Source organism: Herbidospora galbida, assembly GCF_005233835.1.
Taxonomy (GTDB): Bacteria; Actinomycetota; Actinomycetes; order Streptosporangiales; family Streptosporangiaceae; genus Herbidospora; species Herbidospora galbida.
This window is the reverse complement of the sequence record NZ_SZQA01000033.1, coordinates 1-51,074: the sequence shown is the minus strand read 5'-3', so window position 1 is coordinate 51,074 and position 51,074 is coordinate 1. Positions and strand designations below refer to the sequence as shown.

General features: G+C 61.0%; 83 protein-coding genes, 12 tRNA genes and 1 other RNA gene (1 of these 96 running past the window's edge). 45 read left to right on the top strand and 51 right to left on the bottom strand.

The genetic code is table 11. From position 1 onward, the window contains the following. From FDA94_RS28935 to FDA94_RS28880, 12 genes are all read left to right on the top strand, one after another. A tRNA-Met gene (locus tag FDA94_RS28935) sits at positions 1–28 on the top strand; it begins 50 nt to the left of the window's first position. Position 29: 1 nt separating this feature from the next. Further along, positions 30–102 (top strand) — tRNA-Asp (locus tag FDA94_RS28930). A gap of 1 nt (position 103) precedes the next feature. Continuing rightward, a tRNA-Phe gene (locus FDA94_RS28925) sits at positions 104–176 on the top strand. Position 177: 1 nt separating this feature from the next. Beyond that, positions 178–254: transfer RNA gene (locus FDA94_RS28920), tRNA-Thr, on the top strand. Between the two features lies 1 nt (position 255). Next, a tRNA-Gly gene (locus FDA94_RS28915) sits at positions 256–331 on the top strand. Position 332: 1 nt separating this feature from the next. Next, positions 333–408 (top strand) — tRNA-Glu (locus FDA94_RS28910). Positions 409–410: 2 nt separating this feature from the next. Beyond that, a tRNA-Pro gene (locus FDA94_RS28905) sits at positions 411–481 on the top strand. Positions 482–599: 118 nt separating this feature from the next. Beyond that, positions 600–674, top strand: a tRNA-Lys gene (locus FDA94_RS28900). A gap of 1 nt (position 675) precedes the next feature. Then, positions 676–749, top strand: a tRNA-Leu gene (locus FDA94_RS28895). Positions 750–754: 5 nt separating this feature from the next. Continuing rightward, positions 755–830 (top strand) — tRNA-Asn (locus FDA94_RS28890). Position 831: 1 nt separating this feature from the next. After that, positions 832–903, top strand: a tRNA-Gln gene (locus FDA94_RS28885). Positions 904–907: 4 nt separating this feature from the next. Beyond that, a tRNA-Leu gene (locus FDA94_RS28880) sits at positions 908–981 on the top strand. A 141-nt stretch (positions 982–1,122) separates the two neighbouring features. Here FDA94_RS28880 and FDA94_RS28875 read toward each other — a convergent pair. Genes FDA94_RS28875 through FDA94_RS28860 form a run of 4 tightly spaced genes read right to left on the bottom strand, consistent with a single transcriptional unit; the run spans position 1,123 to position 2,778 of the window. Continuing rightward, positions 1,123–1,425, bottom strand: a complete 303-nt coding sequence (locus FDA94_RS28875; protein ID WP_137250233.1) for a hypothetical protein — start codon at positions 1,423–1,425, stop codon at positions 1,123–1,125. A gap of 2 nt (positions 1,426–1,427) precedes the next feature. Beyond that, positions 1,428–1,757, bottom strand: a complete 330-nt coding sequence (locus FDA94_RS28870) for a hypothetical protein (RefSeq protein WP_137250232.1) — start codon at positions 1,755–1,757, stop codon at positions 1,428–1,430. 14 nt (positions 1,758–1,771) lie between these two features. Beyond that, positions 1,772–2,503 carry a hypothetical protein gene (locus tag FDA94_RS28865; RefSeq protein WP_137250231.1) on the bottom strand — a complete coding sequence of 244 codons (732 nt, stop codon included), beginning with the start codon at positions 2,501–2,503 and terminating at the stop codon, positions 1,772–1,774. Further along, complete coding sequence (locus FDA94_RS28860) at positions 2,500–2,778, bottom strand: hypothetical protein (protein WP_137250230.1); 279 nt, start codon at positions 2,776–2,778, stop codon at positions 2,500–2,502. Before FDA94_RS28860 ends, FDA94_RS28865 begins: the two co-directional genes overlap by 4 nt. 378 nt (positions 2,779–3,156) lie before the next feature. Here FDA94_RS28860 and FDA94_RS28855 point away from each other — a divergent pair, with 378 nt between their 5' ends. From FDA94_RS28855 to FDA94_RS28840, 4 genes are read left to right on the top strand one after another with little or no spacing between them, the layout of a single operon-like run. Beyond that, the gene (locus FDA94_RS28855) at positions 3,157–4,140 is read left to right on the top strand and encodes a hypothetical protein (RefSeq protein ID WP_137250229.1); all 984 of its coding nucleotides are present in this window, start codon (positions 3,157–3,159) and stop codon (positions 4,138–4,140) included. Further along, a complete protein-coding gene (locus tag FDA94_RS28850) occupies positions 4,137–4,592 on the top strand; it encodes a hypothetical protein (RefSeq protein WP_137250228.1) in 456 nt (151 codons plus the stop codon). The genes FDA94_RS28855 and FDA94_RS28850 overlap by 4 nt, the downstream gene beginning before the upstream one ends. Beyond that, the gene (locus tag FDA94_RS28845) at positions 4,589–5,881 is read left to right on the top strand and encodes a hypothetical protein (RefSeq protein WP_137250227.1); all 1,293 of its coding nucleotides are present in this window, start codon (positions 4,589–4,591) and stop codon (positions 5,879–5,881) included. Before FDA94_RS28850 ends, FDA94_RS28845 begins: the two co-directional genes overlap by 4 nt. Beyond that, positions 5,878–7,341 carry a hypothetical protein gene (locus tag FDA94_RS28840; protein WP_137250226.1) on the top strand — a complete coding sequence of 488 codons (1,464 nt, stop codon included), beginning with the start codon at positions 5,878–5,880 and terminating at the stop codon, positions 7,339–7,341. Before FDA94_RS28845 ends, FDA94_RS28840 begins: the two co-directional genes overlap by 4 nt. 267 nt (positions 7,342–7,608) lie before the next feature. Here FDA94_RS28840 and FDA94_RS28835 read toward each other — a convergent pair whose 3' ends face one another. The 42 genes from FDA94_RS28835 to FDA94_RS28640 form a co-directional block, all read right to left on the bottom strand. Next, complete coding sequence (locus FDA94_RS28835; protein WP_170991166.1) at positions 7,609–8,595, bottom strand: tyrosine-type recombinase/integrase; 987 nt, start codon at positions 8,593–8,595, stop codon at positions 7,609–7,611. Positions 8,596–8,687: 92 nt separating this feature from the next. Beyond that, on the bottom strand, positions 8,688–8,963 hold the full coding sequence (locus FDA94_RS28830; protein WP_137250224.1) for a hypothetical protein: 276 nt from the start codon (positions 8,961–8,963) through the stop codon (positions 8,688–8,690). Positions 8,964–9,105: 142 nt separating this feature from the next. Further along, a complete protein-coding gene (locus tag FDA94_RS28825; protein WP_137250223.1) occupies positions 9,106–9,873 on the bottom strand; it encodes a hypothetical protein in 768 nt (255 codons plus the stop codon). Between the two features lie 17 nt (positions 9,874–9,890). Further along, positions 9,891–10,961, bottom strand: a complete 1,071-nt coding sequence (locus tag FDA94_RS28820; protein ID WP_137250222.1) for a hypothetical protein — start codon at positions 10,959–10,961, stop codon at positions 9,891–9,893. A gap of 76 nt (positions 10,962–11,037) precedes the next feature. After that, complete coding sequence (locus FDA94_RS28815) at positions 11,038–11,403, bottom strand: hypothetical protein (protein ID WP_137250221.1); 366 nt, start codon at positions 11,401–11,403, stop codon at positions 11,038–11,040. 1 nt (position 11,404) lies between these two features. Continuing rightward, positions 11,405–11,881 (bottom strand): hypothetical protein, encoded by a 477-nt coding sequence (locus FDA94_RS28810; protein WP_137250220.1) that lies wholly within the window; start codon positions 11,879–11,881, stop codon positions 11,405–11,407. Between the two features lie 129 nt (positions 11,882–12,010). After that, positions 12,011–12,484, bottom strand: a complete 474-nt coding sequence (locus FDA94_RS28805) for a hypothetical protein (RefSeq protein WP_137250219.1) — start codon at positions 12,482–12,484, stop codon at positions 12,011–12,013. Between the two features lie 172 nt (positions 12,485–12,656). Beyond that, entirely contained in the window at positions 12,657–13,010 is a 354-nt protein-coding gene (locus FDA94_RS28800; RefSeq protein WP_137250218.1) for a hypothetical protein, read from the bottom strand. Positions 13,011–13,014: 4 nt separating this feature from the next. After that, the gene (locus FDA94_RS28795) at positions 13,015–13,302 is read right to left on the bottom strand and encodes a hypothetical protein (RefSeq protein WP_137250217.1); all 288 of its coding nucleotides are present in this window, start codon (positions 13,300–13,302) and stop codon (positions 13,015–13,017) included. Continuing rightward, positions 13,295–13,699 carry a hypothetical protein gene (locus tag FDA94_RS28790; protein ID WP_137250216.1) on the bottom strand — a complete coding sequence of 135 codons (405 nt, stop codon included), beginning with the start codon at positions 13,697–13,699 and terminating at the stop codon, positions 13,295–13,297. The genes FDA94_RS28795 and FDA94_RS28790 overlap by 8 nt, the downstream gene beginning before the upstream one ends. Beyond that, positions 13,692–14,354 (bottom strand): DUF2786 domain-containing protein, encoded by a 663-nt coding sequence (locus tag FDA94_RS28785; protein WP_137250215.1) that lies wholly within the window; start codon positions 14,352–14,354, stop codon positions 13,692–13,694. Before FDA94_RS28785 ends, FDA94_RS28790 begins: the two co-directional genes overlap by 8 nt. After that, positions 14,344–14,724: a hypothetical protein gene (locus FDA94_RS28780; RefSeq protein WP_137250214.1), complete on the bottom strand. Its 381-nt coding sequence runs from the start codon at positions 14,722–14,724 to the stop codon at positions 14,344–14,346. Before FDA94_RS28780 ends, FDA94_RS28785 begins: the two co-directional genes overlap by 11 nt. A 183-nt stretch (positions 14,725–14,907) precedes the next feature. Then, positions 14,908–15,444, bottom strand: coding sequence for a hypothetical protein (locus tag FDA94_RS28775; protein WP_137250213.1), 537 nt, complete (start codon positions 15,442–15,444; stop codon positions 14,908–14,910). A gap of 69 nt (positions 15,445–15,513) precedes the next feature. Continuing rightward, positions 15,514–16,047, bottom strand: coding sequence for an antirestriction protein ArdA (locus tag FDA94_RS28770; protein WP_137250212.1), 534 nt, complete (start codon positions 16,045–16,047; stop codon positions 15,514–15,516). A 48-nt stretch (positions 16,048–16,095) separates the two neighbouring features. Then, positions 16,096–16,431 (bottom strand): hypothetical protein, encoded by a 336-nt coding sequence (locus FDA94_RS28765; protein WP_137250211.1) that lies wholly within the window; start codon positions 16,429–16,431, stop codon positions 16,096–16,098. Next, positions 16,428–17,093 carry a hypothetical protein gene (locus FDA94_RS28760; RefSeq protein WP_137250210.1) on the bottom strand — a complete coding sequence of 222 codons (666 nt, stop codon included), beginning with the start codon at positions 17,091–17,093 and terminating at the stop codon, positions 16,428–16,430. The genes FDA94_RS28765 and FDA94_RS28760 overlap by 4 nt, the downstream gene beginning before the upstream one ends. A 118-nt stretch (positions 17,094–17,211) precedes the next feature. Beyond that, positions 17,212–17,520, bottom strand: a complete 309-nt coding sequence (locus FDA94_RS28755; protein WP_137250209.1) for a hypothetical protein — start codon at positions 17,518–17,520, stop codon at positions 17,212–17,214. 59 nt (positions 17,521–17,579) lie between these two features. Further along, positions 17,580–18,143, bottom strand: coding sequence for a hypothetical protein (locus FDA94_RS28750; protein ID WP_137250208.1), 564 nt, complete (start codon positions 18,141–18,143; stop codon positions 17,580–17,582). Between the two features lie 30 nt (positions 18,144–18,173). Then, positions 18,174–18,467 carry a hypothetical protein gene (locus tag FDA94_RS28745; RefSeq protein ID WP_137250207.1) on the bottom strand — a complete coding sequence of 98 codons (294 nt, stop codon included), beginning with the start codon at positions 18,465–18,467 and terminating at the stop codon, positions 18,174–18,176. Between the two features lies 1 nt (position 18,468). Beyond that, positions 18,469–18,834, bottom strand: coding sequence for a hypothetical protein (locus tag FDA94_RS28740; RefSeq protein WP_137250206.1), 366 nt, complete (start codon positions 18,832–18,834; stop codon positions 18,469–18,471). Positions 18,835–18,933: 99 nt separating this feature from the next. Further along, positions 18,934–19,206 carry a hypothetical protein gene (locus tag FDA94_RS28735; RefSeq protein WP_137250205.1) on the bottom strand — a complete coding sequence of 91 codons (273 nt, stop codon included), beginning with the start codon at positions 19,204–19,206 and terminating at the stop codon, positions 18,934–18,936. Then, positions 19,203–19,517: a hypothetical protein gene (locus FDA94_RS28730; protein WP_137250204.1), complete on the bottom strand. Its 315-nt coding sequence runs from the start codon at positions 19,515–19,517 to the stop codon at positions 19,203–19,205. The genes FDA94_RS28735 and FDA94_RS28730 overlap by 4 nt, the downstream gene beginning before the upstream one ends. 2 nt (positions 19,518–19,519) lie before the next feature. Beyond that, a complete protein-coding gene (locus FDA94_RS28725; RefSeq protein ID WP_137250203.1) occupies positions 19,520–20,089 on the bottom strand; it encodes an antirestriction protein ArdA in 570 nt (189 codons plus the stop codon). Positions 20,090–20,206: 117 nt separating this feature from the next. Then, positions 20,207–20,863, bottom strand: a complete 657-nt coding sequence (locus tag FDA94_RS28720; RefSeq protein WP_137250202.1) for a hypothetical protein — start codon at positions 20,861–20,863, stop codon at positions 20,207–20,209. Positions 20,864–20,901: 38 nt separating this feature from the next. After that, complete coding sequence (locus tag FDA94_RS28715; protein ID WP_137250201.1) at positions 20,902–21,150, bottom strand: hypothetical protein; 249 nt, start codon at positions 21,148–21,150, stop codon at positions 20,902–20,904. Between the two features lie 11 nt (positions 21,151–21,161). Continuing rightward, positions 21,162–21,332 carry a hypothetical protein gene (locus tag FDA94_RS39500; protein ID WP_170991165.1) on the bottom strand — a complete coding sequence of 57 codons (171 nt, stop codon included), beginning with the start codon at positions 21,330–21,332 and terminating at the stop codon, positions 21,162–21,164. 111 nt (positions 21,333–21,443) lie between these two features. Continuing rightward, on the bottom strand, positions 21,444–21,908 hold the full coding sequence (locus FDA94_RS28710) for a hypothetical protein (RefSeq protein ID WP_137250200.1): 465 nt from the start codon (positions 21,906–21,908) through the stop codon (positions 21,444–21,446). Positions 21,909–22,285: 377 nt separating this feature from the next. After that, a complete protein-coding gene (locus FDA94_RS28705) occupies positions 22,286–22,696 on the bottom strand; it encodes a MarR family winged helix-turn-helix transcriptional regulator (protein WP_137250199.1) in 411 nt (136 codons plus the stop codon). A gap of 31 nt (positions 22,697–22,727) precedes the next feature. Beyond that, positions 22,728–23,003 carry a hypothetical protein gene (locus FDA94_RS28700; RefSeq protein ID WP_137250198.1) on the bottom strand — a complete coding sequence of 92 codons (276 nt, stop codon included), beginning with the start codon at positions 23,001–23,003 and terminating at the stop codon, positions 22,728–22,730. Continuing rightward, positions 23,000–23,323, bottom strand: coding sequence for a hypothetical protein (locus FDA94_RS28695; protein ID WP_137250197.1), 324 nt, complete (start codon positions 23,321–23,323; stop codon positions 23,000–23,002). Before FDA94_RS28695 ends, FDA94_RS28700 begins: the two co-directional genes overlap by 4 nt. A 229-nt stretch (positions 23,324–23,552) precedes the next feature. Then, positions 23,553–23,981 carry a hypothetical protein gene (locus FDA94_RS28690; protein WP_137250196.1) on the bottom strand — a complete coding sequence of 143 codons (429 nt, stop codon included), beginning with the start codon at positions 23,979–23,981 and terminating at the stop codon, positions 23,553–23,555. Between the two features lie 92 nt (positions 23,982–24,073). Next, positions 24,074–24,724, bottom strand: a complete 651-nt coding sequence (locus FDA94_RS28685; protein ID WP_137250195.1) for a hypothetical protein — start codon at positions 24,722–24,724, stop codon at positions 24,074–24,076. Between the two features lie 30 nt (positions 24,725–24,754). Then, entirely contained in the window at positions 24,755–25,090 is a 336-nt protein-coding gene (locus FDA94_RS28680; RefSeq protein WP_137250194.1) for a hypothetical protein, read from the bottom strand. Between the two features lie 340 nt (positions 25,091–25,430). Next, the gene (locus FDA94_RS28675; RefSeq protein ID WP_137250193.1) at positions 25,431–25,709 is read right to left on the bottom strand and encodes a hypothetical protein; all 279 of its coding nucleotides are present in this window, start codon (positions 25,707–25,709) and stop codon (positions 25,431–25,433) included. A gap of 104 nt (positions 25,710–25,813) precedes the next feature. Next, a complete protein-coding gene (locus FDA94_RS28670; protein ID WP_137250192.1) occupies positions 25,814–26,050 on the bottom strand; it encodes a hypothetical protein in 237 nt (78 codons plus the stop codon). A gap of 23 nt (positions 26,051–26,073) precedes the next feature. Beyond that, positions 26,074–26,472: a hypothetical protein gene (locus FDA94_RS28665; RefSeq protein ID WP_137250191.1), complete on the bottom strand. Its 399-nt coding sequence runs from the start codon at positions 26,470–26,472 to the stop codon at positions 26,074–26,076. A gap of 18 nt (positions 26,473–26,490) precedes the next feature. Then, the gene (locus tag FDA94_RS28660) at positions 26,491–26,673 is read right to left on the bottom strand and encodes a hypothetical protein (RefSeq protein ID WP_137250190.1); all 183 of its coding nucleotides are present in this window, start codon (positions 26,671–26,673) and stop codon (positions 26,491–26,493) included. Positions 26,674–26,703: 30 nt separating this feature from the next. After that, positions 26,704–26,772: hammerhead ribozyme type II (locus FDA94_RS28655), an RNA gene on the bottom strand. Positions 26,773–26,774: 2 nt separating this feature from the next. Then, positions 26,775–27,080 carry a hypothetical protein gene (locus tag FDA94_RS28650; RefSeq protein WP_137250189.1) on the bottom strand — a complete coding sequence of 102 codons (306 nt, stop codon included), beginning with the start codon at positions 27,078–27,080 and terminating at the stop codon, positions 26,775–26,777. A gap of 527 nt (positions 27,081–27,607) precedes the next feature. Then, positions 27,608–28,129: a hypothetical protein gene (locus tag FDA94_RS28645; RefSeq protein WP_137250188.1), complete on the bottom strand. Its 522-nt coding sequence runs from the start codon at positions 28,127–28,129 to the stop codon at positions 27,608–27,610. Between the two features lie 83 nt (positions 28,130–28,212). Further along, entirely contained in the window at positions 28,213–28,365 is a 153-nt protein-coding gene (locus FDA94_RS39495) for a hypothetical protein (protein ID WP_170991163.1), read from the bottom strand. Positions 28,366–28,387: 22 nt separating this feature from the next. Continuing rightward, positions 28,388–28,681, bottom strand: coding sequence for a hypothetical protein (locus FDA94_RS28640; RefSeq protein WP_137250187.1), 294 nt, complete (start codon positions 28,679–28,681; stop codon positions 28,388–28,390). Between the two features lie 1,554 nt (positions 28,682–30,235). Here FDA94_RS28640 and FDA94_RS28635 point away from each other — a divergent pair. From FDA94_RS28635 to FDA94_RS28580, 12 genes are all read left to right on the top strand, one after another. Beyond that, positions 30,236–30,901, top strand: coding sequence for a hypothetical protein (locus FDA94_RS28635; protein ID WP_137250186.1), 666 nt, complete (start codon positions 30,236–30,238; stop codon positions 30,899–30,901). A gap of 69 nt (positions 30,902–30,970) precedes the next feature. Continuing rightward, a complete protein-coding gene (locus FDA94_RS28630) occupies positions 30,971–31,264 on the top strand; it encodes a hypothetical protein (RefSeq protein ID WP_137250185.1) in 294 nt (97 codons plus the stop codon). Next, positions 31,264–31,677: a hypothetical protein gene (locus FDA94_RS28625; RefSeq protein WP_137250184.1), complete on the top strand. Its 414-nt coding sequence runs from the start codon at positions 31,264–31,266 to the stop codon at positions 31,675–31,677. Before FDA94_RS28630 ends, FDA94_RS28625 begins: the two co-directional genes overlap by 1 nt. A gap of 9 nt (positions 31,678–31,686) precedes the next feature. After that, positions 31,687–32,385, top strand: a complete 699-nt coding sequence (locus FDA94_RS28620) for a hypothetical protein (protein ID WP_137250183.1) — start codon at positions 31,687–31,689, stop codon at positions 32,383–32,385. Beyond that, positions 32,385–32,900 carry a hypothetical protein gene (locus tag FDA94_RS28615; protein WP_137250182.1) on the top strand — a complete coding sequence of 172 codons (516 nt, stop codon included), beginning with the start codon at positions 32,385–32,387 and terminating at the stop codon, positions 32,898–32,900. The genes FDA94_RS28620 and FDA94_RS28615 overlap by 1 nt, the downstream gene beginning before the upstream one ends. Positions 32,901–33,067: 167 nt before the next feature. Further along, positions 33,068–33,460 (top strand): hypothetical protein, encoded by a 393-nt coding sequence (locus FDA94_RS28610; RefSeq protein WP_137250181.1) that lies wholly within the window; start codon positions 33,068–33,070, stop codon positions 33,458–33,460. Positions 33,461–33,520: 60 nt separating this feature from the next. Beyond that, positions 33,521–34,102: a 3'-5' exoribonuclease gene (locus tag FDA94_RS28605; protein WP_170991162.1), complete on the top strand. Its 582-nt coding sequence runs from the start codon at positions 33,521–33,523 to the stop codon at positions 34,100–34,102. After that, the gene (locus FDA94_RS28600; RefSeq protein ID WP_137250179.1) at positions 34,102–34,503 is read left to right on the top strand and encodes a hypothetical protein; all 402 of its coding nucleotides are present in this window, start codon (positions 34,102–34,104) and stop codon (positions 34,501–34,503) included. The genes FDA94_RS28605 and FDA94_RS28600 overlap by 1 nt, the downstream gene beginning before the upstream one ends. Further along, on the top strand, positions 34,503–34,928 hold the full coding sequence (locus FDA94_RS28595; protein ID WP_137250178.1) for a DUF6205 family protein: 426 nt from the start codon (positions 34,503–34,505) through the stop codon (positions 34,926–34,928). Before FDA94_RS28600 ends, FDA94_RS28595 begins: the two co-directional genes overlap by 1 nt. Further along, positions 34,915–35,148 (top strand): hypothetical protein, encoded by a 234-nt coding sequence (locus FDA94_RS28590; protein WP_137250177.1) that lies wholly within the window; start codon positions 34,915–34,917, stop codon positions 35,146–35,148. Before FDA94_RS28595 ends, FDA94_RS28590 begins: the two co-directional genes overlap by 14 nt. Positions 35,149–35,150: 2 nt before the next feature. Further along, positions 35,151–35,528 carry a DUF6915 family protein gene (locus tag FDA94_RS28585; RefSeq protein WP_137250176.1) on the top strand — a complete coding sequence of 126 codons (378 nt, stop codon included), beginning with the start codon at positions 35,151–35,153 and terminating at the stop codon, positions 35,526–35,528. Next, complete coding sequence (locus FDA94_RS28580) at positions 35,525–36,055, top strand: hypothetical protein (RefSeq protein ID WP_137250175.1); 531 nt, start codon at positions 35,525–35,527, stop codon at positions 36,053–36,055. Before FDA94_RS28585 ends, FDA94_RS28580 begins: the two co-directional genes overlap by 4 nt. A gap of 941 nt (positions 36,056–36,996) precedes the next feature. Here FDA94_RS28580 and FDA94_RS28575 read toward each other — a convergent pair. Next, entirely contained in the window at positions 36,997–37,311 is a 315-nt protein-coding gene (locus FDA94_RS28575) for a hypothetical protein (RefSeq protein WP_137250174.1), read from the bottom strand. 302 nt (positions 37,312–37,613) lie between these two features. Here FDA94_RS28575 and FDA94_RS28570 point away from each other — a divergent pair, with 302 nt between their 5' ends. Together FDA94_RS28570 and FDA94_RS28565 are read left to right on the top strand one after the other, a co-directional pair. Further along, positions 37,614–38,453, top strand: coding sequence for a helix-turn-helix domain-containing protein (locus FDA94_RS28570; RefSeq protein ID WP_170991161.1), 840 nt, complete (start codon positions 37,614–37,616; stop codon positions 38,451–38,453). Beyond that, positions 38,450–38,653: a DUF397 domain-containing protein gene (locus FDA94_RS28565; RefSeq protein WP_137250172.1), complete on the top strand. Its 204-nt coding sequence runs from the start codon at positions 38,450–38,452 to the stop codon at positions 38,651–38,653. The genes FDA94_RS28570 and FDA94_RS28565 overlap by 4 nt, the downstream gene beginning before the upstream one ends. 283 nt (positions 38,654–38,936) lie before the next feature. On the opposite strand, the gene FDA94_RS28560 is transcribed toward FDA94_RS28565, so the two are convergent. Beyond that, positions 38,937–39,914 carry a hypothetical protein gene (locus FDA94_RS28560; RefSeq protein ID WP_137250171.1) on the bottom strand — a complete coding sequence of 326 codons (978 nt, stop codon included), beginning with the start codon at positions 39,912–39,914 and terminating at the stop codon, positions 38,937–38,939. 479 nt (positions 39,915–40,393) lie between these two features. On the opposite strand from FDA94_RS28560, the gene FDA94_RS28555 reads away from it, so the two are divergent. From FDA94_RS28555 to FDA94_RS28500, 14 genes are all read left to right on the top strand, one after another. Further along, positions 40,394–40,726 carry a hypothetical protein gene (locus FDA94_RS28555; RefSeq protein WP_170991160.1) on the top strand — a complete coding sequence of 111 codons (333 nt, stop codon included), beginning with the start codon at positions 40,394–40,396 and terminating at the stop codon, positions 40,724–40,726. Between the two features lie 279 nt (positions 40,727–41,005). Then, positions 41,006–41,503 carry a helix-turn-helix domain-containing protein gene (locus FDA94_RS28550; protein ID WP_137250169.1) on the top strand — a complete coding sequence of 166 codons (498 nt, stop codon included), beginning with the start codon at positions 41,006–41,008 and terminating at the stop codon, positions 41,501–41,503. 233 nt (positions 41,504–41,736) lie between these two features. Then, entirely contained in the window at positions 41,737–42,027 is a 291-nt protein-coding gene (locus tag FDA94_RS28545; protein ID WP_137250168.1) for a hypothetical protein, read from the top strand. A 141-nt stretch (positions 42,028–42,168) separates the two neighbouring features. Beyond that, the gene (locus FDA94_RS28540; RefSeq protein WP_137250167.1) at positions 42,169–42,825 is read left to right on the top strand and encodes a nucleoside triphosphate pyrophosphohydrolase family protein; all 657 of its coding nucleotides are present in this window, start codon (positions 42,169–42,171) and stop codon (positions 42,823–42,825) included. Between the two features lie 92 nt (positions 42,826–42,917). Next, positions 42,918–43,220, top strand: coding sequence for a hypothetical protein (locus FDA94_RS28535; RefSeq protein WP_137250166.1), 303 nt, complete (start codon positions 42,918–42,920; stop codon positions 43,218–43,220). A gap of 100 nt (positions 43,221–43,320) precedes the next feature. Further along, positions 43,321–43,959, top strand: coding sequence for a hypothetical protein (locus FDA94_RS28530; protein WP_137250165.1), 639 nt, complete (start codon positions 43,321–43,323; stop codon positions 43,957–43,959). A 29-nt stretch (positions 43,960–43,988) separates the two neighbouring features. Then, the gene (locus FDA94_RS28525) at positions 43,989–44,546 is read left to right on the top strand and encodes a DUF6879 family protein (RefSeq protein WP_137250164.1); all 558 of its coding nucleotides are present in this window, start codon (positions 43,989–43,991) and stop codon (positions 44,544–44,546) included. A 226-nt stretch (positions 44,547–44,772) separates the two neighbouring features. Continuing rightward, on the top strand, positions 44,773–45,081 hold the full coding sequence (locus FDA94_RS28520; protein ID WP_137250163.1) for a hypothetical protein: 309 nt from the start codon (positions 44,773–44,775) through the stop codon (positions 45,079–45,081). Continuing rightward, the gene (locus FDA94_RS39490) at positions 45,078–45,230 is read left to right on the top strand and encodes a hypothetical protein (protein WP_170991159.1); all 153 of its coding nucleotides are present in this window, start codon (positions 45,078–45,080) and stop codon (positions 45,228–45,230) included. The genes FDA94_RS28520 and FDA94_RS39490 overlap by 4 nt, the downstream gene beginning before the upstream one ends. After that, positions 45,227–45,358, top strand: a complete 132-nt coding sequence (locus FDA94_RS41210) for a hypothetical protein (protein ID WP_281286641.1) — start codon at positions 45,227–45,229, stop codon at positions 45,356–45,358. Before FDA94_RS39490 ends, FDA94_RS41210 begins: the two co-directional genes overlap by 4 nt. Before the next feature lie 58 nt (positions 45,359–45,416). Then, positions 45,417–45,611 carry a hypothetical protein gene (locus FDA94_RS28515; protein ID WP_137250162.1) on the top strand — a complete coding sequence of 65 codons (195 nt, stop codon included), beginning with the start codon at positions 45,417–45,419 and terminating at the stop codon, positions 45,609–45,611. 178 nt (positions 45,612–45,789) lie between these two features. Further along, complete coding sequence (locus FDA94_RS28510; RefSeq protein ID WP_137250161.1) at positions 45,790–46,329, top strand: KTSC domain-containing protein; 540 nt, start codon at positions 45,790–45,792, stop codon at positions 46,327–46,329. Positions 46,330–46,360: 31 nt separating this feature from the next. After that, positions 46,361–46,660 (top strand): hypothetical protein, encoded by a 300-nt coding sequence (locus FDA94_RS28505; protein WP_137250160.1) that lies wholly within the window; start codon positions 46,361–46,363, stop codon positions 46,658–46,660. Beyond that, positions 46,657–46,956, top strand: coding sequence for a hypothetical protein (locus FDA94_RS28500; protein WP_137250159.1), 300 nt, complete (start codon positions 46,657–46,659; stop codon positions 46,954–46,956). The genes FDA94_RS28505 and FDA94_RS28500 overlap by 4 nt, the downstream gene beginning before the upstream one ends. A gap of 41 nt (positions 46,957–46,997) precedes the next feature. Here FDA94_RS28500 and FDA94_RS28495 read toward each other — a convergent pair whose 3' ends face one another. Further along, positions 46,998–47,213: a hypothetical protein gene (locus FDA94_RS28495; protein WP_137250158.1), complete on the bottom strand. Its 216-nt coding sequence runs from the start codon at positions 47,211–47,213 to the stop codon at positions 46,998–47,000. 77 nt (positions 47,214–47,290) lie between these two features. Further along, positions 47,291–49,039 (bottom strand): hypothetical protein, encoded by a 1,749-nt coding sequence (locus FDA94_RS28490; RefSeq protein WP_137250157.1) that lies wholly within the window; start codon positions 49,037–49,039, stop codon positions 47,291–47,293. A gap of 398 nt (positions 49,040–49,437) precedes the next feature. Here FDA94_RS28490 and FDA94_RS28485 point away from each other — a divergent pair, with 398 nt between their 5' ends. Continuing rightward, positions 49,438–49,665: a helix-turn-helix domain-containing protein gene (locus FDA94_RS28485; RefSeq protein ID WP_212735556.1), complete on the top strand. Its 228-nt coding sequence runs from the start codon at positions 49,438–49,440 to the stop codon at positions 49,663–49,665. On the opposite strand, the gene FDA94_RS28480 is transcribed toward FDA94_RS28485, so the two are convergent. Next, positions 49,662–50,924, bottom strand: coding sequence for a tyrosine-type recombinase/integrase (locus FDA94_RS28480; protein ID WP_137250156.1), 1,263 nt, complete (start codon positions 50,922–50,924; stop codon positions 49,662–49,664). The genes FDA94_RS28485 and FDA94_RS28480 overlap by 4 nt on opposite strands. Positions 50,925–51,074: the final 150 nt, after the last annotated feature.

Below are 51,074 nucleotides of genomic sequence, written 5' to 3'. Positions count from 1 at the left end.
GCCGGTTCAAATCCGGCACCCGCAACCAAGCTAGCGTCGCCCAATTGGCTGGGAGGCTCATTGTCGATGAGATTGATGAGGGTTCAAGTCCCGTCGCTAGTGCGTCATCGTAGCTCAGATGGAAGAGCGGTCCCCTGAAAAGGGACAGGTCCGAGGTTCGATTCCTCGCGTTGGCACGCCGGGATAGCTCAACTGGATAGAGCAGCCGCCTTGTAAGCGGCAGGTTCGGGGTTCAAATCCCCGTCCCGGCTCCAAGCTGTAGTAACTCAATTGGTAGAGTGGCTGCCTTCCAAGCAGCATGTTGGGGGTTCGAATCCCCCCTACGGCTCCAAGCCGCCATGGACTCTGTTGGTTAGGGTCGCGAGACTTTCAATCTCGAAGGCGCGGGTTCGATTCCCGCTGGCGGTACTCCGATGTGCCCAATGGTAGAGGCGCCTGGCATGGGGTCAGGAAAATCGGGGTTCGAATCCCCGCGTCGGTACGTGTTCGACTTACTTGAGTAGGCTTATGACACCTTTAACTGATGCGCAGTAGGTAGAAATCGTGTCGAGGCCCCCTGAGGGGAAGCATTCTCAATAGGTTTCTGCGCCACAAAATTTGCCGACATAGCTCAGCTGGTTAGAGCAGCCGACTTTTAATCGCGCGGGTCCGGGGTTCGAGTCCCTGTGTCGGCACGCCGGTGTAGCCCAATTGGAAGAGGCACCTGACTTAGGATCGGGCCAGTCGGGGTTCGAGTCCTCGCACCGGCACGCAATGACCATTAGCTCAGCTGGCAGAGCAGCGGACTGTTAATCCGCCCATCCCTGGTTCGAGTCCAGGATGGTCAGCCATTCCCCGTTCGTCCAATCGGCAGGACGCCAGATTTTGGCTCTGGTAATGGAGGTTCGAACCCTCCATGGGGAGCCCGGCCGACGTAGCCCAACTGGCAGAGGTGCCCGACTCAAAATCGGGAGGTTCAGGGTTCAAGTCCCTGCGTCGGTACTGTATAGTTCGACTCACCTTTCTGTCCCTTGAGCCGGACAAAAGGTACAGCACGATGGCGATCACTGCGTTGGCGCCGTACGCCAGAAACACAAAAAGCCCCCTCTCCAGCCAATTGGCTGGAGAGGGGGCTTTTACATCTCAAGAAGTGCTGCTGCTTTTTGTCGGCCGTGAGATCACGGTGAAGGACGTGCGCCGCACCCAGCTAACCGAGCGGTGTCGATTACCTATCTTGTGTGGTACTCCAACTGGCCACAGATGGTAGGCAGTCCTGTCCGGATAGGCCTTGTCCATGTCCGTTTCCCTGAAGACTTGAGGGAAGGGATGCTTGGCCGGGTCGGCGTGGTCGTCGACCCGATATCGACCAGGGCTTGGACTGCCGAAGTACTCGACGACAGAGCCGATGGGAATCGGCTCGTCGCCGGGTTTGTAGTCAGTTTCCATGGCTAGTCCATCCAGTGGTCGAGGGTGTCGTCGTCGATCAGGCTGCTCACGTAGCGGGCCAGCATCTTCACATTGCTCATGATCGCTACTGGTACCGCTTCCACCCCGCCGTCCCAGAAGCAGGCGATGTGGTACTTCAGCCCTTCCTCTGCGTGCCGGTCGTACGCCGTGATGATGATGTCCACGTCGTCTCGCGCGGGCACCGTGAGCTGAGTGCCGTCCCTGAGTTCTTCCTTGGTGTACTTGACCTTCTCCATCTGGAGAGATGTTTCAAGATCCGTGAAATCCATTTCGATTCTCCTTTCCTTCAAGCGGCGGAAGTTCCAACCCATCCATGTCGGGCCTCCTAGACGAACTTACGCCAGTTGGTGTCGGTCGGAATTCCGGCCTTACGCAGGATCTCGGCGAGAGCGCGAATCTGCTCTTCACCCTTCGTGCTGAGATCCACCTGAACTCCCTTTTCGTTGGCCCATACCCACACCGACCCCGGATTCTTGATGCCCGCCAGCCACAGCAGTCCGGCAATCTGATCGATGTCGTCGCTGAGGGCTTCGATCAAGGCATTGCGAGTAAGCCGCTCAGCACCCTGACGGACCGATCGATCCCAGCCCATCTCACGGAGAGCCTGAAGGATCTCTTGGAACCTTGCGGGAGTGGTGACCCACACGGAGTCTTCGTCGGCATGAACATGCCCGTCTGGAAGATCATAAGTTAGTCGGGTCTCCTTTCCCCGATGAATGTACCCGGTGCTATCCAGGATGAAGTCAGCGTTTTTTGGAGCGTCGTTTTCGTCGTCCACCAAGCCGTCCCACTGGAATCGATGGATTTCCGGCTTTGGGTGGCGGCGGAGGCGTGAGAGATGGCGCCCCTGCACCGCACTTTGAAGCATGACCAGGTGCCCGTAGTAGACGGCGTCGTAGAGAGGGGTCTCCACTTCGTGCATCCTCGCCTTGTACCTCCGGGCTACCCTCCTGAGGGCATCCTGCTTCGAAAGCAGCTGCATCGGGTCCGCCGACAGCTTTTCGATGTGGGCGGCGAGGACCTTACCAATCTCTTCTGCTCGCTTTTCGGTGGTCACTTCGCTTGTCCTCCTAGTTTTTCGGCCAGGTACTGCTTCGCCTTGGAGAGGTGCGTGAAAGACTTCTCCCACTTGCCATCAGGACGCATGAGATGCCAGAAGTCATACAGATCGATCTCACGGCGGTGATCCCAGTACCAGGTGGGAACGTCCTTCCGGTCACCACGATTGATCAGACCTTCGTAGGCGAATTGAAAGCAGTACCAGACATCCCCATCCTCAGTGACGAGGTCATAGGCGGCAGGGTGCTTGGTCTTACGCTGTTTGATCTTCATGAGCTCCTCCTCCTGCTACGACCACATGAGTGTTGCGGTATTCCTCGCATGTATTCGATGGCCCTAGGGACCGCATCGACCCACCATACGAAGATGCTCGTGAGATAAAACCATAGGGCGACGAATGTCGGCGACATCTTGGTAAGGGGGTATGTGTCCCGTCGATGCTTTCGGCAGGTATCGCAGAGAGTTAACGGGTCTGCGGCTTGTAGCTTCTTCGAATCCACGAGGCTCAGGTGTGCGTGCCAAAACGCAATCGAGGTCCAGAGGACGACTAGCGCGACGATAACGGTGGTCGTGAGCATCTATTGACAGCCCTTTCCGGTGCTGATTCACTAGCATTCTGATTACTGATCACAGCGACGATATTCTGGAGTTATGCCAGAAAGCGCCGCGAATTTCTATCTCCGCAAGTCGATGGGGCACGACCCCATTCGAATCGAAACGGGAGCTTCCGGCTATTTCTCGGCCCCTGAGAAAACTCTTGACCCTCACCTCTTCAACGGTGACAGGCTCAAGGGTGACGTCCGGGTACACCTGGTTAGCACTCTCTTCGCCTTCATGGCAACCCGCTGGCACGCCCCTCATTCCTGGGCTCGCTGCTGGTTGGCCGGTTCGGGTATCACCTACCAATGGTCGGCCAGCCGTGGAAACGGTGACCTCGACGTTCTGCTCGGCGCCGATTGGGTTCAGCTGCGCAAGCTCAATCCGGTCTTCAGCGACATGGACAACGCCGACATCGCCACGGTGATCAACACCGAGCTGCGCGACCACCTGTGGCCGCAAACCGCGCTGACGCGTTTCCACGGCCAATCCTACGAGGTCACTTACTACCTCAACCAGAACTCCACTGACATCCGAACAATCCACCCGTACGCCGCGTACGACCTGATCTCTGACACCTGGACCGTTCGGCCGCCGAAGTTGCCGCACGACCCGGCCAAGCTCTACCCGGCCGACTGGCGATCCCAGATCGTCCGCGAGCAGCGCTTCGCCCAGGACGTCGTCGACCGCTACAACACTGCCGCGACTCAGGCCAGCCGAGCCGTCCCCGGCTCCGGCGCCTGGACCAACGCCTTGTCGATCGCCAAGCTCGCCGTCGCCCAGGCCGAGAGCCTGTACGAGGGTATCCATCTCGGCCGCCGCAACGCCTTCGCCGAGGGCGGCCAGGGCTACGGCGACTGGCACAACTACAGGTGGCAGAGCCACAAGGCCAACGGCGTCGTCGGCGCACTCCAGAAGATCACCAAAATCGGCGCCGACGCGAACGCCATGTACCAGCGCAACGTCTACGGCCACATCCTCCCGGACGCCGCCGCTTCACGGATTTCGGCCCAACTCACACACGGAGCAACCACATGAGCCGACACATCGCGCTCGTCCTCGACGGCATCCTCCGGGACACCCTCACTGGCTTGCCCGACGACGACGGCAAGGCCCTCTACAACGCCCTCGTCAACAACTACCGGGTCACCATCCTTGCCGACCACGACAAGAGTTTCACGACTAGTTGGCTGACTCGTGAAGGCTTCCACCGCCACGCGAACGTCACCTACAACCCCACGCCGGACATTGACCGGCTTCAGCAGATCCGCACCTTGCGCGCTACCGGAGCCCTCGACCTCGTCGTCATCGGGGATCCCAGCTTGGCCCATCCGCTGTTCAGCATCGGCCAATCCCACCTGCTGTGGATCAACCCCCGCGCCTACACACCCCTCCCCCCAGCACCTCAGTGGGCCGAGCTCGTCGCGGCGATCGAAGCCGATCACGACCGTGCGCTTGCCCATTTGCCAGACGAGATCGAGGACTCGTGAGTATCCAGTTCAGCAATATCTCTGCCGCGATCAACCAAAGCAGCGGCAGCCGCACCGGCATGTTCGACGTGTTGGCCCGCGTCGTCGACACCACCATTCAGAACCGCCAGCGGAACACCGAGTTCGAACGGCGCAACGCCGAGTGGGACCGCCGCCACAAGGTTGCCACCGATACACAGCTCGGTAAGGAGATCGCCCGGCACGACCGCCAGAAGGCCATCACCGACTACCGCAACGACTCCCGCTACAACGCCAACCGCCGAGAGGCGGTAGCCCGGACTGACGAGCGTATCAACGAAGCCACCAGGGCCTCGAAGGTGAAGCTGGCTCTACACAGAGACATGTCCGATGTCGACGAGGCGGCCAAGAAGCGGATCGGCGACGACGCGGCCTCGGCCGCCGGTAAGGCGGCGTACGCCAAAGAGGAAGGCGCCGCGCGAGGAAAGGTCGTCGGCGAGAACTACCGCCGGAGCAACCTGACGGCCTGGGACAACCAGGATCGTCAGCGAGAGGTCGACACACACCAGCAGAGCATGCGCCTGGCGGACGAAGCCAACCGGCAGAAGATTAGGCACCACTGGGATCGGGTCGACTCCGGCATGAGCGTACCCAAGCCGGGCGCCCACCTCCCCGACTGGTACGACTCGCCATACGGCCAGCCGTACAACCCACCGGCCGCCGCCCCCAAGGCGCCAGCCAGCCGAGCTCGTGCGGGCAATGTCGCCACGCCAGCCTCCGTTCCTCAGACAGCCGCACCAGCCCCCACACCAGCCAGAACACCCAAGAAAACCCCACCAGCAAGTGGTATCGCGGGCGCGATGGCCTTCCTCACCGACCCCTCCAACTACACCGATACGCCCGCAGCCACTCCGCCAGCCGCACCAGCGACGACCAAGGCCGCACCTGCGCGGGCCCAGCGGAAGCCCTCGGTCGCCAAGGCCGCGCCGTCCGCCTCGCCTCCGCCTGTCGCCGCCTCGGCCGCGCCAGCCGCCACCCCAGCAGCTGTACAGGCACCACAGGTCAATCAGCCTGCTGCCGCGAAGAGCGCCAGCCCGGCGCCTGCGCCACAGGGACGTGCAGGGAACATCCGTCCACTCCCCCGAGCCACCGACTCGCCACGTGGCGTCTACGTCCCCGCGTCAGAGAACCACGAACACGTTTCCGCGCGGGCGTCTTGGGACAAGCGCTCCGTCGCCCAGCGCAGCATGGACCGTCTGCCAGGCGAGCGCATCCCGACCCGCGAGGAAGATTCGGCCCGGATCAAGCAGCGCCGAGGCACTACTCCGTGACCGACCTGTACTACAGCGGCACCGAACTCAACGCGTGGCGCACTCTCTTGACTGACCAGGGAGTGCGCCACCAGGCGCTCAGCTACCTCGGCCTGGCCCGCCGCGTCACCTTCAAGAAGCCCTGGCTGGTTGCTGACAAATACTCGGCCGAAACCATGGTCCTGCTCGACTCCGGCGGCTACACCATCCGGAAGAACCCCGACGCCTACACCGAGCAGCAGGTCCTCGACCTCGCCATCGGCTACACCGACTTCGTCACCAAGAACGTCGGCGACCTACAGATCGTCGTCGATTTCGACGTTCCTTCCGTGCCTCAAACCAGCGCCAACCTCCGTCAGATCGCCGGGGACCGGTTCATGCCGGTGTGGCATCCCGAAGACGGCCTGGACAAGCTCTACGAGCTCGCCGAGCAGCATCAGCGTGTCGGCGTCACCGCGACGGTCGTCAATGGCCAGGACATCACGCACAGGCTGCGCACCCTCGCCGCCCACACACAGCTTCACGGCCTGGCCATGACCAAGCCGACGACGATCGCCGCGCTCCCCTGGTCGTCGATCTCCTCGACCAGCTGGCTAAGCCCCAGCCAGTACGGAGACACGATCGTGTGGGCCGCCGGAGAGTTGAAGCGCTACCCCCGCAAGTACAAGGACCAGGCCCGAACCCGCCATCGCGCCCTCTTCCTCGACCTCGGCCTCGACCCAGAGCTCATCAACGCCGACGACACGACCGAGGTCCTCAAGCTCTCCATCTGGAGCTGGACCCAATACATGAACAGCATCAACGGTGTATCAAATACACCCCCGAAAAGCCCGCAACGCGCTAACACGGAAAACGCCTCTGAGTCGTTTGATACGACGGCGCCGGAACACGGAAATGTCGTCGCTCTCAAGCGTCGCGAGAAGACCCGTCTGCTCCCCGGAATCGGCGTCGAAACACGGGAAATCTCGACATTCGACGAGGACGGCAACAAGACCTTCCAGCCGCTTCCGCTCATCTCCAACCGAGCGGAATCGCAACGCCAGTGCGACACCTGCTTCCTGCGCGAGAAGTGCCCCGAGTACGAGCCGGACAGCACATGCGCTTTCGACCTCCCGGTGTCGGCGCGCACCAAGGAACAGCTCACGCGGATCCAGGACGTCCTTATCGAAATACAGACCCAGCGTGTCCTCTACGGCCGATTCACCGAAGAAGTCGCAGGTGGCGGATACCCCGACCCGAACGTGAGCGCGGAGATCGACCGGCTCCAGCGAATGCTCAAGGCCCGCAGCACCTTCAAGATCACCATCGAGGGCGATATGCCGAGCGCCACGGCCGAGGCAGGCTACTTCAGCCGTATGTTCGGCGAGAAGGCCGCCGCCGCCACCCGCGCGATCGAACCCGTCCGCGACGAGGACGTGGCCGCACAGCTCGGTATCGTCGACGGCGAAGTGGTCGGCGAGGATATCAAATACGCCGCCTGAAATTCCGCGCGGAAAGACTCCGAAACACAAAAAGGCCCACTGTCCGTCCTTGCCGAAACAAGGGTCAGACAGTGGGCCTTTTTGCGTCTCAGATCGCTAAAGCCGCCTTAACAGCCTTCATCTGTACTGCTTTCCTTTACTGCACGTTTCGTGTAGATGGATGCTTCCCATTTGCGGTAGCACTCTGGACAGCCTTGCGGGCCACAGCCGTGGACTTCATCATCCGGTTCCACGGCTGGCTCACCTTCTTCCTTGTCCACTTCTCCCCTAAGCCGCGATCGGCAGAATCGGCGTGACCCAGATCTGCTGCGCCATCGCCTCGGCCGCCGCTTCGAACGGCCTCATGTCGTAACCCATCAGCGTCTTGAAGTCGTCGTGACCGACGATCTTCATAATCAGCGCCGGGTCAACCCCCTGGAAGAACAAGTCGCTGATCCGCGTCCGCCGAATATCGTGAGGCGTCATGTAGATGCCCAGACGCCTGCTGCGCTTCGACACGATATCCCAGGTCGTCTGACCCGTGAATGCCAAAGCGCGGCCTCTGGAGAGCTCCACGGCACCGTGGTAGGTCACCTGCGGGAACAATGCCCCAGGCATGTCCCCGCGCAATTCCAGCCACGTGCCGACGTACTCCATAGCGGTCGGATGGAGACGAACCTCACGCTCCTTGCCGCCCTTGCCATTAATCAGCAAGTGGCCGGTCGCAGGGTCGTAGTCGTCGAGCTCGATACCGGCGCCCTCGGCTGCTCGCGCCCCTGTCGCGTACAGCAGAGAGACCAGAGCGAGATCTCGCACAGCCTTCCGGCGCTTTTCAGCGAGGAACGACCCCAGCAGCAGCGCCATCTCCTCGACCGGCACGTAACGGCCGACCGGGAGCTTCTTGACCGGGAGGCTCTTGACCTCACGGGCCGCCGAGATCACCGCGACCTGAGGCGACTTCGGATTGAGAAGCGTGACTTGTTTCAAAACTCCTCTCAGTGCCGACAGGTACTTGTTCACCGTCGAGGGACTCAGGCCGAGCTCGATCAGACGAGCCCGCACCGCCGTGGTCTCCTGGTAACCCAGATCAGCCCACGGGAAGTCATCGATCGTGTACACGACCGGCTGGCCATCGGAGAAGATCCGCACCAGCGCCTCAAGACACCCCTCCATGGTCCGCCTGGACTGGTAGGTGTTCAGGTTGGCGAGGTACAGCCGCGCCGGACTCGCGGTGATCCTGATCCCGGGTTCCGTCACAACGGCAAGGTCGCTCATCAGAAGCCTCCTCAGCATCTGTGAAAAACCAAGCGCCCCCTGACCATATATGGTCAGGGGGCGCTCAGGGTATGTCCCTTAGATCACGATTGCTACGGCTCGACCAGCCACGGCCTCGTGATCGCGATGGTCGAGGCGCCGACCGAGGCAGGTAACTGCTGGAGCGCCTCGTCCTTGATGTTGACCCACCTGAGGCCCTGGTCGCTGAGCCGCTGGAGATGCACCAGCAGCAGCCAGGCGCTCCGCGTGAAGTGGTTCTTGATCGCGTGCCTCGACTCCACCAGCGTCACGTCGTTGCCCTCTCGCTCGCGGTCGAGCTGCCGCAGAGTCGAGATCGAGACACCCAGCGAATGGAGGATGCGCCCCACTAATGAGTGAGGCCGTGAGTTGTCTACGTAGCGAGCACTCAAGGCGCCAGGCGGCCGGAAGTCCGTCCGTTCCGGCGCATCCTCGACAAGCTGGTTCAGCACCCGGCGTACGTCATCAGCAGTCTTCGGCGCTTGCCGCGCACTAGGCGCCGACACGAGAAACCTCATGGATCTCGACATGCGCCGGATCCGTACGCACCTTCTGCCAGAAGGCTCCCAGGGCGTCGTCAGGATTGTCGCCGAGCATCCACAGATGACTCACCTTCGGATGCCCGCACGCGAACTGACCGCCCTGTTTGAAGGAGAAGGCGATCTGGAAGACATCCTGGTCGCTAGGGAAAGCACCGTCCGTGACCGGCTGCCACGCCACGAGCCGAGCCGAGTTTGGAGTTTCGTCCGACTGATCCCAGAACGTCGAGGGGACTTTCGATTCCTTGGCCTCGATGGTCTGGCGGCGAACTCCATGAGCTTTCTCTCGGCCGTCGATGAGAACGTAGGTGACCTTGAACTGTTGCACCGGATCCGACTTGACCTTTGCCAGGTCCTCGCGCCAGATCTCCGGCACAAAGTCCGACAGGATGACGAACGGCGCATGCCCCTCGTCGATATCCCTGAGGTCCCCCAGGACCTCATAGCCGTACCCGTTGGCTGCCAGCCACGACTTGGCGAGCAGCACATTGGCCCAGTTGTTCTCGACCCAGAAGGCCGTCTCCCAATGCGCCTGCGGCTCCTCCCCCTCAGCCATCACGACCTCGAAGCGACCATCTTCGATCTGATCAGCCCACGTGTCCTCGTAACTCGTCGCCCACAGTGTGGACTGCATGGTCAGGAGTTCGAAGTCCCGGCTGGACATGACCACGGGGACGACGACGTCCTTATCGTGGGTCGGATTATCTTTCGGATCGGTCACCGAAACTACCTTTCTACTCATTCTGCGTTGAGATCTTCTAATGTCAGGCCGTCTGGGTTGTCCAGTACGAAAGTCCTTCTAGAGCCCTTGATGGGTAGACCCTCCGGCCCCTTGATGTAAGGCCAGATCAGTGTCGGCTCCTGAATCTTCTGGTTTTCGCGCGGTTTGCGCCAGTGCAGGCTGACCGGCCAGCGCGATTTCCAGTCGACGTGGCGTTTGCCCTCTGTTCGTGGACCCTTCGCAGGCATCTTTTGTCGAAGCTTGAGAATCTGTACGGGGCGTTCGGATTCCGTCACGCCGATTCGTGCTGCCCGCCGTCGCATGTGACGCGGCAGCACTTCCTCTTCAGTGCTGGTGATCGGCTGCTTTCCAAGCGCCCAGATGGCTGCTGCCAGGCGCTGAGTGAAGGCCATGTCGGACTCCCTCAGCTCCTCGATAGTCAAATTGTGGCTTAGCTCAGAAAGACGCTTCCCGAACGCAGTCCCGGTCGGCGTACCGAACGACCAGACGGTTGTGGACACGCTCTGAAGACCATCCGCGTACTCATCAACCGGAGTATTCGCGCCAGGAACCGAATCCAGAATCGCCTCAACGGCCGACCTTCTCGCATAGGTCGTGAGCACCATGGAAGGGCCACAGTCGGTCGCGGCGGTAATCAGGTGATCACCGTTGATGTAAGACCAGGACATCGCCTCAAGGGGGATTGTTCCTCGAACAGGAACCTCCTTCTCGACGTCCATGACGATGATGTCGCGCCCGATCAGCGGATCAGCGAACCAGGCGAACCCGTACGGGAAGAGTGGCATCTGCCTGTTCAGTACTTGATCGGGCATAGATCCCGCAGCCAGATCAAGAAGCTGGCACACGTCATCATCGATGACTACCAGCTGAGCCAGCGACAAATGCTGGAGATAAGCCTTCGCCAGCCTTTCGGCAGCCTCGTACGCCTCCCGCATGATGTAGACCTTGCCACCCTTGGTGACGAATTCCCCCGTCTGAGACATCATGTCCAAGACGCCATCTCTGGAGCCGTACTGCACAATCAGTTCATGCCGCGCTTCGGCAGCTGCCAGCGCTAAATCACGCACAATGCCTCCCTTCGAAATTCCGGCTGAATCCCTCTACTGTGTCCCGGGACCGAAGCCCCGGGAGTGGTACAGGCGATCAGACGTCAGCGGGAATGTAGCTGAACATGATGGGCTTGCCGTTCGGGTCGGCCATCTCCTTGTGCTGGCCGCCGACCAGACCCATCAGATAGAAGTCCCGGGTGCCGACCGGGTGGTCGCCGACCGGCTCGCGCCCCTCGAAGGTGCACAGAATCGGCAGGACGTCGGGTCCGGGGAACAGCGCCATGTACGTCCACCGAGGGACGTCGTGCTCATCGCGTACGCCGTCGTAGATGTCGTTCATGGTCTCGACGTAATCCTCGACGAGCTTGTACCAGGTGAGCACCTCACAGACCTTGTCGGTGGTCCGCATGATCAGTGGCTCTTTGTCGTCGCGAGGGAAGCTGGCGTGATTGTGATGCATGTCAGTTCTCCTTGAGGTTGGTGACCAACGCGTCGGCGACGGCGGGCCAGTAGAGCCGGGTTTTCGGCGCCAGCAGAGGCAGGATCCGGGAAGCCAGCCGAACCTCTTCGATGTCCTGAGACTTCTCAGCGACCTCCATCAGCCGAAGCTCCAGGTTGTCCACCACATCCTGCGCGAGCAGAGTCGGCTTGACGTCGGCAGGCCGTTCTGCCTTGGCGGCCTGGAGCTCTTCCCGCCACAGGCCGAGGGCGAACGCCGTGACGAGGTTGACCAGGTACAAGGTCTCCATCGTGCGGAATTCTCCGGCGTTCTCGTCCTGCCGTAACGGGACGATCGGCTGCTGCATGGCGCCGTGGATGGTGAACAGCAGTTTGCCTCCACGATGAACGACGAGGCGCTGATGCACGTCGAGCTCGAAGCTGTGCGTCGAGTCCACACTGTTGTCTGTTACGACCCTGACGTTGATCCACTCAGTCAATTGGTTAGTCCTCCTTGTACTCGAACTTGATGCGAAACACATCGGTTCCCTTGTAGACGTGGTCCGGGTAACCATCAGCGCACTTCTTCAGGTGGCCCTTGTAGGTTCGGGCGCCGCATTTGCAGCCAATCATTCAGACACCTCCCAATTTCCTCGGCTCCGATTCACGAGCGTCCACAGATCTTCCATGGTCAGCTCGTATATCGTGTCGTCGCCCGGCTTTCCGTCGAGGGAGTGGATGAGGTTCTTGTCGAGGGCACCGCTCTCGGACATCTCCGCTCGTCGTTGGAGGAACAGCTCGACCCTGTCGGCGGCCTCGTCGTCGGCGATCTCCCCGAGATCGTTTAGGGGAGCGGTCTCCCACTCCCCGTACACCGTGGCGATGGTTTTGCGGCGCCGGAGAATGAGCCCCTGGCCCTTACGGCCCTTACGGGCCCAAACAGCTTGAGCTCCGCTCTCGCCGGACTCCAGGAGTTGCAGCCGGTCATGGCCTCTCTTCTTGTAGACGAACACGTACTCGTGTCCATCCTCAACGCTGCTGTCCGGCATGGTGCTGAGAATTTCAGCCAAAGCGTGGGAGCCAGGGCTCAGATCATCGGTCATCGATTCCTCAGTCTCTTTGTCTTCTTGACGAGTGGGGGAATCTCGGCGTCGGTCCACCGCTTTTCCTCGCTCGGATCATAGTGCTCAGGGTTATTCGGGTGAGGCGATTTATAACAGATCAGATAGCCGCCTTCAGGATTCTCAGCGATCGTCTTGCACTTGTCGTGGGTACTCACGTCGGATCGTCCGATCGGATCTTGCTCCATAGATACGCGAGCTCGTCGTTGAGGTAGCGCTCGTCAGCATGTCGCACCGGCCAGCCCTCTGAGTCCTGAGCCAGTACTTTCAGACGTCGTTTATCGTCGTCCTCCAGCAATGTCCTTACCTGCCACACGCCGTACCCGCCTTCGGGAAGGGCGATAATGGCGTCAGGATCAGGGTTGGGATCGAGGTAGTGCTTCTCCACCGCATCGCGAAGGGTCCGAGCCAAGCCACCGTCGCTACGAAGAATGGGAATACGTTCCTTCAGGATCGCGACGAAGTCGTGGGCGTAGTCGTCGGCGTCCTTTCTCAGGTCCTTACCCATGTAATTACATCCCGTCCTCTCGGAGCTCGCGCCGAAGATCAAGGAATTGAACCGCGCGGACCGCGACCGTCTCGATCTCGTAGAAACCGGCGTGGTGCATGTTCTCTCCGGCGCGGGCCGCGACCTGAAGGGTCCGGGCGTGCTTGAAGTGATTCAGGGCCGCTTGCGCGATCTCGTAATGCGGACGGTCGACTCCCGTCACGTCCGTCTGCCTGACGCGGACCACCACCGTGAACGCCATGTCGAATTCGGATCCGGCGACCGTGGTGTACTTCTTCTTCTCGTCACTCATTTCGACCCTCTTCCTCAGTGTTGGCGTTGTCCTTGATGATCAGAGCGTGACCGTGCTTGTTGGCGAGCTCTAGAAGCTGCATTGCCATTTCGGGGCTGATGCGCGCAGAGGAGTGTACGGTAAGGATCTTCGGACTCATGTCGATAGCAGTGTCTCCCTTAAAGACCTTTTCGATTGTTCCGCGCGGCAGGCCGAGTGCATCGTCGAGCCCAGTAGAGGTCTTCGGCCTAATGGATCGAGTATCGCCATTGCGGACGGACATCAAGCCCGATTTTGTCATCCTTGCTTTTTCGACGAGTTCGTTCCAGCTCAACCCTTGAGCGCGACGAGCTTTGTCGATGAACTCATCAATCGGCGTCCTGTATTCGTCGGGCCTTTCCCGCTCCGATTCACTCACTGTTGTCGCCTTCTATGAGAACTCGATCCCCGAGGTCCACCACCTGACCGGCCTGTCGGCCGAGGGCATGCCCTTGGGGGGAGAAATAGATCGTTCTGTTGGGGTGCAGCTGTGGGTGGCGCCTGCGAAATTCGGCGTCGACAAGCTCGGTCACTTCGCGAGCCCTGCCCCGTAGCCGGAGCACTTCGGCGACCTCGCTCCCCCAGCCGCCATACCATCCTCGTACAAAATCGGTACGGTCGGTACGGGATTGTCCACGACGCTGGAGAAGCTCCTCCATCAAGCGCATCTCCATCTGAAAGGAGACCGAGGGAAGCAGTCGATCACACAGCCATTCCAGCGTCGGCGGCTGGCCGATCAGCTCCAGGTGCGCCGGTCGATCCCGGCGCCGGTGACCATGTAGCACGGCACGGCAGCCGAGAGTCTCACTGACCTCCCACAGAGCCTCGCCGCGTTCGGGGTGATGCTGGCCGCGTGTGCTGATCTCGTACCAGGCGACGTCGACCACGGCCTGGCGGGGATCGTCGAGACCGAGGCGCTGTGCTAGCTTCGTCGCCACCGCCAGCGCCGAGATGGCCTGACCGCGCGGTGTACTCCGGTGGTTAGCCTGATCTAGGGCTGCTCGAATTCGGCGAAGGACGTCTTCACGGTTCATTGAGCTCCACCTTGACGTTGAGCGTGATCACCCCAGCCACGTAGTAGTTCAGTACCATCGCCGCCAGCCGTCCACGCTCTAGCGGAGTTTCGGCGCCCGGCAGGAAATTCTCCTCTCCGTCCTTGAGAAGGTCCTCAGGCACGTTCGCGAACTCTTGACGGTTCTGCGGGCCATGCATCCGCAGAACCGCCAGCGTCGGCCGCCACTGCGGCTCCGGCCGCGCCAGCACCTGAGGGATGAGGTGTGTGAGCACCTGAGGCACCGTCAGGTTCATCGTGGCGGCCAGCTCAATCGCACGTTCATACACCGTAGTGTTCACCGAGTAGTTGATGCGAACAGGCTTCCGTTTGACCAAGATCGCAGTCCCCATGAGTAGGCTCCTTTCTTACTCGTGTAGGTATAGCTCACCCACCCGCTGTGGAGAGCCGTCGTGAGGGGCCAAACAAAAACGGCCGGACACAGCCCGTACTGGCCTGCGCCCGACCGATGCTGGTCGGATCCTCCCTGAGCGGTGATCCCGCCGTCGCCGGTGACCTTCCGCTCGCCGTGGTGATCAGGTGTTGTACGTGAGTACCGCGATCTTGCCGTTCGGGAGCTCAGCGACCACGGCATCCTCTGTGAGCGACCGGCCGAGCCCGTCCCAGTCGATGTGCAGGCGCACGTAGGGATGCCACCGCTGACCGTCAGCCCACTGTCGCGCGTATCCGGCCAGGCTGGCGAACTCGCCTCGGAAGGACGCCTGGAAGTACGACGTGACCGCATCGAAGGAAAGGCCTTCTTTCCCGATGAGGTCGGACCGGATCAGCTTGATCCACGCAAGGAACGCCTGTGGTGATTTGCACAGCCTCGCTCGCCGAGCGATCACTACGATGTGACGCAGCTCCAGATCCCTGTAGGTGTCTCCGACTGGGTGCCAGAGCGGCTCCATCCCATCGATGCTTTCGATGTTGAAGTGGCTCCCCTGTTTGGCGTTCTCGCCGAACAGCAGCCTGATCTCTTTGGCGCGCTCGTCGTCCCAATCCAGCAGGCGCATCCGCGTACTCGCCCAGCCGTCCAGGCTGACGAGAGTGATATAAGGATCGAAGTCCATAAGTACCTCCAGACATGACGAAGGCCCGACACCGTGTGTGCCGAGCCTGAAAATTCGGGCGGAGCTGATCTACTTCGTGAAGATCGCGATGTTACCGCTCGGCAGGTCGATGACGTTGTAGTCCGTCGCGAGCCACACGCCGAAGCCGTCCCAGTCCATGTAGCCGAACATCGCCTCGGGAGCGCCCTGGTCCTCGGCCCACTCCTTCGCGTACTCTTCCAGGTCCTCGTACTCGCCCCGGAACTGCTTCCGGAAGGTCTTCAGCGCCTCGTCGTCGTCAGGGTAGAACCGAAGACCGCCGCCCGTGTCGTCGACCCAGGCGAGGAACCCCTCCCAGGACTCGTCCTTAGCCTGCGCGGCCAGCCGCGCGGCGCGAAGAATCTCGGCGAAGGAGGCATCAGGCACCTCGCCCTCGTCGTACAGCGGCTCCATCCCGTTGACCGGGCCGACTTTGAAATGCACGCCCTCCTTCGCGTCCTCGTTGCTGCCCTCGTCACCGAAGGCGGCGTTGACGTCGTTCATCAGGTCGTCGTCGAGCAGGTTGAACACGTGGTCGACGTTGCCTTCGGGGTTGAGGTCGATGAGGGTGATCTCGAAGTCCATGTGATTGTCTCCTTAATTGGTTAACTTGTTGCGCTTCTCGTTACGGTCCTACAGGTTCTTCCACTCACCGGCGTCGTTCTTGTACTGCACGTCGGTGCAGCCCCAGTTCCTCGCGCCGAACTCGTGGAGCGGAGCGAACTCCCATTCGACCATCTCGTACTCCTTCGCCTTCTTCCCCCAGTCGGGGTCGGCCGGGCCGATGATCCGGCCAGTGGCGTAGTGCTCGCCGTCGTCGTCGAGCAGACGGAACTCCGTGCCCTCTCCGGCTTCAAGACGCGCCTCAAGTTCGGGGTCCATCGTGCGCGGCCCCATCACCCCGTTGTACTCGCCATTGGTGATCAGGTCCTCGGTGATGACCCAGCCGTAGGGCGTGTACTCGGTCATGCCTGGTTCTCCTTGATTTCGGCCCCGTCCTCGACGAGGTGCAGCCGGTACTGGACGTTGGGGATGGTGTAGTCGAGCCAGCTCTCTTTCGTCGGCCGACCGTTGTGTGGCTCACCGTCCGTGTCGGTGACGTGCATGTACTCACGCGCCGGGAACGCATGTGGGTTCTTCAGACGGTCGACTCCGGCCCAGCGCTCGTACTCGGTCGCGATACGGATCGGCGCGGCACAGTCCATGCAGACCGGGTTGTGTAGCCGGGACATGCGATGCCCTGAGCCCTCGAAGGTACTGATCCGGAATTTCAGGTTCGGGTCGAGCACGATGAACCCGTGCTTGAGCTCACCCTTCTTCACCGCGAGCAGCTCGGCCAGGATGTAGCAGTACGTGCGGTGCGTGATCTTGTTGGGCTTGCCCGCGTTCTGTGCGGTGTCGTAGTCCAGCGTGATACCGAACCCGGACGATGCGAAATAATCGGCCGTGATCACCGTGTCCAGCGTGTACCACCAGTCGATGAGCTGGCCGCCGGAGAACTCACCCATCAATGCCACCGACTGCGGCGCCACGTCGTTGTCACGCCACCAGGATGCCGTCTGGAACGCCCGTTCCCTCTCCTCGTACTTCTCGGTGATGTGAACGGTGCCAATCTCGATGCTCTTACTCATGCGTCTCTCTTCCTCATGTCCTCTCCGAATTTCGGCCCCTACAACTGTGCTGGACTGATTCCAGCGAGTCCCTCACCTTCCGTCCCCGAAGCCGGGAGGTGAGAGAGTGCGCAGCGAATCAGGGGCGAATCCATGAGTGCGACTCGGATACCCGGTTGATCGCCGAGTTGACGACCCAGCCGCGCCGGACCGAACAGCTCTCGTCGTCGGCGGGGTCGGTACTGAACATCAGGTCGTAGGCGGCCTCCGAGATCGCGCCGCCCACCTCGACCGAGGCGTTCATGAGGATGGTCCGAAAGGTCGCCGTCTCTTCGGTGTTCTCGTACAGCCTCGTCAGCCGAGCCACCGGACCGTCAGCATCGGCGACGGCCCACTTCGCGAGAAGCTCGGCGACCGGGATGAGTGTCTTCTCGTCTCTTATGTCCATGTGTTTCTCCATCTACGGGTCTGTTGGTGGTACACCCCTCAAAGGGACGATGACCCAGGTCAGATGTCGAAGATCGGTCGGCCTGCTCGGGCGTTGACCCTCTCCTTGAGCGCGGTCACTTCAGACGTATTGATCAGGTCTTTGACCCGGACCGCTCGGGAGGGACGCCCCTTGTCGTCGAAGCCGAGGACCAGTTCCATGGCCTCTGCGATTCCTTCGATCCGCATCAGCTCCGCGCTCAGAAGCGTGTCGAACGGGTCGTCTTCTTTCTCCCCGGCCTGGGCGTCTTCCGGGTGCAGCGCCAGATAATCGGAGCCGAATTGGAAAATGCGACTCTTCGCCCTCACAGCGAGGTCGTAGAGAACCCGCTCTAACAGGTCGACGGTCTCAGTGAGGGCATGCACGGTGAACTCGTCACCGCTAACCCAGATGCTGGTGCCGTCGTAGAAGCCGTCGTGCTCGTTGTCCAGTTCCTTGAGGACGTCGAGGGCAGCGCTGTACATGGTCACGCGCCACCCAGCGACGGTGGCGGCAGGTACGTCCGCCAGTTCCGGCATGCTGGCGATCCATGACGCCATTTCCGATGTGGCGAAGTCGATGAAATATCTCTCCGGCGCTGACATGGGTTATTCCTCTTTGATGTTGGTCCGACGTTAGAGCTTGGCGTTGTACTTGAGCTCAGCGACCTTCCTGAGGATCGTCATTCCGAGGTCGTGGCCGAGGTGTTCGAGAACCGCTTCCACGCTCTTCTGAATGGTCAGAGCCGACGCCAGGACATCCCACGCGTTAAGGATGTCGCCGCCCATCTCGTAGGCCCGGCGAAGAACGGTGACACCCGTCTCAGGCCTGTCCCGAAGGATCAGCTGAACGGGTGTGAGATCCTGCTCCGCCACCAGTCGCTCGTCAGTCGCGCGAAGGGCCTCAAGAATCTCCCTCTCGTCGATCATGCTAGCTCCTTCTCCAGTTCGTGATCTCGTAGTAATGCCATGCGATTTCGGAGAAGAGGCGCGAAATGCTCGCACGCGCCTCTTCGTTGTCGACGCCGTCGAGCGGGTATTTGTCGGCCGCGTTGAAATGAGGCCGCGCCGTGAGTTGGTGCCCGTCACAGAGGACGACCCCCATAATTCCCCAGTCGCCAATTTCAGTGTTGTCCGAGAGCTGAAGCATGACGGCCATCTTTTTGGGCTCGCCGAAGAACGCGGACTTGGCGGTGATCGTTCCGGCCGCCCCGTCAGAGACGAAGGTGTAGCGAATCTCCTCCGTTCCCAGATAGAACCTCGCGACATCACCAGATTCGAACTCAACGCTGTTCATGAGTCTCCTCTCCTTTTCTGTCGGGAATTTCGGCGCTGACGACTACGGAGGATGTCCCGGATGATCCTCTCGATCAGATCAAGTAACATCGCCTGAGATCTAGACGCCACTCGAATCCTCCACGATCAGCCGTGTGATATCGATGACGAGGCGACTCGCCTCATCCCAGGGGAGCATCAGAACCACCTGACGCTTTATCGGCCCGGCACCGGGGTTGGCGTAGTTCGGCTCGTAGAGCATCACAGGCAGGCCGACAGCCGGGGCTCCGTCCTCGTTGATAGGGATACGCTCAGGAGGTGAGAGCACATGGACGACCTGTGCTTGCCCGATGTCGTCTCTCAGCTCGCCGGGTTCGGGAGTCGGTGCCGTCATGACCGCTTCGCCTCTTCCAGCCCCTCTAGGACCTGCCCCTTCAACCAGTCGGAGAGCAGCGCGGCGGCAGTGGCCATGGCCGCGCTCCGAACGGTGTCGACGTCGTAATCGGCAGGGAACCCCACCGGCGGGCCGATCTTGTCCCGCTCTCCACCAGACCCCTCCCTGATGGCACCCAGCAGCCGCATACCCCAGATGTCGTTGGCACCGCGCTCAAGCGTGATGATTGCGATGCGCTCGCCCATGAGGGTGATGTGCTGTTTGTGTACGTCGGGGTCGTTGTTCCACGACCCGAACTTGATCAGAGTCATGGTTACTCGTTCTCCAGACGGAAGACCACGACGCCGTCCCACTGACCAGGACCCCTGCTTACCACCGTGACGCCGTAATGGCCGTGCAGACTCTCGGCCACACCCTCCCAGTTGATGTTCTCGACGATGTTTCTCGGCACCGTCTCAAACATTTCGGCGTGCTGCTGGGGAACGTAGTCCTTGGCGAACGCGCCAGCGGAGCTGAACTCTCCCTGGTATTCGGCGTCGAACTTCCGCTCCGCGTCGATCGCGTCGGCGGGGAAGTACTCGATGGGGCCACGAAGCTTGTGCCACTCGGTGACGACGTCGAGCCCCTTCTCTTCGATCAGGTAGCCGATGCCGCATGCCTTCTCGACCGACAGGCCGGAGAGCTTGTCAGCGAACCAGCCGAACCCCTCGGAGCCGATGATCTCCGTCTTGTACGTGAGGACGTCACTCGCTTCACTGACGATCTCTTCAAGCCCTTCGTCTACGGCGTAATAGTCGGTCGCGTCGAACCAGTTCTCCCCGATGTACCGGTCCTGAGTGTCCGTGACCTTGATGTGCAGGCGCGGCGTGGTGCTCTCAGTCATATTGATTCCTTGTCTGTGAATTTCGGCCCGGAGTATGGCCCTGCTAAACCTCTCCGCAAGCCTCCCCTACCCCCGATAGGAGGGGAGGCGAACGCAGTGATCAGTGTGGGTCAGAATTCAGAGGGTGTTGTACCGGAAGTAACCACCCTCGGAACTCTTGTACTCGAACCCGGGGACCTCGAAATCGGCTTCCAGCACAGCACCGACCACGACGAGGTTGCGAACGCTCTGCTCATAGTCAGTGATCGCGGCCCCATGGTCGGGGTACTGGTACAGGACGAAACTTTCCGGGTTTTCGCTGACGAGTACCCAGAACTCAACGTCGTCACGAACCACAGAAAACAACGTGAGGGTGATGTTATCCGACTCAGGCAGACGGGGATCGTCAGTGTACGACTCGCGTAACCACTCTTCGTTGTCGAACATCTCTAAAATGATCTGGTAGAGCTCTTCGTCGTTCCCGTTGTCCGTCCCAGAGTGATACGCAACGTGCATGACCTGAGTGTTGAGTATGCGATTGATTGCGGCCTCAACACGTTTGGCCGTCTGCACGCTCACGTTAACCCTTGGGATGTGCACGGAGATGGCACCGTCTTCCGTGTTCTCCACGGCGAATTCCTCACGTACGAGGCTACCGGGATCGAGCCTGTTGCACTCGTCCGCCCATTTGTCAGCCTCCTCTCGCGAATCGAAGCCCCGCATTCTCCGCGTGCCGTCCGCGAGCCTATATGTGACTTCGAACGGGCGGACGTATCCGCGTCTGACGATTGACATGTGCGCCTACCTTTGTCGCAGCCTGATATGTCGTACAGTCAGGGCTGCGACTTCGCCACTTCGATGTATGTGATGCGACCGTTGGGCGAGAACGTGACCTTAAGAGGGACGCCCCGATATTCGGAGTTCTCGATTCCGTAGTTGACGGAGGCGTCACTCTGCGTCTGCGCCGATTCCCCGTTGGTGAACGTCACCTTGAATCGGGGGTTGCCCGCACTGCTGAGGTTCAGGCGCTCAAGTGTGTCGATCGTGAGAATCCGCATGGTCTCACTGGGCTTACGTTCCATTGCTTGGTCTCCTAGTTGATCGGACTGATACGGGTGATGATCAGAACGCCGCCGTCATTCATCGGGATGGGTGTCGAGAACAGCACGTCTTTGAGCGCGGCGAACACCTCGTCTTTCGAATAGGCAGCCTCACCGGGACCGCTGCCGTTACTATCCACTTGAAAGTTGATATCGAACTGCATATGTAGCCTCTCAGAAATCGGCGGGAATGGGTTCCGGCTGAAACCTCTACGGACTACCCACCACCTGACGTGAGGGGTAGTCGGGTACAGGCCGTTCAGTCGTTGGTCTTCTCAGACGTCGAATTCGGTCTCGAAGGCGTACGTTCGCAGCCGGTCAGGCCCCAACCACTCCATCAGTTCGCGCGTCTTCTCCTCGTTCTCCACGTAGGAGGTGTACGCCCTCTCCACGAAGTTCCACAGGGACACACTGTCCTCGAAGTCGCGGACCGACAGGCCGTAGTAATTCCGTCCCCACTCCGGGAACGGCTCGCTGTTGAGGAAGGGGATCGCGTTGCCGACCAGCCCCAACACCACCTCATTGACGTCGGGCTGGTCGAGACCGGCGGCGATCGAGTTACCGAAGTCGACCCAGAGCAGGCCGCCGTGATTGTGATGCTTGAGGCAGACCTTCCACTTGGCACCGCTGGTTGGCGTGGGCTCGGCGACGAGCTCTGACAGGTCGTCGCCGGTGCCGTCCGGGTTCTCGAAGATGATGTGGATACCGTCGTCGGTGATGCGCTCACGCAGAGTCTTCATATCGTGTCCTCTCGGTGTTGGTCGGGCTAGCGGCCGGGCGGGTTCCAGCCGCTACGGCCTAGGGTGAGGATCATGGGCTCAAGGAGAGTTCCACGCTCCCGGAACGCCATGATGTCCTCATGGTCACGCAATGACCCCTCAGAAGGTCGTAGGCCAGCCTTGCTGAGAGCAGCCATGATCGCGTGACGGGTCGTGGCGGGGCTCGCGTAGTCCCCGTCATCCCCGGGACCAGTCCGGAAGAGAATCAGGATGTCCCCGACCTTGAAGCCGTCTGGGGGTTCGGCAATCTCGGCACCCATGCCGGTGTGTCCTCTCGCTCTATGTATCAGGTGCAGGGTAGTGGGGCCCTACGACAGGGGGCCGATTTTCGGGCCAGGCTAGGCAGTCTCGCTCTCACCCAGCAGGGTAAAGAGGTCTCTCAGGTCCGGCTCGGCAGCCCCGAAGAACGTGTCATCGACGGCCTTGACGACAGGTGTAGCCGTGGTCAGGCGCTCGTGCCCAAGGTCCGTCAGCCTAACCAGAATGCTTTGCCGGTTGCTCTCAGCGCGCCACCGGATGACCAGCCCCCGCGTTTCGAGAACCCGCAGGACCTGCCCGGTCATCATCTCGTCTGTGCGTGCTCGCCTGGCTAGCTGCTTCTGGTTGACCTGCCCGTCTTCGGACCTCACGCGCTCCAGCTCACTCATAAGAGCAAACTGCACGTGGGTCAGGCCCAAGGGCTTAAGAGCAGCCGTAATCTTCTTCTGCCATTGCAGAGTTACGCGCCAGAGAAGTAATCCCGTGTCCATGAGTGTCCTTGTCTAGGAGATTTGGCAGAAGCTAGGCAGGCTCGCCCCAACGGGACTCTTCATCCAAGCCGTAGAGCGTGCGCTCGTACCAGTGCTTGACCCGTGTGACGCGATCCGGAGACACAGCCCTCACGGTTCCGCGAGCCCACCGGGCACCATCATCCGTGGTGTTTGCATCCGAGCGGCCTAGGATCAGTTCGACCACCTCACCCTGACGCCGGTAGACGCTATCGACTTCCCACACGGTCTGATCGGCCGGGAGCCTGACGACGTCGCCGACGCGCCAACCATCGGTCACGGTGGTCATGATGCCTTCCTCTTCTCATCGATGACGTCCAGCCAGAGGACTAGAAGCGTGTGCCAGGCCTCCGACCGGACCTCATCGCAGTCGGACTCTTCGAAGTCGATGTTGTAGCCGAATTCTGTACCGTCCGTGACAGACAAGGCTCGGAGCCCACTGAAGTACCAGCCGTAGAGCAGGCCGAGGATACAGGCGTCGGCGGAGTCCATCTCTAACAGGTCCGGATTGACATCGTGGAACCATCCGGGGTTCTTCTCGTCGAGCTTGTCGACGCCTTTGGCAACGCGCGGCTTGAAGTATTCCGGCGTGAATCGCTCGGTGTTCATGTTCTACCTTTCTGGTGGGTTACTTCTTCTTGGCAGTCCACTGGTGGTTGTTCGGACACATGTACAGGGCCTCATTGCCGGTTCCGTAGTTCGACAGGAATGTTCCCTGCTGCCCACAACCTGACTGAGGACATGTGGTGGGTGTGTAGCTTGACATCCGCGTTCCTATTCCTATGTATGACAAAGGCCCTAGCGATTTCGCCAGGGCCCGAGATTTCGGCGGGGAAGCTTATTCGTCGTCGGTGAGATGCTCGCATTCCGGCTCCGTGCACTCCCACACGTACATCCGCGAGTTGTCCGACACGTCCAGCGGGAAGTTTTCGGCCACCAGCCGGAGAACGGTCCTCTCCCACAGCGGCTTATCATCCTTGTAGAGAGGCGCGTCCTCTCGCCTGATGCTGAAGTTGAGGGACAGCGTAGTCAGCTTGTCGTGAAGCTCCCACGCCTCGAAGGCCTCTTTGAAGTTGCCCGCCTCACCTTCAGTCCTGATCAGACCGTGAGCCGATTCGGCGTCTCGGTCGAGTTCGTCGCTGATCTGGTCGGCGAGACCACCAGACCCGCTGATCTCCGTAGCGGTGTTGTAGCCGTCCGCGCCGTCCGGTCCGTAGCCCGCCAGGCCATGCGCGATGTGCCAGTGGTGCGGTCGAGTCTCAGTCATGATCATCCTTTGGTGTGTAGGCAGCCTTGTAGGTTAACGCGTCCGTTCGACGCTAGGGCCTGATCCCCGAATCTCAGGCCCCACGTCCAGCGTTACGCGTTGGTCTTCATCCGAGCCTGATGGGCAGCGGTGCGCGCCTGGTAGTCGTCCCACTCGGTACGCCGTTTGGTCTCCCAGCGGTCGAACACGTCGCGGATTCGGCCGTGAGCCTCGTAGTGATCACCATCAGGCCACTGACCGCGCAAGAACGCCTTGTCTTGCGTGTAACAGGTGTCGGCGCTGGTTCGGTATTCCTGGTAGGGCTCCCAAGAGAACCAGTCGTATCCGTCCGTGAGAGGCCACCCGCAGTCACGCGTCATGTCCTCTGCCGCGACCTCATAGATGGACTTGGGATTGCCGTTGACGTCAGTGTCGAACTCGCACACCTCGATCCACAACACCTCATATTCGGTGTATTCCTGGTGCCCGTTCGCTTCACACTCGTTGGCCTGTTCGCCTTCAGGCTCACGACAGGTGTGCTCCCGTTCTTTGATGATGTGAGGCGCGATGATGTGCTCGAAATCACGACGGCACGGCCCGCAGAGGAACACCGTACCATTCAGGTAGTCGAACATCTCGGGGTTCTTCAGGGGCACCGAAATTCGGAACCTGACCTTGAGTAAGAGCCTCATCTCTTCCGTGTAGAAGTCGCGACCGTCCACCGCGCAGCGGTAGCCCGTCTCCTCTTCGAGATTAAACATCATGACGCGCTCTCCGTTTCGATGGATTTGGGTCTAGTCGACGTTGTAAATGTGGTCGGTCTTACAGGCGCGGCACTGACACTTGGGAGCGTGAATTTCGTGAGGGTAGACGATCTGTTCACGCTGGCCGGGCACTCCGTCCCAGTCGAACCGCACTTTCACCATGTCGTTGCCGAACGTTTCGACCACGTAGCAGGAGAATGCGTATTCACCGACTTCCGGGCGCGTAGAGCCGGGAGAACTCGGCACCTGATAAATCGGGCAGGCACGCACCCACCCCAGACCATGGGTGAGATCTTCAGGCTTGCGACCGAAGTACGTCTTAGGCATGTTGACGTTGAGAGGCTCGGTACGCGGGTAGAGCGTCATGGAGTCATCCTGCGGCAAGGCCTTGTGACCGCAAGTCGGGCCAATGGTCGAGACGCAACACGCCCAATACATGTCCCTACCGTTGGCTGCCTTTTTGGGGTACTCGCTGAATTCGTGCATGGTGAATTCGGCCTTTCGGCTAGATGGTTGGGGATCACATGAATAAGACCGCACACGTTCCGGAGAAGTGGTACGTGTGCGGCCTTGATCAGATGATCAGTCGAGATGGCGGCACAGGTCGATACTGTGACCGTGTTCCGTGCAGTGGTCGGGATCGAATTCGTCGTCTACGTACCACGGGATTTCGAAATCGACGTCTACGTCTTCATCGGCCATCATGTTATGTCACATTCTTGAGTAGTGCGGGAAGTGCGTCTAACACTTCCTGCGGCTCTTCCCGGAATACGATCCCCTGTGCGTCATCCGGCGCACCGGGGATGAACACCTTGTAGTTGTTGCGGAAGCAGAACACGCGGATGTACTTCCCGGTTTCCGGCTCACCGATCAACAGTTGCGGGCCGGAACTTCTGAAGTCGCGATGACTCCAAAGCCCCTCTTTGTCTGCCAGCGTTCGCAGAGCCCCCAGAGCCGCGATGTGACTGCTGTACTGGAATCCCATGCCTAGCGGGACCTCCTGATATTTCGGCACCTAACTAACGTGCTGTACTAGCCACGCAATAGGACACCGGTACGTGACCGGTGCCCGCGTTGCGAGTCCTAGGACTAGCTCCCCATGCCGTGTAATTCGGCGAGCACGACAAGGCACTGAGTGATTGTTTCGATTCCTTCCATGTGCGCGACGATCGCGCCATCAGGGTTGCCGTAGTCGTCGCGCAGAATGCGCCGGACGTGCGCCTTGAGATCATCTAGCGTGTTCGGTAGGTACCGCGCTTCAATCGCGGCCAGGCGGCTTGGTACCACCTGATAGAGACCGTTAGACGGCATGTACACGGTCACCATAGGCGAGTCATTTCGGCACATGACTATTCACCTTCCAAGATGCTGTATTCGTCCTCGGGCGTGAGCACATCCACCCACACGCGCCCCCATCCCTCTTGCGGCCCCCGGTTCTTGTGGTACTGGACGTAGACCTTAAGGGCCTCTAAGGCCGCTAGGTTGTGCCTACGCGTTCCCTGATCGTTGACCCGCTTGTGTGCGTCCCAATGATTTGCAGGGCTCTTTCGAACGTACTCAATTGCGCCATCGATTTCCGCCAAGAGTTCAGGCATGTAGATACGCCCGGACATGTTGAGGCCAGTAAAAGCGTGGCTGTGTCCTCCGTACCACCACGACGCGATCACCTTTGCCGTGCCGTCGTAAATCGGCGTCTGGCTACGGTGCGAGCGCGTGACATCAGCCATGACCAACTCAAGGTCACCCATGTACGTATCTCCTAGCTCTTAGATGGTGTACGTCTTCATTTCACGCAGACGACGGTTGACGGCTTCCGTGTCTCCGTACAACTCGACCATGAGTTTGGCGTCAGCGATAGCTTCCGCGTAAATCGTGGGACACAGCCAGAACCCCCGGCGCTTCCAATCCCAGATGTAGAAGAGCGCGAGTTTCTTGACCTTGTTCGTCATACTGCTACCTCCTGAAATTCGGCGCGGAGCTGACGGCTACCAGTCGTCAGGCATTGGGCACCACACCCAACACGACGCGCATCACTGCGCGTTTCGGCTTTTCAGCCCGCGATCGGGAACTCAAGCCAACCCTTGTGGTGGGCGGCAATCTGGTTGTCCACCTTGAGTCCCCAGTAACGCGCCTCACTCGCATCATTCGCGAGAATCGCGGCCTTTTCCCGGTCGAGATAGAAGATGACCAGGCTTCCGGGAGACATGCACCGGTCACAGTTCGCCAGGTGTTCCCGGATGTCCTTCACCGTGCATTCCTTGATCGGGACCATGCGTGTCTTCTTGACGTACGACTTGGACGGCTCACGGCGCGGACGGCGCTTATGCCGGATGACCTGACGAATCGTGGTCTGCATGTCTCTCCCTTGAGTTGACTAGTTGGGCTACTTGTACTTGCGCCACGTGGCGCGCGTCATCCTGTAGCCGTAGAACAGGCGACGCGTGTTGGTGACCTTAAGGAACTGCATGTACATGCGACACCTTCCAAAATCGGCGTCCAACACATGACTGGCTAGCCATGCAATGGGGCCTAGCTACTAGAGCTAGACCCGATGCGAGTCCTAGACGAGTCCTTACGGCTTACTCAGTGACACGACGGGCGAACCATTCCATGGTCCACCCCAAAGTGCCGTATATGCCAGCGTCCATTTCTCCGTTGTCGTCGATGAACGTACAGACCGACTCGCTTCCACCGCATAGAACGATGACCGTGCGTCCCGTTCTAGTGAACGCCATAGCCAACAGCAAGGCGTCTCCCGTGGCGTTGTGGTGAAGCGTTTGACCCAACTTGAGTTCCATGCTTGTCCTCTCGCTATATGACACATCCGAGATGACTAAGGCCCGAACCCCTGGCGGAATTCGGGCCCAATCACCAACGGCCTAGTCAGAATGCGGCCGGATTCACACGCTCCGCAAAGCGAACGAACACGTTTGTCATGTCACCGAACACGCCATTCGACAGTTCACCCGTCTTCGTGTTCACCATGTAACACACCCACTCGTCCCCTTCCTTTGGCTGCATGACGACGGCCGCCCACGTTTCGTCCGTGTGCGCGATAGCGTTAATAGTCATCTCTCCGAGACGAGGACAGAACGTCGTTCCTCCGAGAACCGCCTTGTCGTATCCGCCACCCACGCGCGGCGCATCCTTGTGAAACGGGAACGCACCCTTGTCGTTTTCGGTCAGGGATTCGATGTTCGTGTAGTTGTACTTACCAAAGTCAATCCACCGAACGTCGCCGTTCATCGCCTGTACACGGGCCCTGCCGTACCAGAAGCCATAATCCGTGTCCGCTTCGAAACTGATCAGCCGGAACCGCGTCCAGCCGTATCCGTAGAGCTTGATCCGGTGCGTCGGAATGATCTTGTCGTCCTCCGGCTGTGGGTCAACCGTCGTGAACTTCATTGAGATTCCTCCTATTGATGCGACATATCCGAGATGACCTAAGGCCGAACCCCTTATGGAATTCGGCCCTGATCGCCAACGGCCTAGATCGCGTAGTTGTACTGTCCGTTCCCACGGAACTTGACCACGTGTCCGTCGTAGCCGTTTTCGGGACCGGCCCACAGGAACACCGGCGTCATGTTCCACATGACGTGGCTGATCGTACGCTTCGGGCACTTGACGATTCGGATCTTCACAGTTCTCTCCTTAGGGTTGTGGTTAGACGTGCGTTAACCACAGCGGCTTACTGGTGCCGTTGTATCGAATGGTGTTCTTGCCGTTCCAGTTGAAGCGCGCACTCCAGTACATCGCGATAGCCGCGTACTTGCCGTTTCGCGTGCAAGCACGCGCCGTGTTGGGCTTGCTGTACTTGTGGTACAGCCACACGTAGGCGCACTTGCACGTGTGACGGTCGCCGGTGAAGCGGATATGCACGCCGTTCGCGCGGCGCTCCAACCGGCGGAATCGAATGGGCGTGTAGACAAACGTGTGCCTACGGTCGTGCATGATCATGGTCATCTCTCTTTCGGTTAACCAGTTGTCCTGAATTGGCGCTCTGTCAGGGAATCGAACCCCAATCGGCCAAAATTCGGCCTTACTCTAATTGCCAGAGCAGAGCGTTGACAGGCAATAAGCGTTTGTTCCGGTGTGACCTAACAACTGCCGGGAGCGCCACATCCTGTCATTTCGTAGACGACGGTCTTGCTATCAAGCCGCAGACCTCCTAAGAGTCAGTTCCCGTTCCTCGTGTGGTTTCTGCCCTCGTTCGGATGCCAACTACACATCCGACCGTCCTACTGACAGACCTTCACGGTTTCCGTTCCCCAATCCGCGATATGGGCCAGAGCGTTATACACCCGACTTGATTGCGCACCGTTTACGCCTACCCGATCACCAGGCCAAATTTCGGCCCGATGTCCGGTGATCGCCATTCCTCAGTACCCGACAAGCACTACCAAGCCCGTACCTAGGCGATCTGCGGTTGCCAATGGATTGCCGCATTCCACGCGTACCTAGTTCCCGCCGCATCTCTGGTGTTCGCAGAGTCCCGCGACGTTCCCGTCTCGCACATGCCAGTTACAGGTCTGGTCATGCACCTAGCGCGTTCGTGTCAGCCTTTAGGGCTTTCTCACCCGTGCGCCAATCAGAGTCGATGAAGCTGTGTCCGGCCGTTGACAATTCGGCCCAGGCGGAACCATCCCGTCTCGCACGCACACCCAGTAAGTAGGTCCGATCGCGTGGGGAGCTCTGCTCAACCCGGGCGACTTCTGAAGAACCCTTACTGCCCTGCGTGCCGGTCCGTGTTGCCCGACACCCAGAACATTACGTGGTTTTCACGTAGTCGTCTATAGCCAATCCGTTATCAAAATGGGTGGATAATAGGACATACCAGGACAGGTTATATAACGGGTTAGTAACGCCTATTTGATCATGGAGATCTCACGTTATGGCGTTTTCCCAGGTCAGGGCGTTGCATGTAAATGGCATGATATGCATTTTGATACATTTATCGCTCCGACCTGCATAAATGCCATGAATGTCGGTCCGCGCCACGCGTACCAACTACCTCCGCGCCCCTACGCCCCTGTAGCCAGGCCACGGCCCCACGCGGGAAGTCACAAAACCATAACAGTGTCGGCGAAGCGGAGTGAACACTCACTCCCTAGCCAACTGGCTAGTAACTTTGAGAATGTTGATTCTCACAACTAATGCACGCGCACAGGCCCAATGCACAGCCGAGCAGTTTTGTAAATGGCTCGGACATTTCGATTTGATAACACCCCCCCACCCTTAAATGAAAATGACAACCATTGCCGTGCCTGGTGACCCGCGCGAAAATGCCCCGTGAGCCGGGAGACAGTGTCACCGGGAGCGGCTGCATGGATATACATCACGCTCTGTCATTTTCGGCACCGGCAGGCCGCGTGAGCATGCCATTATGAAGTTGACGGCACTGCCAGGTCGTGATAATGCCAGGGCGCTGGTCGGTTTGTCTAGTTCACCGTGACGAGTTCTTAAACTAGTTGTGCCTTTCCATCGGGTCGCACACCTAGGTACCCTGCTCGTATGACTCTCCTGGACAACGACACGACGACGGCTGAGAAGGTCAGCGACCTCAGCCGCCCTTCATGGTGGGAACCACTGCTGGAGTTGGTGCGATCTGGCACCACAAAGGAGGCGGCCTGGGCGCAGCTCGGGGTCGAGCACAAGGACTGGCGATGGCTGATCACCAGCTTCGAGGAGCGGAAGAAGGAGTGGGACGCGGCCGTCGCCGAGGGTCGGAGCCCGATCCGCGCGAAGATCCCTGCCATTAAGCGACTGGTCGCTTCCGGCATGACGCCGACCGCCGCTGCGAAGACGTTCGGGTTTCCGAAGCACCGGTGGCATTACGTCGTCCGGACGACGGAAGGCCTCGCTGAAGAGCTGCGGCTGATCGAGGCCATCGCGCAGGGCAAGGACCCGGAGAAGCTCCGTGACCTCGCGGCCTGGCTGATCACGGCGATCGAGACCGAGAAGGAGGCGAAGGAAAAGGCGCCGGAGTTCTACGACGCGTTGATTGGCATGGTCGAGTTCTTGATCGAGTCGATCTCGACGGATGCGAACGCGCAACGGCTTGAGGTCTTTCTCAGACTTGGTCTGGGGCTGGCGCCGTCTTATGACGACGACGAGGACCTTCCGCCTGTCCTTCTGGCAAGGGCAGTGAGCGATTTCGCCGAGAGGTCGCAGAGCTAGCCCATAACTGAAACCATTTAGTCGACGGCTGGGTGCCGTTCGGCTTATTTGTCATGTCCAAGGGGAGTCATGAGCACTACCACTAAACGGCGAGCGAAACACCCGATGCGTCCACACGATCAGGCGAAGAACGACGCCATCACTGCGCTCAAGAATAATCACAAGATCGAGTACTGGGCGCTCATCACAGACGCGAAGAACGAGCTCGGCCCTGAGGCGTCTCACTCCAAGCTCTACTCGAAAGCGCTGTCAGGGCTCAAGAAGAAGTACTACGACGAGTACATCATCATGTATCGCTTATTCGCGACGGCACGTGGGGTAAAGGTTCGCGCGTGGCGTGGGACTGGACGTGAGGACGAATAATGGCGGCGCCACGCGATGAGTCGTTTACGCCGAAGGAGCGGGCGACGCAGCTGCTCTACGACAAGCACAGGGTGGATTACTCCCGTTTTTACAACGAGGCGCGTTTGCTTCCTGGCGGGCCTGTGCGGGCGAGCGAGAAGGCGATGGTGCTGCTACGCAACGCCTATAAGGCGGAGTATCACTGTCTGAAGTTCCTGATCGCCCCGCCTAGAGGTCACGCGGGCGGCATGACGCTGGCGAAGCAGGCCGCCATCCGCCTGCTGTACAAGGCTGGGTACGGCGTGACCCTGCTGGCACGTGTCGGCCACGTCAACCAGCACGCGGTGCGCGCGGTGATCGTGCAGGCCGGTATCCCGCTCCGTGGTCGGGGTGAGCACGTACGCCGCAGGGCGTTGAGTTCTACAGAAGTTTAGGTATACCACATGACCGAGTACACCAGTCAGTCGTCTGCCAACCATGCGGCGTTCACTGCCCTTATCAATGAGTATCTTCCCGAGTATCGGGCCCTTTATCAGAAGTACCGCGCTGCCGGACACTCATACAGCCTTGCGTCCTGGAAAGCGCGATCCGCTCTCAGGGACAAGTATCCGAATGATTTCCAGAGGGAGCTGGATAAGCGCTGGGTAACGAGGGCCAAGAGGCCTTACGCCAAGAAGCCTGACCCTGTCCTGGTCACGGTCTACGAGATCATTGAGTCGGGAAGGCCCCTTCCTGAACATCTGCTTCCCAAGACCGCCGAACGTGCAAAGAACTTAGCGCTGCGGGTGCTTGCCTACGCTCTTCCGGAGGATTACAAGGTGTTCTACGGCGAGCAGCTCGACGAGTACGTGTCGAAGCGTCCGGATCGGACGAGACAACAGCTGTCGGCTAACGCGCGAGCCAAGGCGCTTACGCTTCTTCGTGCCTCGAATCTGGCGCTATATCGGAAGTACTATGAGGCCGTCGCGCAGAAGATCCCTCCCGCACTTCAGTTCTACGATGAGCACGTCGAGATTATGGCGGACGACGTCAATTCTGGAATGAGTCAGGCCGAGGCTGCTGAACGTTGGGGCATTCATCCGTCTGATGTGAGCAAGTTCCTCAGGAACGGTAGCGCTGCCAAGAGATACCTGGCTTCCTGATGAACCTGGTCGAACAGATGGTGATCGGGTTTAGCTTCGTCACCGGCGTGTTCGGTGGTGGTATCTATGTCGCACGGCCCATGGTGAGGCACTTCTGGCGGTGGTCTCAGGGTTCTGAGGCGCAGCGGCGGCGAACTGTGCAGGCCTGGGTTACCGCGTACGCCCTGACGTGGCCGCTCGTGGCACCGATCCTGTGGGGTCGGGTGGTCATAGAGCATCTCGTCGACGAGCTCCGGCCGCCGGGCGACGAGGATGACGGCGTGTCGATCGAGAACGTGATGTTCCTCAGAAGCGCGCTGTCCTGTTCCCAGGCCAACATACAAGCTGCGTACGAAGAGCTGCGCAGGCGCGGTGAGGAGATCGACCGGCTGGAGAAGCAGCTGCGCGCCAGGGGCTCAGATATCGATCGGGTGATTCGAAAGAACGAGCTTCTGTCCTATCGGCTGCTGAGGTCGGAGGAGCACAACCAATATCTCCGAGCAAAGCCTAAGAAGGTTGTGGACTGGGGTGACTAAATGAGCGAACCACTCACCCATCGTCCGATCCTCTACCGGCCAGATGGCGAGAGCAGGCACAGTGTTCCAGCCGAAATCTGTGGTGGGTGTAGCGACGTCGAGGCAGGTATGTTGGTCCCGGCGTCGTTCTGCCCGTTGGCGAAGGCCGTAATGGACGAGGAGTCTTTATGAGCAACATCGACGAGATGCGGGCGTGGGTGATGGACTCCTCCATCGGCTTTACCCCTTTCCAGCAGCAGTTGCTCTTGGAGTCGCTCCGGATATCGGACACGGTGCGGGTCGGCAACACCACTCTCGGTGAGACATGGATCTCGACGATCTTGCGGCCGGAATCGCTCCGGAAGAAGTGGCGTCCGACGCGTGACCCCTGGGTTGAAGAGGTGGCGAGCGCGTGGACCAAGGCGATCATGCAGGCGATCGGGCTCGGTATCGATACCGACTACGAGACCAGGGTGTTCAGGGACGGTAGATCTGTGGGAGCCTTCGGGTGGGCGAACCGCAGAGAGGCCGAGCTTGGTCACTGGGCGGTCGTCGACCTCGTACGCGCAGCCGCGATCTAGTCTTCGCCAGATCCCCTGTCGTGAGGGACCTAACCGGTTCTCACCCGACAGGGGATCTTTGTGCTTGTAGGCATCGACTTCGAATTCTTAGAGACCTGGGACCGCGACAACGGTACCGGCGGCATCCACCTCATCTCTGTCGGCCTGGTGGCCGAGGACGGCCGGACGTACTACGCCGTCAACGCCGAGATGCCGTACATCGCCGTCTGGCAGCATCTCTGGCTCCGGCACAACGTTGTGCCTCACCTTCCGCTGCGGGAGGCTCCGAACGAGTTCCAGTGGCTCAACCAGGACCACCGGGACGTCAAGGGTCTCGACCGGATCGCCTGGGAGATCAGGCGCTTCATCCAGAACACACCTGACCCGCTGCTCGTCGGCTACTACAGCGGTTTCGACACGGTTCGACTCGCGTGGATGTTCGGCGTCATGGTCGACAAGCCCGACGAGATCCCGATGTGGCTGTACGACATCAAGCAGCAGGCGTTCGATCTCGGCATCAAGGTGCTGCCGGACAACAACAACCTGGAGCATCACGCGCTGGCCGACGCGCAGTGGAACCTGAAGACCAAGCTCTGGCTCGACGAGCGGGCCGAGCAGCAGCGCCTCGCGTTGATCCGGTCCGGCATGCCGAGCGCTGACTGATGGGCTGGAACACCGGCGGTCAGATTTTCGACATCGTCGCCCAGGCGCTCGACGACGCGTTCGCCACTGAGGAGACCGTCGTGGCTGTCCTCACTCCCCTGGTCGCCTATCTCCAGGATGAGGACTGGGACACCGAGGACGAGTCGCTGGCGGCCTTCAGGCACAACCCAGCGATCGTCAAGGTCCTCGTGGCGGCGGGCGTCGACATCCCTTGCGGCGACGACAACCAGGGCACGAAGCACGTGGGGATCACCTGTGACCGGAAGCTCGGCCACCAGGGCGATCACATGAACATCGACACCGACGACAGCTGGCCGCAGTACGTCCCGAAGGCCAACACGCTCCTTCAGGAGGTCTTCGACAAGGAGATCGCCCAGAGCCTCGGGGTGGTGAGGCCCTGATGGGCTACTACACCCGCCACACCGGCGAGATCTCGATCGTCCCTCCGCTGGCGTGGAGCGAGATCAAGGACAGTCCGTTCGTCTGCCTGCCCGGCCAGCGCGGTTACGGTCGCGACCTGAAGATCGTGCTCGACGAGACGACCGAGGAGACTTCCGATGGAACGTTGATCCGGCGCCGGGGCATCGCCATCGCGCCGGTGACGACCGAGCCTATGAAGGGCTACCGGATCGTCGAGGAACTCCAGTCGCTTCTGAACTGCCACGCGGAGGGCCAGCGCTTCATCGGCTTCATCGAAGCCGAGGGCGAAGATCCCGGTGACCTCTGGCGCCTGATGGTCAAGGATGGTCAGGCGGTTCAGATTAAGCCGCGCATCATCTGGCCGGACGAGGACTGGTCGGAGGACGACGAAGATGCTCGCTTCTGAGCTCAAGACTCGGGTCCAGGAGATCGTCCTGGAAGCCATCACCGAGCCCTACATCTGCGGTTGCTGCGACGGCTCGTACGAGACGACGAACGAGATCTTCGAGGTCGTCCGGGACTGGCTGGGTATCAAGCTGGCGGCGGCCGAGGCCGACTCCGAGAAGGACTTCGAGTTCCTTTACGACGTCAATCTGCTGCGCCAGCTGCTGGACGAGCTGGGGTAGTCGTGAACTCCTACTACCACGCTAAGTCGAGTGCCAAGCGGTGGGGCGGCAAGCCGGAGGACTACCTCCTGATTCACAGGTTCATCGACAGCAGCAAGGCGGTCATCGGCGACGTCCGGCATCGCTCGCTGTATCACCACACCCTCGGGTGCTATCTCGCCGAGCAGATTTTCGGCGTGACGATCACGGTCGAGAGGACCCACGGGTCGGTCGAGGTGCCGGTCCGGTTGATCGCCGAGCAGCACATTATCGAGGATCTCGGCTGGCTACCTTCTCCGGCCGACTACATCAAAGACATGCCGATCCACACGTGGATGTCTGGCGCCGTCAAGAAGGAATACCCCCTATCCATGCTCAACATTTCGGACAGCAACACGTGACTAACAGCACCACAGAGAAGAGCTTCATCGGCGTCCCTATCGAGGGGTACGTCTACAGCGTCCAGAAGGTCGACCAGCTTCCGGTCGAGCAGCTGGCGCCGCTGTTCCAGGCGATTCAGGACGATCCGACGATCCTCCGCTACGGCTGGACGCAGTACACGCCCTACTTCAACGACGGCGAGGTCTGCGAGTTCTCGGCCGGGGATGTGTGGTTCCTCACCGAGCAGAACAAGTCCGAGCTCGACGAAGAGGGTGTGCCGGAGGACGAGGTCGACTACGACGACTTCGCCGTCTCCTGGAACGACTCCCTCGGTAAGCGTCCCAGGACGTGGGACTACCAGGCCCGCCAGTACATCTACGGCGACTACTCCGGGCCGGACGAGGCCCGCTACGACCACTGCATGGCCCTGAGCGAGGCCGTCACCAGCGGCAAGTTCGATCACGCGTTGCTGCGGCTGTTCGGTGACCACGCCAAGATCACGGTCCACAAGGACCGCATCGTGGTCGACGAGTACGACCACGACTAGTCGTCAGTTACACATTTCTGCCCGGAGTGGGTGACGTATGCCCTGGTCAGGGTGCATGTTGCTAGCTCCGGGCAGTTGCACTCTTGCACGAGTTGTTAAACTCGTAGTAGAGTCCAACCCGTCGAACAAAGTGATCTCGGCGAAGGCCGGACACATCATCTGAGCTGCGCAAACGCGTGAGCTTCGCTATGCCCGCCACGTCGGATAAGGCGGAATGAGTACCGGCCACCGGTTTGCCCACCGGGTGTAGTGAGAGCGAAAGCAAGATGGGCAGCTGAAGTCGTAGACGACCAGTCGTTGGATCCCGTGAACACCAGTGTGGCCGTGCGTGCGTGCGGAGCCGTTGGTGTGAGCTGCCGCGAGGCCGGGGTCCGGAACACGGCAGGCTCAAACTGGGAGGGCGCAGAGCCCTCGCGCTACGGATGACAGCGATTCCTCGGAGTCCGCGCGCACGCGGGAGGGTCGACCTGGCGTTAGATCTGCGACACACCCCGCCCTGGGGCCGGAGTAATGCCCGGCCCGGCATTGTGCGACACCGAAGCGATAGCTGACGGCGTACGGAAGAACAATGCCCCCGCTCGCCAGCGATGAGCCTCTCACGTCTTTGGGAGAGGTCTCACGCTGGCGAGCGGGGGCGGGCTCCCCCTTCGCTTCCTGCCTCCGGCCCCGGAAGGGACCAAGATCATCTCCGCCGGAGCCAGGTGGAATTGGGGGGAGTTGGTGGGTCCTCGACGATCGGAGCCCCACGCTCGACCGCTGGGTAGGCAGATTCACTTCAACCACGGGGCGGGGGGCCGATGCGGTGATGAAGTGAGGCGGTCATACGACCGCCGAGGACCGTTTAGTGACCCACCGCCTAGACGCCTTGAGGATGGCATGGAGTACCAGGCGTCGCGACGGTGGGCCTGTCTATGGTGACTTGGCTGACTTTACGTCAGGAGTCAGAGGGTGTTCGGCCGCATGCACTTGTCGGTGCAACGACCTACCTCCTGAGTGGAAGTTTTACTACGCAGGAAGTCAATGACCCTATGCGGATCGAAGCGGTTGCCGGGGTAGTTCGGGGGGCCGTACTTCCCTGTGAATAGCGCGGCCGGGTAGGACCCCTGACTGGTGATCGCCTGAGGTGGGTAGATCGCCCAGTCGATCCCGTCGCGGGCGAAGAGCATCTGGAAGGTCCTGCCGTCCGACATGCGCCACACGAGGGTCGAGCCGTCCAGTGACGTCTTCTGGCCGTGTACGACGAGAAGAGCGTTCACCTCACTGGCACAGCGTTCCTGGGCTTCTTGGAACGAGAAGCCTCTGGCAGTCCCTACCGGAGGTAAGGGCTTGATCGGTGTTGACATAGGTCTTCGTCCTTTTCGGCCACCAACCAGACAGGGAGAGCAGGGTCCGGTATTGGTGCTCCATTCGCTACTCGCGGGCTGCTGTTGTGTAACAGCATGCACGCCAACGGCCGAACTTTGCTAGGTCATCATGGTCGACGGTCGTGATACAGCTTCTGTATCATGGTGTATCACGCAGTTTCGAGGCTGACGTAGCGTCACGGAGTGTATGTAGCGTGCCTGCTCCCGTTGAGTTAGATCCAAACGCGAGTGCCCTTGCACATTTCGGCGTCGAGCTGCGTAAATGGCGGCAGCGTCGCACGAAGACGCAAGACGACCTGGCTAGTCATGCGAACGTCACCCGGGCGCTTGTCAGTCACTTTGAGAATGCGCGACGGCAGCCCACACGTACCTTTGTAGAGGCGATCGACGCCTTCCTTGACGCGGGAGGTGCGCTGCTTGCGGTATGGGAGCTGGTCGAGCGTTCCGGCTCCCCGGAGTGGTTTCGTGGGTGGATCGACGCGGAGCAGGCCGCATCCGTTCTGTCCCAATGGGCCCCGACCCTGTTCCCTGGCCTACTTCAGACTGCGGCCTACGCGCGAGCGGTGTTCCTCGGCCGTCCACGAACCCCGGTCGAGGGTATCGAGCGAGCCATCGCGGCCCGTGTTCGACGCGGCCAGCTGCTTGTCGGCGACGATGCGCCCATCTATTCCGCTGTGCTGGACTGGTCCGTCCTCGACCGGCACATCGGCGGTCCTGAGGTCATGTCGGGACAACTCTCCTACCTGGTGGATCTTTACTCTGCTCACAGGTCGATTACCCTTCAGGTCCTGCCCGCCGACGCAACCACTATGGTTGGTTATGGTGGGGCATTCGGACTCGCACGGACTCGATCCGGGGCCCAAACTGGGTATGAAGACTCGGTCAGCAGAGGCCGGGTCCTCCGTGAACAGGCGGAGATCGCAGAGCTTGAGGAGAGGTATCACCTCCTTCGGGGCCACGCGCTATCCGTCGTCGAATCGATGAAGATCATCAGGGAGAAGGCAGAGCAGTGGCAGCAGCAGGCGTTCCGGTGAGTTTCGACGGCGCCGTATGGCGGAAGGCGCAGAAGTCCGCCGACAATGGCGGCGAGTGCGTGAAGGTGGCGCGAGCGACGGTGGGGAACGCGGTCGGCGTCCGCGACTCCAAGGACGAGAACGGCCCGGTCCTCGTCTTCACTCCCAGCGAGTGGGACGCGTTCGTCCACGGGGTCAAGGGCGGAGAGTTCGACCTCTAGAACCCGGCGTTGGATCGGTGTAAGTTCATTCCAGGCTCCTCGCGGGAGCATTGAAGGCCGGTGGGAGATTGACGCCCCACCGGCCTTCTTTATTGCCCGACAATGACGAAAGCCCCTCAGTCCGGACTGAGGGGCTTTCCAGTGAGTGGATCCGAGCTACGTCGGGGAAAGTTCGTGTCTCTGCCCTCTGTGCTGCCAGGGCCGAGTCAACGAGGTCGATTTCGCCGAAATCCACACAACCTGTGACGCAGACAGTACAGATCGAGCGAGGCGGTCGGCCGGGTTACGCCGCCTGGGATTCCAGCTTTCCGGCCGAGATCGGCTTGGGCATGCGAGCCGCGCCGGTGAAGTTCTGGGCCGACAGCTTGATGCCGGTGATCGAGGCGTTGTAGGCCACGATGTAGGCGCGCAGCTGGTGGGCGGTGACGGGCAGCAGGTTCTTGAGCCGGACGCGGGTGGTCTTGCGGCGCAGCGACCAGTCGGAGAAGACCAGCTGCGGCGAGCCGACTGTGAGCCCGGCGCCGGTGACGAGGGGCTCGGCGAAGGCGACGGCGGCGGCCTGGTCGACGCGGCTGGTGATGTAGAGCCCGGCGATGATGGCGGCGTGGCGCAGGCCGAGGCGGCGGGCGATCTCCGAGCCGCCGGTGACGTGGAGCGGCAGGTCCTTGTAGGAGGCCTTGAGGACCTCGTCGATGCGTGAGGGGTCGACGTGCAGGCTGCGCCACTCGCGGTTGGCGTTCATGGAGTCGAAGCTGTAGACGACGTTGAGTGCGGCGGCGACTTTGGCGGGGTGTTCGACGTCGCTCATGGCGAGGATGTCGCGGCCGGTGCGGGGCTTGCCGAGGTCGAGGAAGGGGAAGTGCTCGATCTTGCCGTTCCAGTTGACGTAGAAGGCGACAGTGCCGAAGCCGCGCTTGCGCAGGACGCGCTCGGCGGCCAGGAGGCGGTGTCGGCCCTGGAGCACGTAGCCGTCTGTGGTGAAGGACAGGGCGAGGTCGGGGCTGGCGATCAGCTGGTCGTTCTCGATCAGGCTGGCGTAGTGGGCGACGCGGCCCCAGTCGATCGGGCGCTGGAAGTCCGGCTGGCGGGACAGCAGCTGGGCGATCATGATCTCGTCCATCTGGACGAGCTCCAGGACGTGCGTCTTGGAGGTGAACGTACTGATCGGCGTGGCGTTGCCAACGGGGAGAGGTTCGAGGAACTTCGGCTGGTAGGTCGTGGGGGCGATGGTCTGGGGAGCCGGGTAAGGCTTGCTGATCACGTGACGACTTTCATAACTAGTTCTGAATCTTTCCTCGACCGTAGCGAGCGTCGTAGCCGTGGCGCCAGTGTCGTATCAGATACCTGAGCTGGGAAGATGTAGACTCGCAACGTGGCTGGGTGTGGCGTTGCCCACACGGGTGTTGATCCTGAGTGGAAGGCGTCGGTAAGCTACCCGCCACATCCGTCCTGCGCCGAACCTGCACAGAACGTGCACAGAGGCATCCAGACGGTTGAGCCGAAATGAGCAAAATGGCTCAACGTTATTTCGGCTTTTTAGCCTGGTGTTTGACGGTCTCGTAATGTATACGGGACAATGGGAAGAACGCAGGGAATACCCGGCCCTGGCTATTGGAGGGCAACATGGCGCCTCAGAAACTATTGCCGCTTTGCAATATCATCATTGGTTCAGGGCGAATATGTGGTGTTCGCGTTCCCTTTGATCCCGTGTGGCTCTGCACGCTTAACAGTGGTGGCAGAGTGCAGCTGGCCTGGTGGAGTTGCGATGGGCATCCGGTAACCAAGGAAGAGCCCTGGAATCAGAGTCAGGCAACTCAGACGGGCGTAACCCAGGTTCCGCTAGACATCGCGGAGCAGCTGCTCGGCCGGGAAAAGCGAAGTCTCGCCGCTCGAATTCGGACCGATATCGCCTGGGGCGTTTCTGCGGGTCGCATCAGCTCGGACGACGTCAGGGCGTTGAAGCCGTTCGGCCCTGTGCCGGACGTGGTGGTCAAGTGGTATTGGGAGCAGCTGGAGCGTGGCGTGTTCGACGAAGCGCCCAGCCTGCGCGCATTAGTGCGGTTGGCAGGCTGAGGACGCGGCCCGGGGCAGACCAGCCCCGGGCTTTTTGTTCCGCTCAGCACCACTGCTCCCCCTCACGCGCCCGTGCCATATAAGGCACGGGCTAAACCTGCCAGTCCAACATGTCCGGTGTCAACATGAGCGCCTGCCACGTTCCAGCCGGTCAGAGGCGCTGACGCATACGTATGACGTCTGGTTTACCCGACTAGGTCACAGTTTGGTCTACTTGACCGTCACGGTTCTTCGGCGACCGGGGACGAGTACCGTGGGTCCTGCCTTGAGGAGGGCCAGATGTTCATGGAGTACCAGACACACCTTGAGGGGGCACCATCCCTCGCAGACCGGCTCCAGCTGTGCTTCGAGATCTTTCTCGACCCAGACTCCCATGAGGATCCCAGTAAGCGCGTCGCCTACAACGAGCAGTACGTCGCCAAGGCATCGGGAGTCTCCCGGAGCAACATCCGCCGCATCCTGAGCGGTGAGATGGACAATCCGACCATCGGCACGATCGCGAAGCTGGCCACGTTCTGGGGCGTCCCGGCGGCCTACTTCCTGTCCGATGCGACCGGCCAGGCCATGTACTACGAGCTTCGAGCCCTGAGCGACGCGGCCCGCGAGGGCGCGGCCAGCATCGCACTGCTCGTGCTCACAGCGCCGATGTCGGTTGAACAGATGACACCCGAAATGTTGACAAGGGGTCATGCCGGTCAGCATTCCGCTGGTGACCAGGTACTCCATGTACTTTCCGTAGATCGGGAGCTGGTGCCTGTTCCTGGGGAAACTATGTGAGGTGTTTGCCAGGCCGTAGGGGGACGTGGTACTCAGGATGCTCTTTGTTACGACTTGTTCCAGAGGCGCCTGTGACAGTCCCGAACGCCCTCGCTGGGCGACTCATCCCTCTTGACCTCACCACCTTCGCCCGCGAGCTGACGAAAATTCGTGGGCGAGCCACACATATTCTCCCCTACGAGCTCTGCGAGCTTCCGGTTGATTCCGGCGATGACGGGGCCTGGGTGAGGTCAGTGGGGCAGGACTTCGTCCTCTATCGATCAGACCTGGACCCTGCACAGGCCAAGGTTGTGATATGTCGGGAGGTCATCGCCATGATGACGACGGCTGGTTCCACACACGATCTCGCGCCGATCATCGGACAGTTACTGGCCCCGGTGCTCATGGCACATGGGGGCCTGGACGTCGTCCGGCGGATTTTGGGCGACGTGCCTTTGGAGCGTAACAAAGTTCTGGACGACGAGGCGGCCCGGCCCGCCGCCGACGTCATCCCCATCGGGAGGGCTCGCCGGTCGGCCAACTGAAACAACGTTATAGAAGAGCGCGTCAGTCGATCACATGGATCGGCGGGCGCGCTCTTCCGCTATCGTGATGAGTTGTTGAACTAGTTTAGAAACTCCTCACGTTAGGAGGGCGTGGTGACTACCGTCCTCACAGTCCCCCCCATGCCTGCTGACCAGCATCAATGGCGTCTGCGCTGCCTCAGCCACTTCATCGACGCCTACGAACAGCCGACCGCCGGACCCGGCGCCGACAACCGCAACGCGGTCATCTCCACCTGCGAAGGACTCATCTACAGCGAGATCGAGGAGTACTTCGACGCACTTGATGACCTGTCCCGCTCCTTCGGGCTGGCGCACGCCGAGAAGGAACAGCGCACCGCCCTGGCTCACTGGGCTCAAGAGGGCGTCGACGTCGAGTACACGTGCGCCTACGCGATCATCGCCTTGCAGCTGGACGCTCCCGACCCCGACGAGGTCACACCAGGAAGCGTCATCGACTGCGTCGAGCGTCTGGTCAACGCCTTCGACTTCCTCCGCAAGACCACGCCCGGGTCTACCGGTGAGATGGTCGAGCGCAACAAGCTGGCCTACGCACTCGTCGCCCTGATCGCCGCGATGCACAGGACCCTGCGGGAGTACCGCATCCACGATGAGGTCTTCTTCGAAGCCGTCCACGAGGCCAACCTGCGCAAGCGCTGGCCGGACGGCCGGGTGCATCGCAACGAGCTGGGTAAGGTCCTCAAGCCCGCAGATTGGGTAGCCCCTGACTGGGTCGCGGTCCTCTCCCGCGCCCTGGTTCCCGACCCCGTCGAGCGCTGAGGTGGAGTTCACGACTTGCGCTGCCACGAAGGTCTAGGAGTGAACCTCCGGGAGGAAGCCCTGGCGATCTGGAAGCACACGGTAGGAGACGCATGAACCAGTCCATAAACACCCTGCTCATCGTCGGCCTCGCCGGAGGACTGGCCATCACCGCCCTCATGCTCATCACCGGCGGCATCGCTTTCGATAGCGGCGTTCGAAAAGAGCGGCAGCGATGGATGACCACTGCAAACCGGTGCAGCTGTCGGCACACCCTCGCCTACCACGACGCCAAGAAGAAGGTATGCACCGGTAAGCACGAAGAGGCGATCTTCAAAGACGGCGGATTCAAGGGTTACCAGCTGGCCGATTGCCGGTGTACCAACTATGACGGACCGGTAGAATCCGGCACGTGATCCCCAAGGCCACCAGGTGTTCACACAGACGCCTGGTGGCCTTAGTCGTATCTAAGGACATGAAAGAACAGAGATGACAGCCCTCGCCTATCGCTTAATCATGAGCGTTGCCAAGTTCGTCCTCGCGCTTTATTGGTCAGGGGTCATGGTGCTTCTTAGCGTCTCGGACCTCGCTGAGGGCATCGCCGCCGGAAGTGTCATCGGGATCCTTAAGGGACTCGTGATCACCGTCGTGAACGCCTTTGGCACCTGGGGTCTGTGGCACGGAACCTCCCGGCCCCGGCGCCGCGTCATCAAGAAGCTGGTGGAGGTCCTCCCCAAGTCGACGAAGGCGGGAATCTTCGTCCACAAGGCAGATGAAGTCTTCCTCGGCATCGTCTCCTATGCCGGACACGGCACAGGCCGGGAAATCGTGCGACAGAAAATCGAGGACCTCAAGGAAACCCACTCTGACCTCAACATGGGTAACCAAGTCGCCTCCTTGCCTCATGAGCGTTTCTACGTTCTGGCAGACCGTTTCGTCGTCAGGCATTTCGGCAGCCTCGTCTACAGGTTCGACGAGAACAAGGAACTAGAGATGGACCTGGAGGCGCAGGAAAAGATCGATAGGACGGTCACCTTCTTCCGCGCGTTGAGGGCCCTCATCTGGAATCTCCGGCACCGCACGCTCCGTGTGACGGACGACGAGCTGGTAGAGCTCACCCGGCAGATCGCCGAAGCCGAACCCGCAGAAGTGTAGAAAGCTAACCTAACTAACGGAGGTTAGTAGTGGGACAGACTTTCAAGTCCCTCGACGACGCGGAGTTCAACCGCTTCTTCACCGATTTCCGCTTCACCGCCTACCGTTTGGAGTCGTTGCAGCGCTATGACGTGTCCTACGAAAAGGCGGAATTCGATCTCTTCCTGGGCGGGCAGCAGCGCGGTGAGTTCCCGGGCATCGCCCGATGGATAGAAGAGACCGTCAGACCGGCGCGTGCTGCCGGGAAGCTTCTGCACCGCGTGCATGTCGTGGAAGAACCCTTGTCGGACTACGTCCGCTTCGAATGCGCATGGGCCTATACGCACACTGTGCGGGCCGGTGAAGACGTGAGGCTCCTTCCGGTGTCACCCGGCGAGTGGCCGACAGGGCTGCCTCATCATGACTACTGGCTCTTCGACTCAGCCACCCTGGTAATGATGCACTACGGAGACGGAGGCACGTTCGAGGCGGCCGAGGTCGTGGACGACGCCGAGCGGATCGTCCAGGCCAATTTCTGGCGCGACATGGCGGTTGGCCGGTCCATACCGTTCCCCGCGTTCGCCGAGAAATACGGCGGCTCGTTCTAGTGCTTCAAACTGCGCCCGCCCTGTCGTTACCGGGGCGGGTGCCGTGTTTTACGCTAAGATCCTCATGGGTGGTGGTGCGCCAGATGGCACAGACGACATCCGTAGCACTCCGTGCGGTGCGCTGGCACGGTTGATTACAGCGGAGGCCTCACCACCACCCTTTATATCGAGAACGTTCCACGTCGTATCGTTGAATTAGTAACTAACGATCGGCGGTTTTCCCTCAGTGAACGTTCCCACCCCCCTTCCGGCGCCGAGTGTTGATCTCGCGCTGACGGACCCCCGCGTCCTCGGGCCGGTGGCGGCGTTCATTTTCGTGGCCTTCGTCTTCGAGATCATCGTCTCCGGACGCGCCTATCGGCGTGTGGTCGCAGAGCGCGATGCCGCACGGGCCGTCGTCGATCAGCTCCTCCCGCTCGCCGCCCAGATGGCCAAGGTCCTGGAGACCAACAACACCACGCTGGCCCGGGTCGTAACAGCGGTTGAGGACCTTCTGAACGACAGTCCGCCGCGACCAAAGAGGCGCACCATATGAACTTCCTCGACGACCCCTTCTACGAGGCCGCGTCCGCCATCCTGGCCGATGCCCGCAAGTCCATGGCGCAATCGGCGCGGGATTCACATGAACTCGCAGCTGAGAGCCGGTCGTTGAGCTTCCCCCAAAGGGAAGAGGTGTCAGTGTGAACATCGCCATCGACACCTGCTACAACCACGAAGGTGTCCACTACCCCGGCTATTACTGCCCGCACGGCGAGAAGCATGATGAAATGGGCCCGGTAATGGACGAGGGCTGGACCGTCCAACAGCAATAAATTCGGCATTCGCCGCAATAATGGAATTCAGATAAAGAATTCCTGAAGGGCGAATTCCGTGAACAACACCATTGACGCGTCTGAGGCTTCTCTCGGCTGGACTGTTCAGTCCCCGGAGCCGAAGCCTATCGACGTCGACTATCTCGTGGGTAACACCGTGACCTCGGCCGAGTTGCCAGACGCCGAGGTTCAGCGGGCGAACGGTATTGATGCCGATTCGTGGGCCCGTCTCGGCCTCGTGGTCATCGACTAGTGGTTGGTCCGGCCGCCCCGTCCTTCGGTCACTGTGCCGAAGTCGGCTCGGGTTTCTGCCCTCAGTGCTTACTAGGGCGGCCGGATGGTGACATACCAAGAACTGCGGATAATGTCCGCCATTCGTAGAAAAGCTTAGCCGATCAACGTGGTCGCGGCTGGCCTTTGGGAGAAGACATATGGCGCCGAAGCGCCCTAACGTACCGTCCTGGGATGACATCGCCGGTCGAGACTCCGGCCAGGGCGAGAACTTCGCGAGCTCGGTCCTCGACAAGGACTACGACAACGGCAAGAACTACGGTCCCGAGAAGCGCACGTTCAGGCGTCGGCGACGGGATCTACGACCCGACCCGTTCTGGTACCTGGACGAGGCACGTGACCCGTGGCTCCGTCGTCAGCTCCAGGACGCATCAGACGGCAGCGACATCGATCTGCTGCCTTATCAGCCGACCGCGACGACCAACCATGAGCGTCCCCGGACCAAAGCTGCTGGCTACAACCAGCGGACCAGGCAGCTGCGGGTGAGGTTCCGCAATGGGTCGCGGTATGTCTATTTCGACGTCGAGCCGGAGATCTGGGAGGAGTTCAAGGCGACGCACTCGCCTGGTGAATTCCTCGACTCCGAGGTGATCCCGTTCTACGCCTATGAGCAGGAAACGGCCCCGACGCACCCCGACCGGCAATACAAGAGCATGCGGAAGAAGCCAGCGCGTACATAAATACGGACGATTCTTTTATAGGGTCGTCTTTGTGCCGCAATTAAAAGAATTCGCGGGCTTCTACGCCCATACTTTGAAGCTTGAAAAGGGTAGTCCTGTTTTCCATACGGCGCCGACGCGTGAGATCGAGTACCCGTTCCGCGTCGGAACCAGTCTTGTCGTCCGGCTGTGGCCGTGGCTGGGAGCGATCGTCGTCGGTCGCTGGACCGGCCGCGAGGCCGACGAGGAACAGGCGCTGATGCGAGCCGTCCAGGCCCGAACGGTCGTCGCCAGCCAGGCCCATGACGCCGATGACGAGCTGGAGCTCAACCAGATGCTGGGGCTGATGTGATCGACTTTCTGCTCAACCTGTTCAACCGGCGGCTGCCGGTGACGGCCAACCACGCCCAGCGTGACCAGACCCGCAGGCGGGCCTACACCCGCTTCCGTAACTGGCCTGGCACCTTGCTGGCCGACGCCGTCGACGGCGCTTTCGGCGCCGCCTGGAAGGCCTACGACAGGTATCAGGCCGATGGGAGTCCGTTGATGCTCGACGAGCTCAACGTCCAGCTGTCGACGCTTCAGGGCCTGGTGGACGTATTGAACGTGAAATCGGCCGAGCCTTCGCCGGACGGCGATCGAGCCTGACACACACGAAAGCCCCCGCCGGGGAAGCGGCGGGGGCTTTGTCATGCGCTGCTGGCGGGATAGTTGCGATCCTTGCCGTAGCGGCCGAACTTGTTCTCCCAGAAGCCACGGGCTTTCAGCCGTGTGATCTGCAACGGGGTGAGGTAGACCCGGAAGCAGCGGGTTCGTGGATCCCAGCTGTAGCGGAGATCCTGCTTGGGGAAGTAGTCCTCACGCGCGTCCAGCTCCCACAGGCTCCGCAGGTCGAACATCAGCATGTGGACCTTCTCGGGATCGACGGAGAAGCCTGAATAGCGCGGGCTCCGCCACCACCGTAACTTGCCCCACCATGCCATCAGGCCACTCCCGCTTCCTGCGCGTGACGACCCAGCCAGGGCCACCGGCTGTTGCGCGCGTTCTCCAGGATGAGCGGGAGACCGAACCCGATGTCGCCGCTCCAGACGGAGACCACACGCCTGAGGTCGGCGGCCCTGTCGAGGTCAGTGCCGGACGGCTGCGGAATGGCCGCCTGCGGGTCGAGCAGCGAGGTGTACAGAGGCACTGTGGGCGGCAGCTGCTCCACACCGCGCCCGGCGTAAGGGTTCCGGTAGGCCTTGTTACCCGGGAACGGGTTGCGGTAGAGCATGTCGTGGTCGAGCGATCCGGTCACCATCACGACACGGTCGTGGCCCCGGTAATGAGCGGCCAGCGCTCCGGCGACGTCGGCCGGACCGTGAGGCAGGAACCTGCCGACGATGTCGGCGACGCTGTCCCCCGGTCGCCAGAGAATCTCCGGCGACCGGGGGGTGAGTCCGACGATGGTCGCCATCTCCGACCTCTTGCCGAAGATGGCGCCGATAGCACCTGCCATGTCGGCCCGCGTGACACGCGAGCTGGATTCGGTCGGCAGGAACATCGCCGGGGCCATGTTGACCAAGATCAGCGTCCGGCCGGGGAGCATCGGAACGTTGTTCAGGGACTGGGCGAGGGCCGTCGTCAGGTAGGGCTTCCAGCGGCTACCCGCGTTGCGCGCGGCGGCCAGGACCGCCATCGGGCCGATGCGGTTAGCCGCGATGAGAGCCGGGTCCGAGATCTCCCCCGCGATCACCTCGGCCACCTCATCCTCCAGCCCGGCCTCGTCGAAGGCGGCGAGGTGTGCGAGCTTGTCGGCCAACGTCATCCCCCCGACGACGGCAGCCCACTTCGCGTGCGTCCAGGCGCCGGGCAGCCAGCGCGCCATGTCCTGGGGCGTGAACCCGGCCGTTACGAACCCATTCGGGGCGCCACGGCGCTGGAGTATGGCAGCGCGGATGATCTCCGGGGTGCGCATCAGCGACCTGTAGTGATAGATCGTTCGCAGGCTGATGGGCGTAGGGACGTTCGCCTGGTACTGGGTGTCGAGGACGTGCCTGAAGAGCGTCTGCTGAAGGATCATCCACAGCTCCGCACGTTCGGCGAGCTGGGTGGTGGTCAGGCTCTGGGCGCGAATCTCCGGCCCCACCTCGAAGTCTTCCGGCCGGACCCGAGGGTGGGTCAGGTTGAGGACGTCCGCCCAGGTGAACTCCCCGCCTGTCGGGTTGTCGTGCAGAAACGCGTCCTGCGTGTACAGGTGCGGAAGCCGGGCGGCGATCCCCCGGATGATCGCGCGAGGCAGGGTTTTCATGCCGTAGACCTCTTTCCAGTGGTTGAGCAGCTCCGCAGGATCTGACGGAGTCTTGAGGGCCGTCGCGACGGCGTAGGCGGTGTGGCCGGTGAGCCCGGCGCGCTGGCGTGCGTACGCCATTTCCGCCGCGACGAAGATCGCGGTCTTGGATGCGTTCTCCCGGCGCAGCCAGGAGATGAGGTCGGTGAGCCACTCGGGATCATGGACGGCGAGCTGGCGCACGACCTTGCGGAAGCCGTCGTTGCGGCTGGCCCCGGCTGGGGCGAGGGAGCTGCGTCCCAGCAGGCAGCTGGTGGCGATGATGACGGCCTGGCTGTACAGCCAGCCGCGCTGGGCAGGGCCCGGCGATGTCTTGATCACCGGCTTGGGCGCGAACGGAAGCGGCGGAAGGACGCCGGGAACTTTGGGTTCGAACAGGCCCCGAGGCTGAATGTCGATCATGGGGGGTCTCCGTCTTCATGCGGAGGGGCTCAGAAATGACGAACTCCATAGCCTGTGCCACAGAGGGGGACGTCAGCGTGGTGGCGGAGCATCTCCTCGTCGACTCTCCCGGTACGACGTTAAGGAGGGACTGTGCCGTCAGGGGCTCAGGCTCCCCGCCCCCCTCTGGGGCGCAGGCTATGGAGTTGTCGGGCCCCTCCCGAGATCAGTTGCGGCCTGGACGCGGGTGCGGGTGCGTCTGGGTCGCGGCGCAGCAGGAGGTGCAGCAGGAACGTTACGCCCGACTCCGGGAGTTACGCAACCCCTCCAGGAGTGCAACCAAAACAGGGATCGGTCGCACTTGTACCTGAGTTGGCAAACTCTTCCTCCCGCGCCACACCCCCGGCATCGTTGAGCCCATGACCGCCGCCACCCCGCGCCGTGGGCCCGGACGCCCCGCTCGCCGCACGCTTGAGCTGACCGAGCCCATGTGGACCCTTGAGGACGTGGCGACCTACCTCAACGTCAAGCACCGCTGGCTCCAGAACAACTGGAAGACGGTCGGCATCCCCATGACAAAGGTCGGGAACCAGCTGCGCTGTTTCCCGACCGATCTCGCCGAATGGCTGGAGCAGCAGGCCGCTTAAAGCGGACCGGCTGCCACACCCGCTAAATGCCGCCTTCGCGGCTTCTTTCCCGGCTCCCGCAGCGGTGAAATGACCAAGTCATTTACCGGCTTTCCGGCTTCCGCCGCCTCGATAAAGTCGGGGCGGAGGAAAAGCGCGGACGCGGCGGCGCCGATTCGGATGTCCTCGTCGACGTAGTGGAAGTAATTGTCGTAGGTCGTTTGAACACTCGCGTGCCCAGCCCACACCGCGACCAGTGCAATGTTCTGCGTGACCCGCACCATGTTGGTGCAGAAGTAATGCCGCAGGCACTGAGGGACGAAGCTTCCGTCGTGGAACCCGAGCATCAGGCGCGCGGTGTTGAACGCCGTGGTGTGGGCAGTACGCCCGATGGGGTACCCAGGCCTGCGCGGGGAGCGGAAGAACCAGCCTTCCCGCCCGTACAGGTGTCCGTGCCGCTCGAATTCCTCGGCCATCTGCGGGGGGATGGGGATGTCCCGGTACTCGCCCTCCTTCTTCCCCTTGAGCGGGATGAGTTCCCCTGCCGTGTCGAGCTGCCGGTAGGCGCGGAAGTAGCCGTCCCGGATGCAGTCCCATGAGCCGCCCATGACTTCCCCTGCCCGCAGGCCGAGAAGGGCCTGGAGGAAGATGGTCAGCCGGTAGAAGGGATCGATCTTCTCCGCCATGTCGAGCACGTTCTGACGGGTGGGAAGGTACACCTCGTTCTCGGGAACCGGCTTGAAGCGGACCCCGATGCAGGGGTTGCGGCCGACCCAGCCCTTTTCGTGGGCGTATTCGAGCATTCCCTTCAGGACGCTGGAGATGATCGTGATCACTTCGCCGGGGGAGATTTCTTCCGCATACAGGTGATCCCTGAACTGCTCCACCTGGTCGTTGGTGATCTTGGAGACCATGGTTGTGGCGCCGAAGAAGGGCACGATGTGGCACCGGCACTTGCTCCGGTAGTTGCGGACGGTGCCCGGGGTGAAGTCGGCCCGGTGGGCGAACCACTTGTCGCACAGCTGCTCGACCGTGGGCGAGTCGCCGGTGAGGTGGCCAGGCACCGAGCCGGTGGTGATCTTGGCCTTGTTGACCTCGGTGAGGTGGGCGTCGGCCTGGGCCTTGGTGTCGAACTTGCGCTCGCGCTGCCTGCCTGATCCGTCGACGTACTGGACGCGCCAGCGGCAGTCGCACTTGGCGCCCTTGCCGTGTGGGCAGGGGTCGTTCTTGGAGGTAACCTTGCGGACGCTGCCGCCCGCGCGAGGCCGTGTAGTTGCCATGGTCAACCCCTCCTTCGGGGGTGTGTGATGGGTTCGATGGGGATGGATTCCTTGGTCGCGGCGACGTCGCGGCGATGGATTTTCAATGGGTCAAGATCCTTCTACCACACGTTGACCTGCCGTTTAATATTGCCAACTTATCAACGGCGC

Coding starts and splice junctions, on each gene's coding strand:
- FDA94_RS28875 (WP_137250233.1), bottom strand. CDS start 1,425: ATGGAAACTGACTACAAACCCGGCGACGAGCCGATTCCCATCGGCTCT.
- FDA94_RS28870 (WP_137250232.1), bottom strand. CDS start 1,757: ATGGGTTGGAACTTCCGCCGCTTGAAGGAAAGGAGAATCGAAATGGAT.
- FDA94_RS28860 (WP_137250230.1), bottom strand. CDS start 2,778: ATGAAGATCAAACAGCGTAAGACCAAGCACCCTGCCGCCTATGACCTC.
- FDA94_RS28855 (WP_137250229.1), top strand. CDS start 3,157: ATGCCAGAAAGCGCCGCGAATTTCTATCTCCGCAAGTCGATGGGGCAC.
- FDA94_RS28850 (WP_137250228.1), top strand. CDS start 4,137: ATGAGCCGACACATCGCGCTCGTCCTCGACGGCATCCTCCGGGACACC.
- FDA94_RS28835 (WP_170991166.1), bottom strand. CDS start 8,595: ATGAGCGACCTTGCCGTTGTGACGGAACCCGGGATCAGGATCACCGCG.
- FDA94_RS28815 (WP_137250221.1), bottom strand. CDS start 11,403: ATGCATCACAATCACGCCAGCTTCCCTCGCGACGACAAAGAGCCACTG.
- FDA94_RS28805 (WP_137250219.1), bottom strand. CDS start 12,484: ATGACCGATGATCTGAGCCCTGGCTCCCACGCTTTGGCTGAAATTCTC.
- FDA94_RS28800 (WP_137250218.1), bottom strand. CDS start 13,010: ATGGGTAAGGACCTGAGAAAGGACGCCGACGACTACGCCCACGACTTC.
- FDA94_RS28795 (WP_137250217.1), bottom strand. CDS start 13,302: ATGAGTGACGAGAAGAAGAAGTACACCACGGTCGCCGGATCCGAATTC.
- FDA94_RS28785 (WP_137250215.1), bottom strand. CDS start 14,354: ATGAACCGTGAAGACGTCCTTCGCCGAATTCGAGCAGCCCTAGATCAG.
- FDA94_RS28780 (WP_137250214.1), bottom strand. CDS start 14,724: ATGGGGACTGCGATCTTGGTCAAACGGAAGCCTGTTCGCATCAACTAC.
- FDA94_RS28775 (WP_137250213.1), bottom strand. CDS start 15,444: ATGGACTTCGATCCTTATATCACTCTCGTCAGCCTGGACGGCTGGGCG.
- FDA94_RS28770 (WP_137250212.1), bottom strand. CDS start 16,047: ATGGACTTCGAGATCACCCTCATCGACCTCAACCCCGAAGGCAACGTC.
- FDA94_RS28765 (WP_137250211.1), bottom strand. CDS start 16,431: ATGACCGAGTACACGCCCTACGGCTGGGTCATCACCGAGGACCTGATC.
- FDA94_RS28760 (WP_137250210.1), bottom strand. CDS start 17,093: ATGAGTAAGAGCATCGAGATTGGCACCGTTCACATCACCGAGAAGTAC.
- FDA94_RS28755 (WP_137250209.1), bottom strand. CDS start 17,520: ATGGACATAAGAGACGAGAAGACACTCATCCCGGTCGCCGAGCTTCTC.
- FDA94_RS28750 (WP_137250208.1), bottom strand. CDS start 18,143: ATGTCAGCGCCGGAGAGATATTTCATCGACTTCGCCACATCGGAAATG.
- FDA94_RS28745 (WP_137250207.1), bottom strand. CDS start 18,467: ATGATCGACGAGAGGGAGATTCTTGAGGCCCTTCGCGCGACTGACGAG.
- FDA94_RS28740 (WP_137250206.1), bottom strand. CDS start 18,834: ATGAACAGCGTTGAGTTCGAATCTGGTGATGTCGCGAGGTTCTATCTG.
- FDA94_RS28735 (WP_137250205.1), bottom strand. CDS start 19,206: ATGACGGCACCGACTCCCGAACCCGGCGAGCTGAGAGACGACATCGGG.
- FDA94_RS28730 (WP_137250204.1), bottom strand. CDS start 19,517: ATGACTCTGATCAAGTTCGGGTCGTGGAACAACGACCCCGACGTACAC.
- FDA94_RS28725 (WP_137250203.1), bottom strand. CDS start 20,089: ATGACTGAGAGCACCACGCCGCGCCTGCACATCAAGGTCACGGACACT.
- FDA94_RS28720 (WP_137250202.1), bottom strand. CDS start 20,863: ATGTCAATCGTCAGACGCGGATACGTCCGCCCGTTCGAAGTCACATAT.
- FDA94_RS28715 (WP_137250201.1), bottom strand. CDS start 21,150: ATGGAACGTAAGCCCAGTGAGACCATGCGGATTCTCACGATCGACACA.
- FDA94_RS39500 (WP_170991165.1), bottom strand. CDS start 21,332: ATGCAGTTCGATATCAACTTTCAAGTGGATAGTAACGGCAGCGGTCCC.
- FDA94_RS28710 (WP_137250200.1), bottom strand. CDS start 21,908: ATGAAGACTCTGCGTGAGCGCATCACCGACGACGGTATCCACATCATC.
- FDA94_RS28705 (WP_137250199.1), bottom strand. CDS start 22,696: ATGGACACGGGATTACTTCTCTGGCGCGTAACTCTGCAATGGCAGAAG.
- FDA94_RS28700 (WP_137250198.1), bottom strand. CDS start 23,003: ATGACCACCGTGACCGATGGTTGGCGCGTCGGCGACGTCGTCAGGCTC.
- FDA94_RS28695 (WP_137250197.1), bottom strand. CDS start 23,323: ATGAACACCGAGCGATTCACGCCGGAATACTTCAAGCCGCGCGTTGCC.
- FDA94_RS28690 (WP_137250196.1), bottom strand. CDS start 23,981: ATGACTGAGACTCGACCGCACCACTGGCACATCGCGCATGGCCTGGCG.
- FDA94_RS28685 (WP_137250195.1), bottom strand. CDS start 24,724: ATGATGTTTAATCTCGAAGAGGAGACGGGCTACCGCTGCGCGGTGGAC.
- FDA94_RS28680 (WP_137250194.1), bottom strand. CDS start 25,090: ATGACGCTCTACCCGCGTACCGAGCCTCTCAACGTCAACATGCCTAAG.
- FDA94_RS28675 (WP_137250193.1), bottom strand. CDS start 25,709: ATGGGATTCCAGTACAGCAGTCACATCGCGGCTCTGGGGGCTCTGCGA.
- FDA94_RS28670 (WP_137250192.1), bottom strand. CDS start 26,050: ATGGTGACCGTGTACATGCCGTCTAACGGTCTCTATCAGGTGGTACCA.
- FDA94_RS28665 (WP_137250191.1), bottom strand. CDS start 26,472: ATGGGTGACCTTGAGTTGGTCATGGCTGATGTCACGCGCTCGCACCGT.
- FDA94_RS28660 (WP_137250190.1), bottom strand. CDS start 26,673: ATGACGAACAAGGTCAAGAAACTCGCGCTCTTCTACATCTGGGATTGG.
- FDA94_RS28650 (WP_137250189.1), bottom strand. CDS start 27,080: ATGCAGACCACGATTCGTCAGGTCATCCGGCATAAGCGCCGTCCGCGC.
- FDA94_RS28645 (WP_137250188.1), bottom strand. CDS start 28,129: ATGAAGTTCACGACGGTTGACCCACAGCCGGAGGACGACAAGATCATT.
- FDA94_RS28640 (WP_137250187.1), bottom strand. CDS start 28,681: ATGATCATGCACGACCGTAGGCACACGTTTGTCTACACGCCCATTCGA.
- FDA94_RS28635 (WP_137250186.1), top strand. CDS start 30,236: ATGACTCTCCTGGACAACGACACGACGACGGCTGAGAAGGTCAGCGAC.
- FDA94_RS28630 (WP_137250185.1), top strand. CDS start 30,971: ATGAGCACTACCACTAAACGGCGAGCGAAACACCCGATGCGTCCACAC.
- FDA94_RS28625 (WP_137250184.1), top strand. CDS start 31,264: ATGGCGGCGCCACGCGATGAGTCGTTTACGCCGAAGGAGCGGGCGACG.
- FDA94_RS28620 (WP_137250183.1), top strand. CDS start 31,687: ATGACCGAGTACACCAGTCAGTCGTCTGCCAACCATGCGGCGTTCACT.
- FDA94_RS28615 (WP_137250182.1), top strand. CDS start 32,385: ATGAACCTGGTCGAACAGATGGTGATCGGGTTTAGCTTCGTCACCGGC.
- FDA94_RS28610 (WP_137250181.1), top strand. CDS start 33,068: ATGAGCAACATCGACGAGATGCGGGCGTGGGTGATGGACTCCTCCATC.
- FDA94_RS28600 (WP_137250179.1), top strand. CDS start 34,102: ATGGGCTGGAACACCGGCGGTCAGATTTTCGACATCGTCGCCCAGGCG.
- FDA94_RS28595 (WP_137250178.1), top strand. CDS start 34,503: ATGGGCTACTACACCCGCCACACCGGCGAGATCTCGATCGTCCCTCCG.
- FDA94_RS28590 (WP_137250177.1), top strand. CDS start 34,915: ATGCTCGCTTCTGAGCTCAAGACTCGGGTCCAGGAGATCGTCCTGGAA.
- FDA94_RS28550 (WP_137250169.1), top strand. CDS start 41,006: ATGTTCATGGAGTACCAGACACACCTTGAGGGGGCACCATCCCTCGCA.
- FDA94_RS28540 (WP_137250167.1), top strand. CDS start 42,169: ATGCCTGCTGACCAGCATCAATGGCGTCTGCGCTGCCTCAGCCACTTC.
- FDA94_RS28535 (WP_137250166.1), top strand. CDS start 42,918: ATGAACCAGTCCATAAACACCCTGCTCATCGTCGGCCTCGCCGGAGGA.
- FDA94_RS28530 (WP_137250165.1), top strand. CDS start 43,321: ATGAGCGTTGCCAAGTTCGTCCTCGCGCTTTATTGGTCAGGGGTCATG.
- FDA94_RS39490 (WP_170991159.1), top strand. CDS start 45,078: ATGAACTTCCTCGACGACCCCTTCTACGAGGCCGCGTCCGCCATCCTG.
- FDA94_RS28510 (WP_137250161.1), top strand. CDS start 45,790: ATGGCGCCGAAGCGCCCTAACGTACCGTCCTGGGATGACATCGCCGGT.
- FDA94_RS28495 (WP_137250158.1), bottom strand. CDS start 47,213: ATGCTGATGTTCGACCTGCGGAGCCTGTGGGAGCTGGACGCGCGTGAG.
- FDA94_RS28490 (WP_137250157.1), bottom strand. CDS start 49,039: ATGATCGACATTCAGCCTCGGGGCCTGTTCGAACCCAAAGTTCCCGGC.
- FDA94_RS28485 (WP_212735556.1), top strand. CDS start 49,438: ATGACCGCCGCCACCCCGCGCCGTGGGCCCGGACGCCCCGCTCGCCGC.
- FDA94_RS28480 (WP_137250156.1), bottom strand. CDS start 50,924: ATGGCAACTACACGGCCTCGCGCGGGCGGCAGCGTCCGCAAGGTTACC.